Origin of the sequence: Rossellomorea aquimaris, assembly GCF_020172085.1 — a bacterium.
Taxonomy (GTDB): domain Bacteria; phylum Bacillota; class Bacilli; order Bacillales; family Bacillaceae_B; genus Rossellomorea; species Rossellomorea aquimaris_E.
Genome location: NZ_JAIVAT010000003.1, coordinates 57,672 through 114,451, shown reverse-complemented (window position 1 = coordinate 114,451; position 56,780 = coordinate 57,672). Strand labels below are relative to the sequence as shown.

Genomic DNA, 56,780 nt, shown 5'->3' with positions numbered 1-56,780 from the left:
GGAAGATGACGGTGAGTCTGCCTTTCCGTAGAGAACGAGGATCACCTGGTATTCCGTCCGTAGTGAATAAACCTTTGTGTTGAAGCTGGATTCCTGGACGAGCTTCTCCAATTGGTCGAGCATGGGCTTATATTGTGACGATGCGATCGAGTAAACCGCTACCGTGAACCGTTCCGGCAGGGTCAGCTTGACGAGGGATGCATCATGGCGCAGCTGGCTTTCACTTCCATACTCGTGCTGCAGGAGATGCCATAGTACTTCTTCTTTTCTGTCCTGTTTAATATTGACCTTTGCGAACATATCATTGATCAGGTTTCCAAGGTGTGAGGAGATTTCTTCAAGAAAAGCGAGCTCTTCATTTTCGAGAAGGCGGTTGGATTCCTGAACCCAGATGTATCCCATTGTGTTGCCAAGGTATTTTGCGGAAATGACGACGCGCTGGTGAAATCCTAACTCTTCCATCGCCTGCACCCGGATCGGATCCGTATGTTTCTCAAGCTGGTGAACGATGCCCTCTTTTTTCAGTCGATCGATGATGAAGACCGGACATTTTTTCGTGAGGATTGTCTTTAGCTGTGTTTGATCGAACTTATTAGAAGAGGAACTGTATGAAATCAGTTCGAAATTTTTGTTTTCGATAATGACGGGATTGCCCAGTTTTGAGCTGATCAATTCCGTCGCTTTATGAATATCTTCTGTTTGGAGGATGATATCAATGGCTTCCATAGGAATCTTACCTTTCCACGAATGTTTGTGATTCCTATTATAGCGTTAAATCCCCCAATAAAAAATGAAAAGCTCCCCCGTGTCGGGAGAGCTTTTCGTGTTCGATTTATTCTTCATCCATAAACGGATAGGTAATATCTGTTGTTGGAGCAAAGTTTTCTTTGATGATACGAGGACTGGTCCAGCGAATCATGTTGAAGATTGAGCCTGCTTTATCGTTTGTACCTGAACCGCGTGAACCGCCGAATGGTTGTTGGTTGATCACGGCACCTGTTGGTTTATCGTTGATGTAGAAGTTACCAGCTGCACCGGATAGGCGGCGTTCTAAGTGCATGATCGCTTCACGATCTTGTGCAAAGATCGCACCCGTTAATGCATACATAGAAGCTGTATCCACTGAAGTCAGTGTTTCTTCTAATTGCTCATTTTCATATACATAAATCGTTAATACCGGTCCGAAAATTTCTTCGGTCATCGTTTTGAAGTTTGGATTCGTTGTGACGATGACAGTCGGTTGAACGAAGTATCCTACAGAATCATCATACGTACCGCCGGCAATGATTTCAGCTTCTTCAGAATCAGCCGCATAATCGATGTAGCTTGTGATGGAATCAAAGGCAGGTTTATCGATAACCGCACCCATGAAGTTCCTGAAGTCTCTGACATCCCCTACTTTAAGCTTCGCCGTTTCTTCCACGACACCGTTTTTCACTTCTTCCCACATGCTTGCTGGGATGTAAGCACGAGAAGCTGCTGAACATTTTTGACCTTGGTATTCGAATGCACCACGAACAAGTGCAGCGACTACTTTGTCTGCTTGTGCTGTTTCGTGAGCGAAGACAAAGTCTTTACCGCCTGTTTCCCCAACTAGTCGAGGATATGATTTGTAGTTTGTGATATTTTCCCCTACTGTTTTCCAAATCGTTTGGAACACGCTTGTGGATCCAGTGAAGTGGAATCCGGACATGCGTGGGTCTGTTAAGACAACTTCTGATACTTGTGAACCACGGGATGGAACGAAGTTGATAACGCCTTTAGGCAGGCCAGCTTCTTCCAAGATACGCATGAAGTAGTAGTTTGATAGGATAGCCGTTGTTGCCGGTTTCCATACCACTACGTTCCCCATGATCGCAGGAGCTGATGGCAGGTTACCACCGATAGCTGTAAAGTTAAATGGAGAGATCGCTAGTACGAAACCGTCTAATGCGCGGTATTCTAAACGATTCCAGATATTTTTCATGCTGTCCGGTTGCATTTGATAGATTTGGTTCGCATAATCAACGCCAAAGCGTAAGAAATCAGCTAATTCTTGTGCCGCATCGATTTCTGTTTGGTAGGCTGTTTTGGATTGACCTAACATCGTAGCAGCATTGATGACGTCACGGTATGGACCAGAGATCAAATCAGCTGCTTTCAAGAAGATGGATGCTCTGTGCTGCCAAGGCATATTAGACCATGATTCTTTCGCAGCCATTGCCGCTTCTACTGCATCGCGAAGCTCTTTTTCTCCAGCTTGTGAGAAGTTAGCCAATACATGTTTATGATCATGTGGCATTACCACTTGCTTCACTGTATCTGTCTTGATCTTCTCGCCATTGATGATGACCGGGATCTCAACCTCGATACCAGCTTGACGTTCTAATTCAGCTTTTAACGTTTCTCTTTCTTTCGTACCTGGGGCATATGTATTACCAGGCTCATTTGTAGGTTTTGGGATGTTGTAAACTCCGTTACTCATTCTATTCACGTTCCTTTCTGATTTCATTCTGTCTGGATGTTACTTGCTAAAGATACCTTTTAATGCGAATGCGATGTTTGCCGGCCGTTCTGCCAGCCTTCGCATGAAATACCCGAACCAGTCCTCGCCATATGGCAAGTAAATGCGGACGGTATATCCTTTTTCTAACAATTCGGATTGCAGTTGGTTCCGCATTCCGTAAAGCATTTGGAACTCGAAGCGGTCATTCGGAATATTGTGTTCTTTCACTAATCCGATGGTGAAATCGATGATCGCTTCATCATGGCTTGCGATCGCTGTATAATGGCCGTTCAAGAGCTGTTTCTTGATGAGATGTTTTAGATTGTCATCCACCTTCTTCTTCTCCTGGAACGCCACTTTACCCGATTCATTATATGCACCCTTCACAAGCCTCAAATAAGGGGAACACTCATTGAGATCATCCACATCCTTCTCTGAAACATAGAGATAAGATTGGATTACCGTCCCCACATTGTCGTACTTTAGACAGAGCTTCTTGTAAACGTCAAGGATGGCATGGCACCTCGAGGAATCCTCCATATCGAGAGTGACCGTGATTCCGCTTTCTTTCGCCTTCTCCAGAATCAACTCCATACTTTCCATGACAAGATCTTGACTGATATCCAATCCCAGGGAAGTCAGCTTCACAGAGATCTCAGTCTCCAGCCCATGATAGGCAATGGCACTGATACTCTCGATACATCGTTGGACATTCTCCCGCACCACCTCTGTGGAATCGACGAACTCTCCAAGATGATCGACTGTAACCTGGAATCCCTCTTCGTTCAATTGCGTAATCAATGGAATCGCCTGCGCAAAGGTTTCTCCCCCTACAAGCTTATTAGCCCCAAATCTTGATCCCCATCGTTTGGCCATCTTATCCAGCGCCTTATTGTGAGAAAGAAACAAGAAAAAACGCTTACTGATTGCTTCCATGATTACAACACCTCCTTATAGTGACTGTTACCTCAAGACTGGAGTGGTTAAACGAAGAAATGTAAATCTTAAGAAAATTATAGCTGGAAAAGTAGCTGGGAAACAACGTGCTCGGGACACAAATATATGTGGGTTGAGTTATGGTGGAAGCACAAAAGGGATGTGTTGGACGGGGAATGAATGGAAAAAAACAACGAGTTTCGAGATTACGCTCGTTGTTTTGTTAACGTTCAGTTCAAGGGCAGTGGTTATCTGCCAAATTTATGGTTTATCTGCCATTTTGACGATTTACGTGCCATATTTTTCTTTTATCTGCCGTTATTCTGTTTTATCTGCCATATTTTCGATATATCTGCCATTCTACGAAATTCGACAATGATATTCCTCTCAAGGATAGAGTGGGGACACAAAGAGAATAGGAATGTGAAACTTCACGTAATGGATTTCCGTCTAATGAATAAACAGAAAAGAAGGGGAGTTGAAAATGGAAAAGAAAAAAGGCATGATACCGTCCATCATCTTCGGTTTTATCATTTTGTTGTCTATTCTGGCATTAACCTTCTTTATCCTTAATGGAGAAACCATCCTTGAGGATATTAAGGACGGATTCACGGACGATGGGTATACAGTCAATATAGATTAGAATTAGGTGCTCTATACTTTCTCATACCTATACTCAAAGCCTCTTTCACCATCACAAAACTAAAGGTCAAGAATGAAGAACAAGGTGGGACTGAACTGTCTCTTCCTTGTCCTTTTGAACTCCTCCCCGAGATTAGCCGGAAAGTAGAGTGAGAACCGTCCCTAGCTCGCATTTTCCAAAATCAGTTGTAAATAAATCCCTAAAGTGTATAATTACACTATAAAGGTTTATTTACAATCAAATACAATACAGGGGGTATGACTGTGACAAGGAAAAGATTTTCTTGGTTAAGCTATGTATCTATTGGATTCGGAACATTATTGATTTTTCACCCTTTACTAACAAATATCTTCCCCAACTATTTTATGGGAATACAATACACCGGTATCATATTAACGCTGCTATTCAGTGTATTAGCCCTTAAGAAAAAGAATGAGAAGAAATTATTGGCTATTATAGGGTTATCATTCGCCATGATGATGTTGGTGTTTGTCGGTATCCTTCAGTATATACCTTTTCATAAACAGAGTTCCGTGTAAGTGGGGTGATTTCAATGGATAAAAAACGATTGTTCAAAATGAGCATGATACTTATTTTTTCAATTCTTCTTCTATCAATCTACTCTATATTTAAGGGTATCCCTTTCGGTAGTTATATCGCAAAAGCAAAAATCACTGAATATGTGGAGCAAGTATATCGCTTTAATGAAGGTATCCCCAAACCACAATTTACCATAGTAAATTCCACCTATGATGTGTTCCTCCCTGAATTGGGAAGTCGATTCTCCTATGATCTTTCGCATAATCTCATTATTGACGAGAAGCTGGTAAATGAGATGGATAATGAATTCCAAGGTGATTACAATAAGTTTAAACATTCATTTGGAGACTCTATTGAGTTGCCCGACGCATCCCTGTTTAGCTCGGTATTAGCTAATGGGAAATATTCCAAGGAAATCACGCTGTATCAAAAAATGTATCTTTTAGGGATGATCAACCGCGAAAAGATTGATCCAGAGGACAGTTCTAAAATGCCGGCAAAACTGACAAAAGATATAATAGACAGACTCGGGGAAAATTACAACATTACATCTCTTCAAGTGCTCTACACTGACTTAAATGGTCAATACGAAATTACGTTAGATGACAAGAAATCCATTTCAATGAAGACACTGGGTAAAAACACATCAAAAATGGAGCAAATTGGGGAGGAAGACAAAGCATTAATCCTCGAGCTAAACAAGGATTAATGACAAACTAGGTACAGTTCCATATCTATCTTTCCCTTTCGACCGTCCCCCAGAAATTACCCAATAAGGAGCCTAAGAACCGTATTCGGTTTGCATGAAAGGGATGGATGATTTACCTTCATAATATTCCTTAAGGGCAGAATAAGTCTATTCTCCCTTTTAAAACACCCACAACTTCTTCCGGCACTTCCCTTATCCTGATATCTTCACCCAGGAACAGGATCCAATTGACCATTTCCTTTACTTCGTCAGGTGCAATCACATTGATAAACGTCTTTAAAACAGCTGTACTATGGTATGGATCGGTATAAGAAAGGGACACTTTTTTAGGGTGGTATTTTTTGAACTGCGCAATCGAACCCGGTCCAAGTTCAATGACTACATTAATGACTTCTTCCTGTTTTTTCAGTTTGTCCAGGATCTCTTGTTCACTAGTCCTTTTTTTATTCGGGTAGGGCTCTACATCGGTGAGCTGATCGACTGACAAGATCTGTTTCCTTTCATTATCCAAATGAAACCCTTCAATATGCCAATGACTTTTTTCCCGATAAAGCTGCAAGAGATAAATGGGATATGTTTGTTTCCCCTTTTCTTCTTCGATGGTCACCGATAGATATCGATCCAATAGCAAGGTTTGAATCAGCTTATCCAACATGGGATGGGGAAGGTCTGAAAGATCAAGAATGTCAGGGTTATGAGGATTGGTCCCTTCAAAAAGCAAGATCTGATTTAACAGAACGAGGGTATCTTGTTGATGTTCTGAAATGAGACTGAGGAGTTTTTCTGTCAAGGACTGGCGGCTTTTTAAATAGGGAAGCTGAAGATTTCTTGTCGCCATAAACGCGATAAAAAGGGCTTTGACCTCATTATCCGTAAAACGGACCTCGGGTAGGACAGAGTTGTGCATGACAAAATAGCCACCATCTCTTCCTACTTCAGAGACAAGCGGCATCCCCATGGACTCAATTTCCCTGATATCCCTCATCGCCGTCGACCGTGAAATGTCAAACTCACGCATGATTTCAGAAATCGTAAAGTGGGCACGATTATTGATATAACGCATGATCACGTTAATCCGTTCAACTTTTTTCATGGGGACCTCCTAAACAGTATCACTTTTTGACACAATTTAACGTTAGTATATACATATCAAGTGTTGAAGACAACAAATGAATGAAAAGGAAGGTTTTGAACATGACAAATTATATGTTAGAAGAAAAAGACTCCTTTACCGTTGTGGGTGTGGGAACTGAATTGAAGAGCCATTACACGGACATGGCAGGCTTAAACAAGGAAAAAACAGATTTTTGGAACGAAATTAGTCAAAACGGAACACTGGACTCATTAAAATCCATCGCTTCAAATGACTACATTTTTGCGGTGAATGAAGCCATAAATGGGAAGATGATGCATCATGGTGGAGTTATGGCAGAAGCATCAGCTGCACCAGAAGAAGCCAAAGCCATTCAATTTCCCAAAGGACCCTATTTGATTGTAAAAGGAGAAGGAAATACGGCAGAAGAACTGGATCACACGGTTTCCGGCATTGCCTTTGGTCGTGTGTTGCCAGAAGCAAAGGACTTTGCCTATGTTGGAGGGCCTAATACAGTGGTTGAGATGGGGCAGCGAAACGGAATGGTGTATGGAGAAATGTGGATTCCTGTCGTGATGAAATAAAATGGAACAAGGAGAAATGAACATGTCTTATACGGTAGATTTTAAAAATGTGTCTACGATTGGTTTAGAATCATCGCCTGTAGCAGAAGCACTGGCCGGGTTACGTGCACATGAAGCCCGCTATTTTATGAACAAATACAAGTATGAGTTTACCGTTGTACCGGCCAGCGAAAGCCAGGAAACACTCGATTATGTAAACCGTATCTTAAAAGAAGAGCGTGAGATTGAGTTTGCGGCCAAGCCATTAGAAACAACGCACTTTCAGGTGGAAAACATCCAATTCACCTACGTCATTTATGAGGATGGTCTTGCAGTCAACGTCATGTATACCGTTGATGATCCGAAGAAACGTGCGGTTGGATTTAAGCTCTCAGAAGGAATGGAGATACCGAAGGAGCTCGAGGAAAAGTTCAAATTTGCGAGGCAGAAGTCTAAACTGGCTGGCACCATTCGGGGATCTTATTTTGTTATTAAGGGAGAGTATTAGAATAAATATTGGATATGTCAATGGGGACGGTAGCGCAAAGCGTGAGTCCCCACTTCTCATTATTCTACCAGAACCATGATCATCTTCTAGCCATTCTACTATTTACTGCAATTTGTGCACTAACAAGGACAATCAGCGAAACATTGAACACCCAAACATTTAGCCTCTCAATAAAGAAACTAAAGAGTATGGTGGTGATCCCCATGATCATAATAAAGATTCCATTCACTTTCCCAAATGCCTCTTCATTCTTAGTGCTGCCCTCTACGTATCCAGCAACAATTTTATAGCATCTTTTTTTCCATACCAATAAACCTAAAATGATTATGAATAATCCTAATGAAGCCAATATCACTTGAGCAACAATCATTCGTTCACATCCTTGTTTGAGCAATATAGGTTGAAGGAACCTTCCACTCTCCTCTCACCTCAAAATCACTAGCTAACCGATAAGCAAGTCCCGTTACAACTGTCGGGTATTTCATCTGTTCCAACAACTTGATCGCATTTTTCGTTGTAGAAGGACCCCTATGGATTTTATAGTCAAAATAGACGCTATCTTCCTGAACCGTTTCACGAAAATGATAGTTTTCGAATCCTTCCACCATCGTCGTTAGCTCAATATCGTGTGAAGCAATCATCGTCATTCCTTGGTGTTTACTGAGCCACTCCATGATAGAGGCGGAGGCTGCGATGCGCTCAACGGTATTGGTCCCACGAAGGATTTCATCGATAAAAGCCAAACAAGGGACACCTGACTCCACTGTATTCATGATCCTCTTCAACGACTTAATTTCTGCTTTGAAATAACTGTCTCCGTCAATTACGTTGTCTTGAATCGCCATCGATGACAGTACGTATCCAGGCTTCATGCTCCAGCTGCTTGCAAGCACAGTGTTGATCGTCTGTGCGAGGATTGCGTTAATGGCAACAGCTTTCATGAAAGTGGATTTCCCGGAGGCATTCGAACCTGTTATCAATGACAATTTAGTGAGTTGGGAAGCATTTTTGACTGGATCCTCTATCAAAGGATGATACATGTCTTCAAAGAGTACTTCCTCAGTATGTATAAATTCAGGTGTGCAATAGTCACTGTTCGCACGCCTGTAAAATGCAACCGCTATGCACGAATCTATTTTCCCGATTGCCTTCCATAGCGCCTCATATTCCTCCTTGTGATTCTGAAGCATCCGGATGATAAAGAAATAGGAAATAAAGTCGAGCAGGAAGATAATCCGGATGTATTCAAATAATCCTTCTAAGTCCCCTGTCCCCTTCCCAAGTGAGACGACTCTCTCGAGAAAGAGCATCTTCTGGATGGGCTCAACCAATTTGCCTATGCTCTTCCTATATGGCCTGAACGAATCATCGGTTATATTGTTCATTCGTTTACCGGTCCTGATGATACCTGCCAAATACGAAATCTCATACAAGCTGATATCAAGATGGCGGCGATTTTTATAATAGATGACGATATTCAAACATAGGGATACGATCAGCGAAAGAAGTCCATATTTCATCGAGAAAAAAATGACGCCGATGCTGACCACCGGTAAAATTCCGCACACAAAATACAGCCAGACATGTTTGATATTTTGATATTCTTTATGAAAGAAAGATGAAGAATTGGTGTGATTCCGTTTGCCCAATAATTTCAGATCAAATAAAAGTCGCGTTCGTAATGGTTCATTCTCTTGCATCAGTTGGTAAAAGGGTTCATCACGGTCTTGATCCGTGAGCTGGATATTGTGTAACTGATGATATAAGTATTCCGATCCAACTGAAGTTTGGGTGTAATTGAGCTTTTTGAATACCTCATCCAGTGATAAATCGCGCCAGGTAATGTCGTCAACTCCGTGCTGTTGCCCGCCGTGATTCTTCCAATATGTATTAACAGAATCCACCGGTTCATCTAATGAGAAGCTCTTCTTCTCGCTCCATTCTTTTGCGACCATTCTCTTTAATCGTCTTTTTTTCAGGATGTCGCTGAGAAAAATGATACCGAATAATGCAGCTAGGATGATGATGTACTTCATTGGGGGTCCTCCTTACAGACAAAGGTAATGATATAACTCTCTCAACAGTTATATTTTACCATATAAGTAGGTTTAAGTATTGAAACAGGAAAAAGCTGTCGAAGAATTCTCGACAGCTCTTAGCTAGGAATAAGAGATTAGGATCTGTTCTCTAAGAGTTAGTTTTTTATCTCCACAAATGATTTTCCATTCCTTAATAAGAATTCAATTGTATAGTCATCGTTGAGAATTTGTTCTTTGATTTCTGGTAATGTCAAATATTCTTGAACTGCTTTTTCGATTTCTCCAATTTGCTCTTGGGGAAGTGGCTTATCCAGATTTGTTTTTATCCAAACATAAGAGTGCCCTTTCTTCACTTTGTACGATAATCCTTTCAATTGATAAGTGGATTTCCCTGCCATTGCGTCGTAAATGTCAGATGAGATATTACCCCAACGTCCATCCTGCTGACGATGTTTTAGGTTGAACGTATTGACTTCAATATCTTTCACATCCAGATCTTGTGATTCTATTTCTTTCTGAATGTCTGCAATGATTTTCTCAGACTCATTAATATGGTCCGGCATGTCGATGGTGACGATATTTGAAAACATCGTCTCTTTCAGTCCTGCTAATTCATATTCCGCTTCTTCGGCATATCCATAGGAAGCAAATACGTTCTTTACAATCTCCCGTACATTGTCGTAAAGCTTGTTTGAGTCACCGCTTCCCTTACGGTAGGGTATTTCAGGTGCTTCAACGATCTTTAATTTGTACTCGTCATACCCATTTTCATAAAGATAATTGGTTATCTTGGATACAAGATCTTCTTTGGCTTGCGTTAATGTAGAATCCCCCAAAACGAGTGACACCTCAATCGTGAAGGGAGACGGCGTTGTCCCTACCGAATTAACTGTGTATCCTTCCTTTTCAATTAGTGTAAAAAGATCAGAAGTCAAATTGGGATTGGGTTCTCCGTCTAAAATTTGGGGAGTGATCGTAATTGGTAACACTTTCGCCACAATACTTGCCATGGTCGTTGAGTAGAACGGGGATATGACAATAAAGAGTATACAAGCTGCCGCAATCCAGCCATATTTTTTAAAATATCTCCTCTTCTTTTCATGTGTAGTCCGCATAATTTTACTTCGAAGATGATTTTTAGATTCGTCAGTTAACTTTAGTTGTTCTTCTAATTCCTTAAATGGATCATTTGATTTCATGTATCACCCCTCCTCTCGTCAATACCGTCTTCAATTCGATTAAGGCTCTTCTTAACGTCATTTTCACTTTACTTTCTGACCAATTTAAAACTTGAGCGGTTTCTGCTGTTGAAAATTCTTTTAACTTTCTTAACAGGATGACCTGCCTATAAGAAGGTTTTAATTGTTGAAGGGCTTTATACAATTCTTCCGATTCTTCATTCATCTCGATGATTTGTTCAGGTAGCGGCTTGCCGTCTTTCTCCTCCATTGTTAAGCCCAGATAGTGTTTCAACGGGTGCTTCTTTCTAAAGTGATCAATCGTCACATTATGCGCAATGGAAAATAGCCATGTTTTCACAGATGATTGCTGCTTAAATTGTTGTTTACGTCTATAGGCTTTCAAAAAGGTCTCCTGTGTTAAATCCTCTGCTTGTTGATAGTCTCGTACCATTAAAAGTATGTATGTCAAGATCGATTCTCCATAATCGTTAAACCAGTCATTTAATTCTTGTTGCTCCAAAACTGTTCCCCCTTTTCTCCTATACTTAGACGCAAATGGAAATGTATTGGTCACGTTTGAAGTAGTTATTTTCCATGTGAAATGCATTTAGCTTAAAAATTGATGGCTATCAAGGTGTCTATTTCTGTCCACTGTCAGAAAATATCTCCTCATAATTAAGAACACTCTCCTTAGAGACAATCACTCCAGATCCAATATTTAGTGTACATTATAAATAATGGAAGTTCTTGCAACTTTTTCATACACTTGCCTATCTAATATATTGAAAAACAAAATAACCATGTAAGGAGGTACCCGATTGGATTCAGTCAAAGCATTGGTCAGAAAAGCAAAAAAAGGAAATGGAGATGCTTTTGTTTTACTGGTAAAGCAATATGAAGAAGTTCTATACCGGACTGCCAGCCGATTGTTACATAATGATGAAGATGTAGCTGATGTGATCCAGGATTCTATTATTTCAGCGTACGAAAAATTAGATACCCTAAAAAATGATGAGTACTTTAATACGTGGATTTGTAGAATTCTCATTAATAAATGCAATACACTGCTTACCAAAAATAAAAACATTTCAATACTGAAAGACCACTTAACCCCCGAAAAGGAAAAGGATGCTTTTCAAAAAATAGAATTAGAGGATGCCCTCAATAGTTTGAACGAAGTCTACAGGCTGGCCCTCATTTTATACTATATTGTTGGATTAAATGTGAAAGAAATGAGTGAGTTCTTGCAAGAACCTGAAGGAACCATTAAATCAAGACTCTCTAGGGCTAAATCGATTTTGCGAACGACCTATTATAAAAAAGAGGGAGAGATTCTCAATGAAGGATCACTTTGAAATAGATCTTAAAAAGAGATTGAATGAGAAGAAAGAATTACCAGATAGTGTAAGGGAGTCACTAGATGAGGCGTATTCTATCATTCGGGCAAAATCAAAAAAGAAAAAAGGAATCATCATTTGGAATCGAGTAGCCATAGCTGCCTGCGCTCTTTTGGTTTCAGTAGGTGTTCTCACACATAAACAAGTCATGGCCAACCTTAACGATTTCTTTCATTTTGGAGATAAAGGAATAGATCAAGCCGTCCATGAAGGCTATGTGCAAGAAGCAGATAGTATAGCTACAGATCAGGGGATCAAGATAAAACTAAGTAGACATTTCTCAGATGCAAATAAAGTTGGAATGAGTTTCATGCTGGAATTCGAGGACCCATCAATCTTGAAAAATGCAGAAGAAGTCTCAATGGATTACAGGCTTAAAAATGGGGACGGAGAATACATAGTAGAATTCATCCCGGATACAAAACCACTGAAGGGAAGCCATTATGACTTATCCATCTCTGAGCAGCAAAACCCACTGTTCGATACAGAGTCAAGGAAGATTCAATATGATGTTTTAGTCAGTTCGAATAATGGTGAAATTCCCGAATTAAAAGATGCTGTGATTGAAGTGGAAAGTGTCAATGTCTTTAATGATGCAAGAATTAAGAAAACCAATGGAAATTGGGAGCTCAAAGTTGGAAATCAAAAGAATAACACATCGGATGGCATTGTTCGTTATATTACGAAAGAACCATCATCAATCATCCAAGTATCTAAAGCTGACGCTTATCCAACATCATTGAATCTTACATTCGCTTTAAAGGGGAAATATGAGAATGAAAATACGTTTGCAAACAACATGAAAATCATAGATGAAAAAGGAAATGAATATCCCGCTACGAATTTTTCATTCATTTTTGATGGAGAAAAAACCGTAATTTCAACCAATTTCCCGTTTTCATCTTATCACTACTCCAATACACTGAAACTAATTGTAACAGGGGTAGGTGAAGTGGATTTAGTTCAAGAAAAAAGGAATGAACTGACCCAGTAAATAAGTGCATATATAAAATAATGACAAGAAGTAGAGCCAATTATGTGGCATTCCTTCTTGTCATATTACTAAATTCAGGTCAGAGTTGTGACGGTACGTCTTTACTATTACCCAAAAAGTAGTGTAAGAAACGTCCTCGGTTTGCTTTCATTTCTGAATACCGTGGGCTGACCTAAACTCATTCCCCCAATATCGGCAACACCGTAGAATCCTTAATCTCCCTCAACGCCAAGCTCGTCTGAATCTTCGTAATCCCCATCTCATTCAACCTTCTAATAAAGAGCTCCAGTCCCTTGCGATCCTTACAGGCCACTTTCAGAAGATAATCATATTCCCCGGTCAAACAATGACATTCCAGAACCTCTTCCATTGATTCCAATGTCTCCTCCACTGCTTCCAACTTCTCCGTCCGGTGTTCATTCGTACTCATAAACACGAAGCATAGTAAATCAAATCCAAGCTTTTCATGATTTAGAATGGCTACCTGCTTCTTGATATACCCTTCCGTTTCCAACCGCTTGATTCGAGCGTGTACTGCCGGTGCGGATAAATTGACCCGCTTTGATAGTTCAAGATTGCTTAGCTGCCCGTCTTTTTGCAGCAAATCCAACAGCTGAAGATCCATTTGGTCCAATACTCTGCTAACAATCGATTCCATGATTCAACCACCCTTTTCAATTGTTCCAAAAACCAACGGTAAAACTATGTATAAATGAATTTTTATAATCTAATATTCTATAATACTTTTAATTATTTCGATTAATACCCATTATACAATAAGTTCTTTTGTAAACTTAAGAAAATGTTAAAATTATTCTTATAGTAAATGTCATTGTGCACAGTGGCTCTTCGAAAAGGGGCTAAATGACGTGAAATATTATTATCTATTGTTACTGACCAGTTTTCTCTGGGGAGGCAATTTCATCGTGGGGAAAACGCTTGTAGAGCATGCGTCCCCAGGAACGTTGACGATATTGAGATGGGCGATCGCCATCGTCTGCCTGTTTCCGATTGTCTGGTGGAAAGAAAAGAAGCTCGTTCCACCCGTACGATCGATTCTGCCATTATGCTTAATGGGGCTGACAGGGGTGGCCCTCTTTCAGGCACTTCAATTCATGGCACTTGAGAGAACCTTTGCCACCAATGTAGGACTGATTTCCACGTTAAATATGTTTTCAATCGCCGGAATTTCCTTTATATTTCTGAAGGAAAAGATGAACGCCTTTCAACTGTCTTCTATGTTCTTATCACTCTTTGGCGTGTTGCTTGTCCTGTCCAAAGGAAACATGGAGATGGTCTATTCCCTCCAGTTTAATGACGGGGATCTGTATATGCTGGCTGCGGTTGTGATGTGGGGATTCTATTCCGTTTGCAGTAAATGGGCGATGAAGAGCGTCACACCGATGATGTCGATTCTTTATTCAGGGATATTCGGACTTCTTATCCTGCTTCCTTTTAATCTTCATGATTTCCGTGTGACCAATGTCGATGCTTCATTCGTGCAGTCAATCCTGTATACGGGTGTGATATCCACGGTTGTTTGCATGGTGCTTTGGAATGTCGGGGTGAATAAGCTGGGCCCGAGTACGTCGGGATTATTCTTGAACTTTAATCCTGTATTCACGGCTTTGTTGGCGTTTGTCTTTTTGGGTGAGAAGATGAATGGGTTGCAGGCTGTTGGGAGTGTGATTGTTTTGGCGGGATGTGTGTTGTTTTCGCTACTGAAGACGAAGCCTCGCATCTTTCAAGAGGTTCCTACCAGCATGATTTCAAGTAAAACTGTAAAGACTTCATAGAAAGAAGCAGTGCCGACTAAATGGCACTGCTTTTTTTCATACCGAATAAGTGAATTTCAGCGGGTTTCGAATTGGTAGTGGAATATTCTAAAAACAAATTATTTAATACGTACAAATGGCGTCAGTTCATTCCCTTTTTGATTTCCCCATTTAGAAAAGTATTTCAACATTCATTTATTCAACCCCTATATAAATATACATAGAAATATTAAAAATTAAATTTACCAAGCTTTTGATATTTTACTATCACCCAGTATGCTTCTTCTTCACTAATCTGAGCTTTTTCTGCATCCTCTTTTGAAAGTTCAAAAGTAATATCACGAGATACAGATCCACCACTGTCAGTCGTGAAAAAATATTTACCATCTTTCTCATGAATAACTATTCCATAATCTGAGAATATCTCTCTCATTTAAATATCTCCTTACTTGAATCATTCGGTAAAACCATTTTATTCAATGGAGTCTGATCAACTGTTGCTACCTATTCCGCTTTCATCCAAAACGAATTCTGAAAAACCGTTTGGAATCCTGCTTTCAGCATATTTTGATTACTTGCCGTTCCGAACTCAACATCTGTATACAACCTCTTTAATCCCATTTCCTTTGCCGTTTGAATTCGATGGTGAATCAACGCCTTTTGAGCTCCCTTTCCTCTATGCGAAGGGAATGTAAAATCATTTGCCAGATACCCTTCCTCTCCCCGGATAAAAAGTGAGCCCATTCCGATTGTATCTTCACCAATATAAGCTATGTAATTATGAAAATCCGGACGAACGAAATACGTTGCTTTTCGTTCCATTATCTCTTCGTCTGATGTCATTCCAGTTGATTCTGCGATAAGATGGAGAAACTCCCTTACATTGTCCCCGGTTACTTTTACAAGGTGAATATCTTCACTCACATATGCTCCATCCTGAGGCTGCATTTCCATGAAAACCAGTTGTTCAGCAGAATAAAACCCCTTGCCTGTTAAAGCTTGAGCGACTTCCATGTTTAATTGATCAGGGGTCATATCGAAACAAGGAGTGAGTTGTTCGGAAGCGTAAATTTCTAGAATTTCATCTGTTTTATCCAGATCATTCTTTCCGAATCCCTTTATACGATTGTAATAGATGGAACCTGGTGATGCAGGGTCGATTAGTAATGTGCAGTCGCCCACTTGTTTGGTTTGTAGGTTTTTATCCACACTGGAAAGGGCTCTTTCAGAGTTGAATCTCGTTAAAGCCAACTCTATTTCGTTAATTCTATCAACTTCCACTTTTATATCGAATGTCATTTTATTGAATCCACTCCTATTATTTTAATCATCTACATGTACTAGATCAGCGATCATTTCTCTATTCGTCTTCAATAAACTCTCCGGAAGATCGTTTCGAATGCTCTTCAATCCAAAATAAAATGTATCGTGAGTATCTTGAAGCAAACTTTCCTGAAATTTTATTTCTTTATCCGTAAGGGTGCCGACCAATTCTTCAATAAAGGAAACCTGTGTCATCATATCGACCGCACCAAGGTGAAATACACCTGTAAGTTTATGATGGATGATGTATTTCAGCTGTTTGGCCAGCCATTCATCCGTGAGATGATTACACTCCAGATTGCTGAATACTTCGATGGAGCCCTTCTCAATCCCACTTTTAATTTGGTCCAATCTCGGAGACTTCTTTCCCCATATTTGTGGAATACGGATCATCACGGCACGTTCCTCTAAAATTTTCTGCAACATATCTTCACATTCCACTTTGAACTGTCCATAAGGGGATGAAGCGTGAGGAGTGTCTTCTTCCGAATGGTGCTTTGTAAAATCCCCATCAAACACGTTGGCCGTGGAAAAGAAATAAAGTGTGCTATCAGCATTTTCGATTTCCAGTGCAAGCTCCCTGTGGAATATAAGCTGTTGCTCGAAATCACCTCTTAGGCATGAGATGATGACATCGGGTCTAATGGATAGGATCAATTCTTTCATCTTTCCTCTATCGGTGATGTCTAATTGAAATTGTTTTTCTTCGGGAAGATCTACCGGTCTGGTTGCATAGGTCCCATATATATCATAGGAATCTTTGCACTCTTCCATTAACGCTTTCCCTACTAATCCACTTGCGCCGAAGATGAGCAGTTTTTTCATATCGAATCCCTCCAGTTGTCGTTCATGCTTTCTCCCAGAATATAATGTGAAAACCACATCACATTCTGCTTCATAATTGCCACATTCATCCCTGGTTGGTCAGGACTATAGGCCATTCCTTTAAAAATAATAAATTCTGTCTCCACGTCCATATCCTTTAACCCCTGGTAAAGATCATATGCATTGGAAATAGGAACGCGTGCGTCCATGTCGCCGTGTTGGATCAAGGTAGGGGTGCAGGCTGATTGGATATAGTTCATGGGCGAAGTTTTTGCATGTACCTCTGGATCATTCCATGGCGTATCTCCTAGATGCATTCTAATAAAATAGGGTATATCGGTATTCACATAATGACTTCTCCAATTCGTTATTGCGCCACCGACTGAAGCAGCCTTAAACCGATCACTATAGGTGGAGCAGAAGGCTGAAATAAATCCTCCCTGGCTCCATCCCATAACCCCTACCCGTTCCTGATCTGCGGTTCCCCTGTCTACGAGTGCATCCACACCGGATATCACATCCTGGTAGTCACCGAGTCCAAAGTTTCTGTAGTTTGCTTTTAAAAAGTCATTGCCATATCCTGAGCTTCCTCTGTAGTTTGGTTCTAGGACGATAAAGCCTTTTTCTATAAACTGCTCCACAGGATATTTTTCGTTGAAGCAGCCTGAATGGATGGGAAAGGATGCCCACCCTGGACCGCCATGGATGAGTACTAATAAAGGGTATTTCTTATGTGGATCAAAGTCTGCCGGGGTCGTTAAAACCCCTTCTATTTCAAGGTCATCACTGCTTTTCCATGAGATGATTTCCCTGTTACTTTTACACTTGCCTTTGAAGGCGTTATTTTCATCTGTTACCTTTTGATCATCCACATAGATTTCAAAGGTTTCATTTGGTTTGGCCTTACAATATGCTAGATGATCTCCATCCCTTGTTATGGATGCATCAAGTACAAAGCCATCTTCATTTTCGCTCAGCATTTCCACGGTGCCATTTTCAAGTAGTAACCCGATGCGATAATTCGTTTTGTCTTGCCACTTCATGAAAATCCCTTTAGAAGTCCATCGGATGGGCATAACGGTACTATCGAAATCTGATAGAGGTTGAATGAACTCTCCAGTTTTCAGATCATAGATTTCTAGTGTGCAGTCTTGTATATGGGTTTTATAATACTCTTTTTCCCTTATGCTGGCTGTGTAACAAATTTGACTGCTGTCGGAAGAAATGCAGATGCTCCCACCCAACAACTTATCGGTATTCAACTTTTGCAGCTCGCCCGTTTCAACTTCGAGTATGTATAGATTTCTATTAAAAATATCTTCCATGTTCGGGCTTGGTGCAGTCAGCAATACACCCTTTTTTCCACCGTTTGATATATCAAATTCAAGTATATGAAATTCCTGACACTCCGTTAGTGGGTGCGCTTTTTGGATGGAATCGTTGATTTCAATATAATACAAACAGTGATTCCGGTATTCTTTGCCTACGTGATGGAAATCTCCATAGTTCTCCCTGCGTTTGTTGATTTCTACCGATTCCTTTGACTGCGCAATGTAATAAAAACCTTTGCTGGAAGGTTGCCATTTGAAGTGACTGACTCCTTCATTTTCATTCGTCATTTGAATACTGCAAGAGCCGTCCAATGACTGAACAAAGATCTGATTTTTCTTTTCAACTGAATGAAGATAAGCGACTTGTCTGGAATCCGGAGACCATGATGGGGCTGTCCCTTCACCGATTAAGGAACATTGATCCTTCCTTTTTTCATAAATCCAAATGTGATTCCGATATGTATTGTCTTGCCAGTTAGCTGTGTTTTTGACGAAGGCAATGTTTTGGCCATCTTCGCTTATCGTTGTGCCTGACAAGGTGGGTAGTGAGATAAGTTCTTCTATACTTAGATACTTTTCTTTAAGACTATTCATTCCTAAACTCCTTTGTCTTTATTGGCATTGACAATAACTTCAACAAAAAGAGCATCAATCCCTTCCTGAATCAATGCTCCCGTTAGCTTTATAGATAGATGGATTATAGAATGGGGCTGCCCCCTGCAATAAAAACTCAATTTACAATTTGTTAATATCATTTCTCCCTTTTCTAATTTGAAGAATGATGTAATTTAAAACCATCAGGAAGGTTACCGCAATAGCCATAACGTACCAAATGTCTGATGAAATACGAATGAACATACCATCATCGTTAAAATGCGCAATGTAGAGATCAAGAACACCTATTGTTTGAGCTGTTATAAGTGCATACCCCGTCACACTGCTAAAAATCAAAATCATGAAAGCTAGGCAAATGGAAATCGAAATGGTACAAGATCTAACAAAAGTACTTGTCATTAAAACCTACTCCCTGAATCAAATTTTAATGAATGTATCCTCTACAAAAAATTCTCTCATTTCATCCACAACCACTTCAGTTTGATCCCAGTGCAACATATGAGAAGCGCCCTCCACCCTTCTAATTTCCATCTGAGAAGACCTCTTCACATCTTCAAGTAATGTGTCATTGATAATAGTAAACTCTTGGGGTAATGTAGCCACCAGTAACAATATTTTATCCCCTAATTGTCTATATATCTTGTTAATAGGTGAATGAGCCATGGACTTAATAACTGAAGCGGCAACATCAGAGTCAACGATTAGCTTTATTTTCCCATCCACTTCTTTAACATAGTCCTTTGAAGCCAATTTTTTATATTCATTCCAATCGATGTATGATTTGGCTTCTTCATTGTAAAAGGCTTCATAGCTCGGATATTCAAAAGAGTGAAAGGATTCTGCAGTGTATTGGATCTCCTTTTCTACACTGTTAATGTTAGGCCATTTCCATCCTGGCTTAGATGCTAAATCGTCTACGATTTGATAAAAATGATCCTTCGTTGTGTAGCCTCCATCGAGTAACAATGTCTTCATTACAGATGATTCATATTCTTTCATAAAATGAAGGGCTATATCTGCTCCGTATGAATGTGCCAGAAAAGAAAATTTCCCTACATTCATTTTCTCGAGAATGCGATACAACCAAGTTGTCATATTCACCATTTCATATTCTACTTCGGTTGCAAACTTATCACTTTTTCCATGACCCGGGAGATCAATTGAAATAACCCTATATTCATCTTTTAATTTCTCACCCAGTTCTATGAAACTCAAACTTGTATTTCCTAATCCGTGTAGACAAACAATGGTCGGCGAATGATCTTCACCCCACACATGACCTCTTACACGGTAGTTATCGATTGATAGAAATATTTCCTTCATAATGGCACCTCTTATCATTTTTATAAATTGATATATGTAACGAGCAAATTCCAAATTGAGTGGGCTATGATTGGTACCCAAATATTATTAAATCTGATTGCAAGAACTCCTAACCCCAACCCTAACCAGATGATTTGTAAAGGATCCGTGTGTAGTAGTGCAAAAGTAATTGAAGAAATAATAAGCATGACAACCCTTAATCGATTTGAGGGAACCAGGATCAAAAGTCCTCTATACAGAATTTCTTCTTGGATTGGAACGATGAGGCAAACATTGAGTAAAAGAAAAAACAAATGAAGTGTGGAGAGCTGAGGCAATCTTATTAGTCCAAACGTATCTTCAAAGCCTATTGAAGTCTGCTTTAAGAAAGTCACACAGACCAGGGTGACCGTGATCCAAACATACATCTTTTTATCTTTCAATATATCGAGACTGAATACCTTTTCGTATTTTTTCCTATAGATAAGTATCAGGATCATAAAAAAGATTAGGACCAAGAGTCGGTTTTCCAACTTAAACATTAATGCTCTCGGAATACCTTGGATAAAATAAAAATAATCTGGTAATTTAGTACTTTCCAATAAAAAAGCGATTAGGAATATAGTTAAAAACATGAATGTTTTTTTAAACACCAGCAGTTCCTCCCTGATTCCCTCCCTTAAATTTCAAACCGTGTTTAATGATAAGTTTATCATAATAGGAAATTTTTAGTAATTAAATACTTCCTTCCTATTATCCCTTTTTATATTCCCCTTCTAGCTTAGTATCCATATTCTGTTCAAAGTCTTTGTACCCTTAGTATGAATGGAACAAAGTCCTATCTTCTATAACTTCAGGAATAACATATAGAAATTATTTACTTTTATGTTAGCATATTGAAATTGAGGAGGGGACAGGAGAGAATTGTTTCGTTTTACATGGCATGGAGAGTCAAAATAGTTTAGGAGGATGGTAGAAATGAAATCACGTTATTTCAAGTTAGTTCTTGTCGCAATGCTTTTTGGGGGAACAGGATTTTTCAGTACGGGTAAAGCGTCTGCAGCTACACCTACCTTTCAAATGCCTTTTCCTTGTGGACAAGTGTGGGAAGGCCAGACTAGGACCAATCACAGTCCATTGAATGCGGTAGACTTCAATCGGTCTAATGATCAAGGAGATACTGTCGTTGCTTCTTCCTCAGGAACGGTTGTGAAGGTCAAAGATCTGGGAAGTTCAAGCTATGGAAAATATATCGTGATTGACCATGGTGGCGGCTGGACCACATTATATGCTCATTTGAATTCATTCAGCATTTCTAGTGGACAGAAGGTTTCTCAAGGTCAAAAGATCGGAACAGTCGGTGCGACAGGAAATGTTACTGGGGCTCATCTCCATTTTGAACAACTGTATAATGGTTCCCCACAAAAAATTAAATTTAACGGTTCACAAATCACCTATTATGGATCGAAGAACTATACGAGTAAAAATTCATGCACTTCTGAAGGCGTAAAGGGAACGGTCCATACTGATTCTGGCGCTCCTCTAAATATCCGATCAGGTCCAGGTACAAATTATAATGTCGTAGGTTCAGTATCAGATGGAGCGACCGTCACAATCTCCTGTCAAAAACGCGGTGAAACAGTAACAGGTAAATACGGGACAAGTAATTTATGGAATTATATTGGAGATGGTTACATATCCGACACCTATGTCTATACAGGGTCAGATGGACAAGTAGCCCCAACCTGTTCCGAGTAGAATTCTACTAGTTTAAAAGAAAGAGAGGTATCACGATGAAACATCTAAAAATCAAAGCGATCCTAACGATCGCCATCGCTTCTTTTCTGCTTTTTTCTACAAACGCCCTTGCCGTCCAGTATTATACGATCTCCACCAACAGCGGCGCTCCCATCAATATGAGAAGCGGACCGGGAACAAACTATCCTGTCATGCTTTCCATTCCAAGCGGTTCGAGGGTTCCATACTATTGTTATAAATATGGAACGACCGTGACAGGAAAATACGGAACGAGTAATATATGGGATCAAATCGAATGGAGAGACTCACGAGGCGTCATGAATATCGGCTATGTATCAGACACCTATGTGTACACCGGGTCAGATGGTCCGGTGGGAATCAAGTGCGACTAGTTTCCCATTAACCAAAAGTTAAGTCATAGGAGCCCCTGAACTTTTAGGAGTTACAGGGGCTCATTTAATATATGTTGGATAAAGTGATGTCTATTGTACTATCTTCTGCTTGGAAATTGGAACGAATTGAGTGAGGTATGCTCGGCGGAGGAGTGAGGAGAATGTCGAGGTGACGACACTCTGGCTGCTTCAAAATGTGTAAAAAATGGACTCGGGTATACCTCTCCATTTATGTTCGGATTAGCCGACACCTCCACTTTGTCACACTTCTTCAGTTGTAGGATTCCTGTTACCGTCGTCCCTAAACCATCAAAAGAAAACAAACCTTTAGGAAGAATGTTTTGTCCTGCCAGAGCCACCTCATCATTTACATTGATTGTTAGGTTGACGACGAAGTCCTGAGGAGCAACATCCTCTCCAGGGAAAAATAATGTAGAGGCCGTAATTACATACACTCCACCATGTTTTGGGATAAATACAGAATTCTCTCGATCATATTCATTGTTTAAATCAAAGACCACTTTCGGAAATTCCAGCTTCTGTCCTGTGAATCCAGCTACACTCTGGGAGTCTTCAGCTATAGCCCTGAATGCCGAACAAATATGCTCACAATGTCGTTTACTGCATTTTTTATCCATCATCAAATTCCTCCTTTCTTCCTTTTAGCTTTGAGAATATGAATATCCCCTTTCTTACCGTATATCCCCATACTATATAGTATTTGATAGAATTCATTATGTTTCAGCTATTGTCCTATCATTTTGCTGATTATTGCTCTAATCGGAACATTTTTCGATACGAATAGTTGATTCATCTAATCAAAAAAACATTTTATAGCATATAAATACTAGAGACTTGAAATGACCAATAGAGAGGTGATGAAATCAAATGTCTGAGTTAACGTCAATAGAAAAATTATTGTTAAACACAACCCCCGGAACCTTAATGAACCGTATCATCATTAACGGAAGTTTAGTCGAAATCAGGAATTTCATATCATTCAATTCAACAGAAAGTGTAGCCATATTCACCCCAACGACCGCTCCTGAATATTTAGTGGTGAACTCCAAAACAATCGAAGCCATTGTATATTGTCAGCCAGAACCAAACCATGATCATGGATGATGGATTAGGAATATTCTATAATTCATAAAGAATAAGACCACTTCTCTATTCCGAGAAGTGGTCTTATATTATATCTACTAAACTGCTCTCCTAGGACAGAACATTCAGATATCCTCTTACCTTCTATTCAAACCTTACCCTTCTCAATCCAACCATTAAAAACACAACCGCAAACCCAAGCAGGACCCCAACCGGTGCAGCGATATCAGAAATCCCGCCGCCTCTTACCGTCAACTCAGCAAACCCCTCCATTCCCCAATACTGCGGAAGGAACTTCGCAACGTTCTGAATCGCTTCCGGCATAATTTCGACCGGCCAGTAAACGCCGGCAAGCATGCAGGTGGAGATGATGATCAGGTTCCCGAAGACGGATTGCTGTTCTGACGTTTTGACGAAACCGGCGATGAAGAGCCCGAGTCCAATGGTGCAGAGAAGCAGGCTTGAAACGAGAATCATGTTGGCGAACGTGTTCCCCCATTCGATGTGAAAGATCTTCTGAGACAGCGTCATCAGGATCCCGAACTGGATCCAGCCGATAAGGAAAAAGGCCAGCATGTATCCACATAATAGTTCGACCTTGGTGGCAGGTGTCGACATCATCCGGTACCAGACACCGTTTTGTCGTGCTTCGAGAAGGATTCCGGTACTGGATAGCATGGCAATCATCACGAACATGATCGTGAAACCGGCAGAGCGTGCTGTCAGATTGTTCATCGTTTGGAGGTCTTCATTCTTGGTAACCGAGACGGTTTCAACGGCTGCTGGTAAAGTTTTCAATTCATCTGAGATTTTCTCCTGGATGGCAGCAGGATTCTCTCCCGTAGCATCTTGATAAAATCCGGCGGCCGTTGTACTGATCTTCAGCTTTACGAGGCTGTCATTGATGAGTTGCTCGACAAGTGCTGCCCCTTCGAAGGATGGAGAGGACACAAAGACGACTTCAGGTGTTTCCTGGTTTAGCAATGTCTCTTCAAGTCCTTGTTCCACTCGTATATATCCTGTGATTTCCTGATGATCGAATTTCTCTGCAACGGACTTTCCATTTTCCACTTTAAATGTGAAAGTGTCGGTTGCTTTCATTTCATTGATCAATTCCTGAGATAAATCCGTCTGGTCCTCGTCGACCACCGAAATCTCCGGTTTATATTCCCCATTTCCCGTTACGGCTCCGCCAAAGATGAAGGTGAATAATAAGGGCATTCCGAACAGAAGCAGAAGTGTCCGGCGTTTTTGAAAGAGTCGTTTAATTTCAAAGCGGGCTATGCTGATGATTTTCCTCATTCTATTTCTCTCCTTATCTAAGTTTTAATTTCAGTGAACCAATCCACAGTGCCACAATGCCGCTCAGTATGAGTACGGTGACAGGCAGGGTAAGTGCATCCCACGACGTTCCCTTCATGATGTCAAGTATGCCGCCAAGTGCCCATTTATTTGGAGCGATGCCCGCAACTTTCTGTAAGGTTTCTGGAAACGAAGCTAGTGGGATCATGGAACCTCCGAGGAGAGCGAGAACCTGAACGCCAATTCCCCCGATGGAGTCGACCGTCTTTTCTTCAGTCATAAAACCGGCAAGCATCATCGCTAGACCCGAAACCGAAAAGGAGTAAGCGAGGCCCATCAGAACAAGCTGCGCTACATTACTGCCCCAGTCCACACCGAATAAAAAGTGGGTGGCGAAAACAAACACCGTGAACTGAAGGATGGTGAACGAAAGAGTTCCGAGGAACTTTCCTCCTATGATGGATGAATGACGGATAGGGCTGATCATCAACCTTGCCAATGTGTCGGTATTCCGCTCCTGAATGATCGTTTTAGCACCCATGGTGGTGTTGAACAGAATGAACATGGCTCCCATGGCGGCTGCATAATACTGCATGCCGGAAAGGGGCTCCTTGCCATCTTTTTCAGAGACGACCCCGTTTGCCTCACTATCTGCAATCGTTGTAAGTTTTTCTGAAAGATCCTTCATGGTACTGGAAAGATCAATACTCTGATTGGAAACCGGCACAGACGACGTCAGTTCTTCCCCTACTGTCCTTGTTGCAGCCGATACGGTTGTTACCCGATTGGTGAAGGATTCGGTGATGGTAGAAAGGATGGAGAATGGAAGGTCTTTGCCGGGATCTTTGAACATTTTAATCGGTTGATTTTCCCCTTTAAACAGTCCTTCCCCCCAACGGTCTGGAAATACAAGGCCAGCATCCACCTTCCCTTCCTCGATGGCGTTACGTAAGTCTGCTTCTGTTTTAAACTTCTTTAAGGTGATGCTTTCCTTCAATTCTTTTCCCTGGAGAGTGTCATGAAGAAATTGGTCTGTCAGTTCATCTTGTGACGTCACAACGACACCTGCAGTCAGTTCGGGAAGCGATCCATTTTCACTGAACACCCCGCTTAAAGCAGAACCGAGGATGGCTGTCAGGATAATCGGCATGAGTAATAGTGTGATAAAGGACTTGCGATCTTTGAGACGGATTTTGATATCTTTCCATGCTATGGTGAACAGGCTCATTTCTTTCTCCTCCTAATCCCGTAACGTTCGTCCTGTCAGCTGCAGGAAAAGCGTCTCAAGATTTGATTCTTTGATTTCAACGGATTCGATCTTCAATCCCGCATGGACGGCAGTCGTGATGATGGATGCCATGGCTTCCTGTGGGTTCGGCGTAAACACCTCGATGATTCCGGTATCTTGTTGAAAAGTCACTTGCCCGTTTTCTACAGTATTTTTCAGAGCTTTCATCGCGTCATCCGATAAACTTTCGACCTTCATTTGGATGAAACTGCTTCCCGTGAGTCGGCTGCATAATTCCGCCTTCGTCCCAAGGGCGATTACTTCTCCGTGATCGATGATGCCGACGCGGTTACATAGGAACTCGACTTCCTCCATGTAATGACTCGTGTAGATGATAGTCATACCTTTTTCATTCAATGCTTTGACTGTCTCTAAGATATGATTTCGAGACTGTGGATCGATTCCCACCGTCGGTTCATCCATGATCAACAGCTCCGGTTCATGCATTAAGGCAGCACCGATATTGATTCTCCGCTTCATCCCGCCTGAGAAGGTTTCAATGCGGTCCTTTCCCCGATCCTTCAATCCTACGATGTCGAGTACTTCCTCCACTCGCTTCTTTGCCTGTGCTCCGGTCAGACCGTACATTTTTCCCCAGAACAGCAGATTATCCCTCGCGGACATGGTTGGGTAGAGGGCGATTTCCTGAGGGACTACTCCGACTTTCTTTTTAATCAGCACAGGAAATTGTTTCACCGATTGACTCGCCACCAGTACTTCCCCCTGATCGTACGGCACAAGTCCACAAATCATCGAAATCGTCGTTGATTTTCCTGCTCCATTCGGTCCAAGCAGTCCGAACGACTCGCCCTTTTCGATCGTAAAGGAAACGTTCTTCACGACTTCTTTTTTCCCATAGCTTTTCTTCAGATCTTTCACCTCTAACATATCTCCACACCCTTTTTTCTTTGACTATACTTAAAGTATAGCGGGGATCTCCTCTTTCCAAATCCCTCCAGCGATAGAAATTGAACATAAAAAAATACAGCTTTGATAGCTGTATTTCATAGGAGTACTATGCTGAAAGTCATGGTTCAATAATCCGTAATGTGATAACGGACGGCAAAGATGGCCGCCTGGGTCCGGTCCCTCAGCTGAAGCTTGCTGATAAGATTGGAAACATGATTCTTTACCGTGCCTTCTGAAATATACAGTTCCCCCGCAATCTCCTTGTTGTTCAGTCCGAGACCGAGTTTATTCAGTACCTCCAGTTCCCGTTCCGTCAGTTCCTTCACAATTTCCGGTACTGTGTTGATTTGTTCTGTGGGCTGCTTCCTTCTCATTTCCCTCACGATATCCCCTGTTAGTTCTTTCGGGAGCACCATGCCACCCGATTGAACCGTCATAATCGCCTGAACGATGGCATCCGTCGGCATATCTTTCAACAAATATCCGCTTGCCCCTTCTTCCAGTGCTTCAAAGATGAGCTCACTGTCATTGAAGGTGGTGAGCATGAGAACCTTGATGTCCGGATAGGCGGTTGTGATGAGCTTCGTTCCTTCCACTCCGCTCGCGATTGGCATGCGGATGTCCATCAGGACGATATCCGGACGGAGTTCACCTGCTATCTCAAAAGCTTCCTTCCCATTAGACGCGACCCCAGTCACATCGATTTCTTCTCTTAGATCTAATATCGTCGCAAGTCCGTCCCTCATTAATTCCTGATCATCAACGATTAAAATTCTGACCATTTATGATCCCCCCATCTGCCATTTCATCTCTATCAGCGGTACCGCTGCTTTCACAAGGAACCCTTCTTTCGTACTTTCAAATGCGGTGGTTCCTCCATGTTCATGAATTCTGTCCCTCATATGCTTTAAGCCAAACCCGGGATGGATTTCCCCTGAACCTTTTCCGTCATCCTTAATACTGATTTCTACGATAGATTCCGAGACTTCGAGGATGACGCTGCATTCCTTCGCCTGGCCGTGCCGGACGGCATTGGTGATCGATTCCTGTATGACGCGGGTCAGGTCTAGTTGTACCGAGATCGGTATCACCATGACATCACCTTTGACCGTGAAACTTGATACAAGTCCGGTCATCTTCTGATAATCCCCCAGCATCTTTCTTATCGTCGTGACAAAGGATTTCGGCTGATCGTGATCTTTCAAGGTCCTTACCGACAGGCGTATTTCCTGAAGGGACTCCCTAGCCAAATCTTCACAGAGCTGAATCTTCTGTTTGCTCATATCAGGGCGGGATTCCATCAGCTCCTTAGCTACCTGAAGCTGAACGAGGAGGGCGGTCATTTTGTGACCGACCGTATCATGGATTTCCCCGGAAATCCGGTTTCGTTCTCGGATGAGGGTCAACTCCTCCACCTGTTTTGAGTAGTGATGTAATTGCTCATGAGCGGAGGTTAGCGCTGTATGGGTTTCCTGCAGTTCGCCGTACTGGGTTTCAATTTTCGCACGTGCATGAAAAAGTCTGTAGATAAGGCGACCGACGACTGCCTCAAACACGATTAAGCTAAAGTTAATAAGGTTTTCCATGAGGGAAAAGGTGCCGGTAACTTTATAAATATAGTACATAGAACCTGCCCAAATGATGAAAAAGGCAATAGAAAATGCCCAGAGTATCCGTCTGTTTTCAGTAAATAAGAACAGCGTCACTGTACTTACCCCGAACAGGATCAGATAAAGGGACGACGCTGGATAAAAAAAGACGAATCCTGTAATTAAGATGAAATCAAGGGCAAGTGGAAGTGGATAATATGTATGTTTCCGTATGTACAAAAGCAAAAAATGATTTAGGATGAACCCGGTTATCCCTATGATTACATAGATCATTTGTGCATTTGTAGGTGCTTCTACAGAAGAATAATAGATGTAACTGATCATGGTGAGCATGACCAGGCGGAGAATGCTTAAGAAAGTGAGTTTCATGGAATCACCTCTTTCTGGAATATGAGTAAGAATATATTTCCATTATAAGCTTAGTTTGCTGGTTTGATAAGGATGAACTTGGGTATTGGTGATAGAATGCAGCGTTTGAAATACAACATTTTGAGTATAAAATCTTTAGTCTAATAAGGGGGTGTTTTTATGAATCGCTGGTACTTTCCATTTATTGTTGGGTTCATTGTGCATGTGGTCTTATCCTTGATTGGACATTATGAGGTGACTTTCATTCTGAGCTTGAGTGGTGGAATTACGTTGGGATTTTTTCTTATGTATTGGCTTAATAGGGGGAGGGGCAAGAGGGTAAGGTGACATTGTAGCTATGGGGTATTAGCGAGAAATGGTTATAAATGGAAAATGACGCAAAAAATAAAAAAACGACGCAATTATCGGGAAAATGACGCAATTAATTAAAAAATGACGCAATCATGCCCGGAAATGACGCAATTAATCGCTGTCTCTTCCTCGCATCAATAAAGAAGACATTAAAAAAGAGCCCCCTGCCCATAACCAGCTTGAAATTCTTGGCTCACCAAGGAATATAGATCTGTTTCAACCTTAATTTTATTAATTTTTCAACAAACGGTCCTTAATCGTACGTCAATCATTTATTACCTCCAACAAAATCCGTCCACTCTTCATGCCAAACTTCTCTCAACGCATTCCTGAACAATTTGTCTAGCTCCTCTGTCGGGTCAGAACGATCGACCTTAAGCGACTTCACATACGTTTCTAAATGCTGGATTTTTTCAGATACATATTCATCCATCTCATACGGCCATGGCTCAACGTTCAGTCCCTCCCCCATTATCTTCCGTTTCAACAACGTTGCGACCGCATCTTTCACCTCACCCGCCGGCAGCAGGTCTTCAACCAGCTCCTGAAATTCAATCGGCGGGCTCGCATGATATTTCCCAATCCATTGGGCAGCCAGCAAGGGACGAAGCACATTTAAATATTTCTTAATCCCGCCTTCTTCATGATCGCGAAAGTTGCTCTTCGCCATATTTAAATAGTGGTACAGACTGGAGACGGGTGAAAATAGCTTCTGTTCCAGTTCCTTTAGTTGCTCGACAACAGAATAGGGTTGAGCATATACGATCGTTGATGTAAGCCACTCGAGAATAGACGGATTTGATTTCCGAAATAATCTCAGTGCCTTTGTCAGCTCCCACCCACTCATGTCCAACAACGGGTCGGTGGGAATGGAGACAGTGTCCCTGGCCGGAATTTCGATCACATCCCTCTTCTGATCGATGGATAAATACCAGTTAGGTTTATGGATATAAATGAACCGGACGTCATAGTCGCTGTCCTTAGAGGGAAAGCCCCATGCCCTGCTCCCAGATTCGCAGGCGAATAAAATTTTCACGTCGTGATCGATTTCGATTTGTTTCATGACTTCCATGATATGTTCTTTCATCAGTAGGACCTCCTTTTGCTTTAAACATTCTCTTTATCTTCATTACTATCCTTTTTTTAAAAAAAATCAGCGTATCCTTTAACTCTGGATACGCTTTACTATCATCTCTCTCGTCTTTCAAATGTGCCCCTTTTACGAACAGTCTTAAATTCTAACCGTTCATATAGCTTTATGGCTCCGGGATTATTTTGATTCACATGAAGAGTGGCAGATGTCATGCCATCATAACGGAAAGCCTCCAGGCATTTGCATGTCAGGATCGCAGCAATTCCCTTTCCCCTCAACTCCGGAATCACACCCACTTGAATGATGTACCCGATTTTGTCGGTTTCTTTATCGGAGGTAATGAACCCTACAGAATGGTTATTTATAGTTGCTAAATAGGACCGTTCTGGTAAAAAATCTGCGCCGGAGGATATCCACTCCACCCATTTCTCCATTGGCCATCCCGGAAATCCCGGACGGTCTTTGAAGGATGTCTGGTACACTTCAAAAAATTGCTCTTTCAACGATGGTGACCAGCTCTTGAAAATCACAGGAAAAGAGGATTCAATCTGAGGAATTTCAGTTAAAGTGTGTTCCATCACATATTCCTGAAATACCAACTCAAACCCCTTTTGTTTATAATTTTGAATGATTTCTTCCGTTATGTTTTCACATTTTACGTTCGTCACGTCCGTCATCCGATTCGCCTACCGTTCCATTTATTTAAGGTTTACATCCCCCTATTATCTGAAGATACCACGCCCTTACCATCAGGTCTAGACTGTGATTGGATGCTTGGACAAGACGGCTGATTGGTGGAAGCGGAGCTGATAAAACATTAACAACCCATTGACATTTAACAAACAAAATAATATTATGTTTATAAATTAACCAACAATATAAACTATCGTTTAATATATAAGTTAAGAGAATAGGAAGTGTTTATGAATGGAGCTTTCCAACCAGTTTTGGAGTGCCTCTTTAGAAGAAATGAAAAGAGGATTTCTTGAAGAAAAGGATTCATTTGTCTGTCTTATGTGTGGAGAGAGCATCGAAAAAGGGATGGTATACCCTTACGAAGATAAATTTTATCTAGCTGAAAAATATATACGTGTTCATATTGAACAAACGCACAGTTCTGTATTTGACTTTTTAATCGCAATGGATAAAAAGCTTACCGGCCTTACGGATCATCAAAAGCGATTGTTGAGCTTATTTTATCAAGGGAAAAATGACAAAGAGGTTCAAGAAGAATTGGATATCGGCAGTGCCTCCACGATCCGTCATCACCGTTTTGCCCTAAAAGAAAAGGAGCGTCAGGCAAAAACCTTCCTGACCATGATGGAATTACTGAAAGAAAAAGATGAAAATGCCCCGACGTTTGTCCCCGTTCATCAAACCGCCACCATGGTCGATGAACGATACAATATCACTCAGGAGGAACAGGATAAAATACTGAAGAAATACTTCTCTGAGGGGATATTGACGAAATTTCCTCCAAAGGAAAAACAGAGATTGGTCATCCTTCGTGAAATATCAAAACAACTAAAAGAAAATGACCATTACGACGAAAAAGAATTAAATCAACTATTAAAGAGCATGTATGATGATTATGTGCTCATCAGACGATATCTTATTGAATACGGCTTTTTAGACCGTAAACCGGACGGAAGCAAGTATTGGGTAAAAAAATGAATGTTAATGCAGGAGGAGAAAACCATGGATCGAAAAAGAGAATTAAAACAGCAGTATAAAGAAACACCAGTTGAAGCAGGGATCTTTCAAATCAAAAATGTACAAAACAATAAAATCTACATCGGAAGTACGAAAAACTTGAAGACCCTGAACGGCATCAAGTTCATGCTCGAAAACAACGGATTCACTACCAGCAAAGCATTACAAGCAGAATGGAAGCAGTTCGGTAAAGAGGCATTTACCTTTGAGCTGCTGGAAAAATTGAAAAAGAATGATGATCCTTTTGTTACTGAAAAGGAAGCACTGGCTGAGTTGGAAGATAAGTGGTTGGAGAAAGTGCAGCCGTATGGGGAACGGGGGTATAACCACCAAAAATAGAAAGACAAGATCTTTCTTAAGCAGTCCGAACATAATTGGACTGCTTATTTTTATTTGTTAAAGAACATTTTACCGTTCAATAAAGAAATTTCTAAAAAATATGAAAAGTTAGCTTGACGTAAAATGTAAAGTTAACTATACCAAAAGTGTAAAGCAGACTTTACATCGGAGGGCATATGAAAACCAGGATCCAAGAATTAAGGAAAAAACATAAGATCACCCAAGAAGAGCTGGCATTATCAGTCGGCGTCTCAAGACAGACCATTACGTCATTAGAGAATGAAAAGTATACGGCTTCATTAGTTTTAGCTTACAAGATTTCGAGATTTTTCAATTTAACCATTGAAGATGTATTTGATTTTTCCGAATCTGAAAAGGAGGAGTTATAAGATGGAAGAATTTCAAAGAGGGATCCATACGAAAATAAAACTATATCATCTCATTAGTGCGATATCCTTTCTAGTGATCCTGATTCCCACAACATTAGATGTGCAAATATGGGTAAAAGATGATTTCACTCACGGGGTCTAGATTGGGGTATTTATTGGGTTACAGATTATTTTCCTATTAAAAAGTAAAAAATTACGTGCTTCTTTAAAGAATACACAAAAACTAAAACAACTATATATCGAAATGAACGACGAAAGAAAGAAAATGATTGAAGCAAAGTCAGAATCGATGAGCTTCACCATCATGGCTGGCAGCATCGCCATTGCCACCATCGTTTCAGGATATTACAATCACACCATTTTCCATACGTTGATTGTGACTTTATTTTTCATTTTATTTCTCAAGGTATTGTTGAAGTATCTTTATAGTAAAAAATATTAATCTCATTTCGTCATTTAAGACAGCACAGAGATGATCATCTCTGTGCTGTCTTAATTTATTTCGCCCGTTTATCTATTCATTCGCTTTATTCATGACCATTCGAATGATCCTTTTTCATTAAATCCTCCCAAGAGCCGTCAAACCCTTTCCACCGCCCGTCCTCGAATATTCCTATCACTTCTCCTTTTCCTGATATAAATTCAAGGGTTTTATCATCGTCTTGGTAGGTTGTGATCGGCAGCCTCACTTTAATTTTTGTGATGGAATCATTGTGCATCAAAAACCTTTCGTAATCAGAAGCATCATCAGCACCTTTTCTAATTTCATCGCCTATCAATGAATAGGTGACGGTATCCTCCAATTCTGCGGCCAATTCTCGTTGTCGATGTAAGAGATCGAAAAGTTCAGGGAACGTAACTACCTTTGTTTCGGTTGCCACTTTTTTATTATCTTCTAATGAATACCATTTGACTTGCTCTAGTATCGTATGTAAATTTGCCAGGATGACAATCAGGATGATCACACCTATTATAAAACTGATTTTTTTCATAGATTTGTTCTCCTATCTTTAGGATTTGGGTATCTCCATTCCCCCTAAAAATAAAGAAACAACTGCGCCATATATAAATTCCACAGTGAATGAGCGACCATCGCCGGAAGGATCGATTTTGTCTTATACGCTGTCATTGTCAAAAGGAAACCTCCCAATAGCGGAAACATCCACAAATCCGAAAAATGAATGAGTGCGAACAGGATCGATGTAATACCGATTGCCCAGTACGACTTCACAAACCTCAATAGGATTGTCAGCAAAATGCCCCTGAACACCATTTCTTCTGTTATCGGGGTAAGGATCGCCACATCCACCGTCTGCCTCCAATTGCTTGCATGTACCATATGATTTTTAAAATAAAATATATAATATTTGTCGAGTAACACTTCGAAATAAAGGCAAAGATGCAGCAAGGCGTAGGGGAGCATAAAGGTAAGGAGAATCCATCCATAGGTGCCAGGCTTTTTGAATGCTTTGACGTTTAGGAGCGGAGCGATAACAACCCTTATATCCCTGAAACACAGCGTAACGATCATAAAATAGACAAACCAAATGAGTCCTTTCAATCCTTCATAGTTGACACCCTGAATCGGAAGTTTGTTGATAAAATAACCAGGAACTGCCAATAGAATCAGATAGATACATAGAGTTTTCAACTTAATAGTTGAAGTGGTGCCCTTCACAGCGATTGCCTCATTGGTTGACAAGCCATTTAGCATGGAACTTTCCCCCGCTCTGTTATAACTTTTTTTCAAGAATGATTTTATGTAAGCCTTTCTCGTCCGTATACGTATCGATGACATCAAATCCGTTTTTTATATTCAAGATCAGCATACTGCGCCATCGATTCATTGTCTTGGTTTGCACTACAGCATATCCACTTTCCTTCAAATCGTGATGCTGCCTTCTCATTAACTCAGAGGCAATGCCGTGTTTGCGATAGTCTGGATCCACTCCGCCTAACCAGCTGTAGAAGGTATGCTCATCCAGTTCATACCCGATTTTATATCCAATCACTTTGGAATTGTCCATCGCAATATGAATGATCAGTCGGGGCTTACTTGCCAGTTTGTTGTTAAAATCGTACGACGTGCCAAAGATAGACTGATGTAATGCTGCGATTCCATTTAGAACCGCGTCTTCCGGTAATGCTGAAAACTGGTAGTAGTCAATACTCAAGCTTATTCCTCCTAAATCAAGAGAAGACTTCAGGAGTAAGATAGGTCAATAATCCATCCAACGAAGAAATCTCATCATATGGTTTTATGTCTGTTTCATTTTGGATCCCATCCGGATTGAACCATATACCCAATAGATTCGCATCCTGGCTCCCGCGAATATCCTTTTCTAAATCATCACCGACGAATAATGCTTCTTCCGGCTGCACTTGGAGCTTATCTAGAGCCAAATCAAATATGCGTTTGTCTGGTTTAGTGTATCCAGCTTCCTCAGAAATCATGATGATCTCAAAACATTCATGTAAACGAGTGTTTCTGATTTTCGCTTTTTGCCTCTGAGTGATCCCGTTTGTAATGATGGCAACTTTCATATGCTCTTTAATTGCCTTCACAATCTTGATGGTATGCTCGCTAATCGAAAAACATTGAGGGAAATGCTCATTCCAGAAGGCTTTGATCTCATGTTGCGGCAATCGATTGATGGGGGGAAATTCATCAAAAAGGGCTTCAAAAACCGTTGTTTTGTCACTGATGCCATAAGACCTCTTATCGTACTCTTTGAACTTCCGCATCATCTCCTTCTTCACGCCCTCTTCAACATTCCCATAACAGTTCTCTAACGTAAAGAGGAACATGTTATCTACTGCCTGATTCCGATCGAGTAAGGTATCATCCAAATCAAAGATCATGGCTTTGTATTCGCTCAAATCATTTTCACCCTTTCATGATTCTGTGAGTCTTTTAACCTACTTCCAATTATTTCAAAATCATTCATCATACTCAAGACAAATTTCATCTAAAAAGGGCTTACCCAGTCTTGGATAAGCCCTTCATTCTAGATTACACTCCTACATATATCCCAATCGTCACCCCATCCATGTCGATTGCCTTCATATCATCCCTCTTCTCAAACGATATGCTTTTTATTAGAAGACTGCTTTGCAGTAAATCCTTAAATTGTGTCACGACTTCTTTCATTGAATCATCCACATTCAATACAAGGTCCACACGCTGTTCCACTGGCAGGTTCAGTTCTTTTCTGTATTGCTGAACGGCACGGATGAGCTCCCGTGCTTTCCCTTCTTTCCGCAGATCCTCTGTGATGGTTGTATCGAGGAAGACGCTGAACTGGGAATTTGAAACCATCTCCAATCCTTGATGTGTTTTTTGATGAACGATGAGATCAGCTTTTTCCACCGTAACGTCTTCCCCGGTCGGAGATTCAAAGTCAAAATATCCTTGTTCCACTATCTTTTTGGCTTCTTCAGAGGATACAGATTGAAGTTGTCTCTGTGCCACTCCTACCAGCTTACCGAGTTTCGGACCGGCTATCGGGAAGTTCAGCTTCAGTTCATACTGTACGGAATCCCCTGCTTGGTCCTGCAATTGAACGTTCTTCACATTGATTTCATCTTTTATGATGTATTCATACTTCTGAAGAGATCCTGTATCAGCTTTTGCTCCCACCACCGTAAGCCTGGATAATGGCTGCTTCGTTTTGATATTTGTCGTATTCCGAGCGGACCGGGCAAGCTCGACTACTTGTAAAACACGATCCATTTCCGCTTCCAGCTCTCCGTTGATGTCATCCTGGTTTGCATGAGGAAAATCAGCAAGATGCACACTTTCACCCGTTAAGTTCATATGGATATCTTCTGCAATGAACGGCGTGAACGGTGCCAACAACCTGCTCACACTGACTAATACTTCATGTAACGTATGGTACGCTGCCAGTTTATCTTCATTAAGTCCTTCGCTCCAGAATCGCTCACGTGACCGGCGGATATACCAGTTACTCACCTGATCAACCAGGATGGATAATTCTCTTGCCCCTGCGGTAAAGTCATATCCATCTAAATGCTCCGTTACATTTGTGGTCACCGAATTCAATCGTGATACCATCCACTGATCAAGCAGGGAAGGAGTACCGGCAGCGTGTTTCTCAGGGTCAAATCCATCAATCACTGCATACAGGGTGTAAAAGGAATGGACATTATTCAACGTGTCGACCAGCTTCGATTTTGCCTGGCTGACGACGTTTTCTGAGAAGCGCTTATTATTCCAAGGTGCACTATCTGCAAGTAATGCCCATCTGAGAGCATCAGCACCGAACTTCTCAACGAGCTCCATTGGGTTCATGACATTTCCTTTGCTTTTAGACATTTTACGACCGTCTTCATCGAGGATATGCCCGAGTGATAAGACACGCTTATAAGGCGCTTTCCCGGTGAAGAGTGACGAAACCGTCAACAGACTGTAGAACCAGCCCCTCGTCTGGTCCACCCCTTCTGCGATCACATCTGCAGGGAATTGTTGCTGAAATAACTCTTCGTTTTCAAATGGATAATGATACTGGGCAAACGGCATCGAACCGCTGTCAAACCATACATCGATCACTTCTTTCGTTCTCTTCATCTCATGGGAACAGGATGGACATTCCACGATCACTTCGTCGACATACGGTTTATGGAGCTCAAGACCCTCACTCCAGCCGCTTTTTGCATGTTCTTTCAGCTCCTGTACACTTCCCGGGACGAATTGATGGTCACAATCCCCGCACACCCAGACGTTTAGCGGAGTTCCCCAGTAGCGGTTTCTACCTAAGTTCCAATCGACCATATTTTCCAAGAACTTGCCGAAGCGGCCTTCTTTCATGTGATCTGGATACCATTCGACGGATTGGTTGTTCTTGATGATCGTATCTTTCATTGCCGTTGTCTTGATGAACCATCCTTCCATCGCATAATAGATGAGCGGTGAGTCACAGCGCCAGCAGTGCGGATAGCTGTGTTCATACTTTTCTTTTGAAAAAAGAAGGTTGCTGTCTGCCAGCATCTTGATGATCTTCACGTCGCTGTCCTTGGTGAATTCCCCTTCAAGAGGTTTAAAATCACTGGTGTAACAGCCTTTCTCATCGACGATATTGACGAAATCCAAACCGCTTTCTTTGATGGCATTGTAATCATCTTCTCCGTGAGCAGGAGCCAAATGAACAATCCCGGTTCCGCTGTCGTCCGTTACAAACCCTGCCGAAATCACTTCATGCCCACGTTCAAGGGTAAGATTATCGAAAGGAGGTTGGTACGAAACCCCTACAAATTCATGCCCTTTGTGTTCACTTACCACTTCAAAGTCGTCTCCCAGCACGTCTTTCACAAGGTTCTTCGCCAGGATATACGTCTCTTCCCCACGCCTCGCTTTCACGTAATCCACATCTTCATGGACGGCAAGGGCTACATTGGATGGAAGCGTCCACGGTGTCGTCGTCCAGCCGAGAAAGTATTCATGCTCTTTTCCTTTCACTTTGAATTTAGCCGTCGCAGAAAGATCTTTTACATCCTTATACCCTTGCGCCACCTCATGTGAGCTGAGGGACGTTTGGCAGCTTGGGCAGTATGGGACGACCCGATGTCCTTGATAGAGCAATCCTTTCTCATGGATCTTCGAAAGGATATGCCAGACACTTTCGATATAATCATTTTGGAGGGTCACATAAGGATCATCCATATCCACCCAGTATCCGATTGCCTCGGTGAAAGTACGCCACTGTCTCTCATAATCGAACACACTTTTTTTACATTCATCAATGAATTTCTCTACGCCGTATTCCTCGATTTCCTGTTTACCTGATACGCCGATTTTCTTTTCAACGCCAAGTTCCACGGGGAGACCGTGTGTGTCCCAACCTGCTTTACGCTTGACCTGATACCCTCGCATCGTCTGATACCTGGCGACGAAATCTTTGATCACCCGTCCGAGTACGTGTCCAGCATGTGGCAGACCGTTGGCTGTCGGGGGGCCTTCGTAGAAGACGAAGGTCTTTTCCCCTTCACGGTTAGCCACTGACTTTTCAAAAATATGATTCGAATTCCAGAAATCCTGGATCCGCTGCTCTCTTTCAACCGACTTTTCGCTTACATTTACCTTTTCCATGTCATCACACCTTCTTTGATAAAATAAAAAAACCCGCCCCTAACCAATGTTAGGGACGAGTTTGTAACCCGCGATACCACCCTGATTCTGTCCTTAAACCATTATTCGGTTCAGCTGACAGCTCTCATGCAACGTACAATCATACGCGTTCCTTGTAACGGCGGAAACCCGTCAAAGCTTAAAGTATCTTCAGCTTTGCTTCTCGGAGAGGATATTCAATATGATCTGAACGTTGACTTCCACCACATCGTCAACTCTCTGTAGAACAGACTCCATACCTACTCGTTCTCGTCATGGAATGTAAGTGATTCAATATATGTTATAAATAATCTATACGACACAGGATAAATTTGTCAATACTTTATTTTATTTTGGGCAGGAAATGATCCATTTATTCACTATTCTTTACTAACGAATGGAGTTATGTATATAATAAAGGTAGTTAAGTACACTAAAAAAGGAGCCCTGACGGCAATCAGGACTCCTCCACAACATAAACTGCATCGAAAGTGCAGCGGCTCACTCAGAGTCAATCGAAATCGAAGTAATCATCAATGATCCTCATGAGCGGTGGGGACGATGGTTACTTCTTTTTTTGTGTAACCGCGACAATTGCTACAATCAATGTTCCAAAGGCAATCATAATTTGTAATACATCTCCTACAGCAATCATTAGCGTATCACCTCCCTTCACTTGGGAGTGTGAGCCGCTACCCCATCTTCCGTATTATGTTGTGTACTTCCATTATATCACAGACAAACGTGTGTTTGCTCCATTTCGAATGGACCAGTCTGAAAATTTGACAGGGTACAGTTCATACATTCTCAGAAGAATAATTATTGGTGAATTTCAGCGTACACCTGCGATTTCATCATAATTTTCAACCTGAAAAGCCTCTCAGTATGAAAGAGTGAACATTTTTAGTTCCAAAGTAATGGTAAAATATACACCGTTCACTGAGAATGGATCGATCTCCCTCAAGGAGAGAAAATGAAATATAATCTCGGCGATATTGTAGAATATGAAGATGAGTTGTTCACCATATTTTGGATCTATGATTCTGAATATGTGGAATTGAGTTCGGAAGATAAGAAGTGTGTATTGGCGAAAGTGGAAGATATTACAATGGTAAGAGCAAAGTAAACATGACACTATAACTGGCATAAGAAAGCGATACTTACGGAGATGATCCATCTCAGTGCACCCTGCTTAATGGTGCTGATACATGGAATTTCCCCTCATCTGAATTTACTACTCTTTCAAACCCGTCCGAAATCGGACGGGTTTTGAATTTTTTGGTATATCTTTGCGTTGGTAGATCCCCATTTATGATATTCAGGCCTATAACAGCTTCTCCCACGATGGATATCATCCTCTGTTTCCTTACTTATGAGCCGGTTTGGACAATTTATGAGCTAGTTTGGACAAGATATGAGCCGGATTTTAAAAATATGAGCTGCTATCCGATTTTATGAGCTTCTTGTCGAATAATCTTTGCATATATCCCCTTAACCGCGAGATGCACATTGCCTGTGGAAACTAATTGAGGAAATGGGCACGAAAGAAATATTAGTGAATAGCTTTATTAGCAGATACTTAAACAGGTCTGACCCGCATAGCGAGGGCCAGACCTAATCTATTTACACGATACACTCCCTTTAAAATCCAAAAATGTCTTCTCAGCCATCGGAGTCTTTTCTTTTTCAATACAAGACTGCTTTGCATGATGAAACGAGTAATTATTGAATAAAACACAAATAACAATCAAACTAAAAGCCAATACAGTCACATATTTTTCTTTCACGCAAAACCACCTCTATCAATTCCCACCGGTCTTCCGTACTTCACGAGCACATGCCATAGCAGCTTTAATTCCTGCAGTACTTCTTCGAAAGTTCCCCGATCAATCCAGGCATTGGGATTCTGCTTCAGATCCTGGACCGCCAGCCCAATGGTGTAAGCATCTATCTTATTTTCTAAAGAAATCCGCTTTGCCAATGACGGCATGGTTGGACCTCTGAAATCAGAAGGAACGTCATCCACATGAAGGATGAAGCCCATATGCCATTGAAGGCCGATAGCATATTTCAGGCACATTTGCTCCAGGATTTTGCCCACCGTGGTGTTCTTGAAGGATGGATCTGCAACCAGTACTTCTACATCTTCTTTCAGAGAGATCGATCCGTGAATCTGAGATTCTATATAATGATTCAGGTTTCGACTGGCCACGATCCCTTTCCTGCCGTGCTCAAGATGATTCAGTACATGATGAACGAACTTCGTTGGAGTCATATTCTTCTCCCCAAGTGCAAAATCTCTTAAAAATATTTCTTCCAACAGCGCAGCCAATATCATATCAAATTCCTGATACGTTCCCTTCTCGAAAGGATTTTGATGAGAGTCCAGGTATGTAAAGGTAGATCGGGTTGAGACCTTAGACGATAATAAAAAATAACAAGAGCCGAACCGGGGAGAAGGTCCATCAGGATGTACCATCAGGTTCAATGCCCCGTACTTCGGCCGCTCGCTCATTAATATACCCTCTGTTTGATAGGCTCCGCCAAAGAGGCTCGCCTCCCACTGATCCCGGTCGCCACCTGAATGGGGAGATACCTTCCCATTTGATATGAACGTTTCAAACTGACTCTTATATTCCCCGAGTTCAAGCAGGGATTCTGCAACGTTCTTCATCGCGGGAGTTGGTCGATCGGGATGGAAGTGAAGTCCGATTTGCGCGTTAGTTTTAATTTGATGAACTACTTGTTCGAACACTTCAAACGAAATATTGGACATGTTCAGGATGTGTTGGATGGTCGCCCTAGAATCCTTTTTAAATTTAACTGCATAGGCAGTAAAATAATCCATCGCCTGACGCTGGGAAGGTGTCAGTTCCATAAAGAATCAACTCTCCTTATCGTATCTCCACACCCCATTATTTCTCCCACAATTCAATCAGTCTGCCCTCTGGATCTTTAATCCAAATAAACTGACCAAATTCACTCACCTCTTTTTCCTTTGCAAGAGGTACACCGATTTGATTCAGATGCTCAATCGTTTCGTTAAGATTATGTACTTGGAAATTTAGCATAACCTGCTGTTCTGTCGGGAAGTAAGGGTCCTCTTCCGTGAAGAAAGAAAAGATCGTTTCGTTTTCTGAATCGGGTTTAATCATGGTTCCATTCCAATCTCCCATTTCGATCTTCAATACTTCGCTGTACCATTTCTTTACCTCTTCCAGGTTTTTGGTTCTCCAGAAGATTCCTCCGAATCCTTTTATCATCCGTATCTCGCTCCCTTTATTGATTGATTATAGTAGGAATTCAAGAAATAAAGAGAAATTCCTTCTTTCAGTGTTCAATTGAATTTTTCACCAATCCTTTTCCATAATGATGAAGTGATATTTTTCCCCTCTAATCCTGTTTTGAAAGCTTCCCTTTCTTTTAAAGCCTGCCTGTTCATACACTTTCATTGCCCGTTTATTGAAATCAACAACGGCCAGTTCCAAGTGATCATAGCCGATCCGTTCCCTTCCTTGCTCTATGATGGCTTGGATAAACCTTAAACCATTTCCTTTCCCAGTCAGGGAAGGTTTCATTTGAACCCCGACAGCTAACACCACTTCGGGGGCATCCCCCACGTTAAAAAACTCACAGTTCCCAATCAATTCTCCCCCATCATCCATGACGGAATAAAAATAATCCGTATCTATGCTCTGAAGGAATCCGTTGATTTTTTCCTCCTGTATATGATTATCGTAAAAAGAATATTCTCCGTCATACGACCAAGTGATGAACTCATCGACATCTTCTTTTGTTCTCTTTCTCAATTGATAATTCATGTGTTTTCATCCCCTTTTCTTTCATTTTATATCTGCGGGACTAATAAGGCTTCCTACTAAACGATTGTGGCGTAATCTTGAGGCATTACTAAATATATTCAATCTAAAGACGAACGATCTGTCCTCATGACCTTTATAGGATCACTTGTTACACCGCTGTTGATTTCCGTGCAAGACTTCGCTTTCCTCGGGCGGAAGGCGAGCCTCCTCGTCGCTATCGCTCCTGCGGGGTCTCACCTACTCCGCTTTTCCCGTAGGGGTCTTCGTCTTGCACTCCAATCAACAGCTAGAACCTGCTATATTCACTAATTGTGCTTGAGTCATAGTAATAAAAAATCCGAACGATTTTGAATTTCACAAAAGAATTTCCAAAATCGTTCGGATTTTATTTTGACTAAGACTTTTTTGTCCCAGCCTCATATAATCTTATTCTTTATAGTTGTATATGATTCTTTCAATACTCTTGACCGAAAGATGGTACTCTGCAGCGATTTGACTCTTCGTCGCACCACTCATGTAGCGCTTATAAATAAGTCCATTTCTTTCATTAAGGGCTTTTCTTGTCCCATTTTTTTCTCCCCAAGAACGTTCATTTCCTCTCTTTCTTGGTATATATACATAATCACCATCAACGTAATTCTGAATTAACAGCACTAGCTCTTCAGGTAGCACTTCATTTGCCTTTTTATATCCCATACGTATCCCTGCTTTCTTATTGAGTTTGCATAAGAAATAGCAAAGACCGCTAATTTAATATCTGGGCATCCCTCATAGCAGCCTTCGCCGCTAGCAAGAGAATAGTTTCAGGTTCGGGTATTTCCCCATTTCCATTACCTCCCTAAACACAGTGCCTATTTTAATTGTATTTGTTAGATCAGGGAGCCTCACTCAAATACTTGACGCAGTTCAACCTGTCCTTCCCCGTTTCCTTGGGGATCCGGTACCCGCATGGCCCACTCGATGGCTTCTTCCCTCGACTTCACATCGATCAGGAAAAATCCTGCAACTAAGTCTTTCACCTCAAATGGACCTTCCGTTACTACAGGCTTACCTCCTGGTTCAGGAAAGGAAACGCGAAGTCCATTTGAACTTGGATGCAGTCCTTTCGCCATCACCCGTACGCCTGCATTCACTAATTCCTCATTGTACTTTGTCATCTCTTCCATGAGCTCAGGGCTTGGAAGATTTTCGGCTTCCGAGTTTTTGGAAGCTTTGACAATCATCATAAATAACATACACATACCTCCAACTTCTTTATTGTCCATTAAAACTCTACTTCAGAATATACGGATTCCCATTCTCATCAAACGCTTGCTTTAAGTCAAACGCAAAGGGAGTGGCTTCATGGTCAAGATAATGATTGTATCTCTTAAAGGCTTCATCCCATGAAACATCCTTCACCTTCTCTGTCCACCAGGCTACATATGAGAAATGTTTCCCGTAATCAGGCTCCATCCATTTGTTTCTATTTCTCAATGCCTGGCTGTGTTTCCCCGAATAAGTAAAACGATATAAGGAATCCAGGTTTTTCCATACCGTTAGTGTCAGGACAGGGTAACCTTTACTCTCCGATTCTTCAGTCAGTGTGATTCCATCTGATGAAAACTCTTCTATAAGATTTCCTGATAAATATGCCTGACGCATGACTTTATATCCCATTTCATAAAACTCACGAGATGTCGGGTGATCATAAGGCTGATTTAACCTTCCAACAGTATAAATTGAAACGAATGCCATTCACATTCCTCCAATTAGAGTCTTTATTCAGATATATTCATGTGGACTAAATACCATATTAAAGGTATTCCATTTTCATCAAGATTCTTCCTCCATTTAGTGCAAAATACTATGAAACATTCACATTTTCACCTTGACTATTTCCTGTGAGAGAATAATAGTTCGTTTCAACGATTGATCCACTTTTCACCTAGACCGCTTGTAACTTGTACTAATTCCGTATTTGAACATTTGTCTGCCAAGAACGGTTTCTTTTGACTCCTGAGAAAAGGTATTTGAAAAATCATTAGAGGAAATAACACAATATGAAAAATAATTCTCTTTAGAATTTGTTTCATTGTAAGGTTTTGATCTTTTTTCAGTGGAATCACTTTTATTTTCAAGAGCTTATGACCAAGGGTTTGTGTGATAATCCTGATGAATAAAATATAGTAGGTTATAACGAAGCACAAAGTAGATAGTAGCTTTACTAGTGGAGAAATCCCCAGTTGATCGAGTATGGAATAAAAACAAAACAGTGGAATCAAATCGATTCCACTCGACAGCAACTTTCTTGTCAGACCAGCCCTAATAAAAGTATCATCATGATGATGAAACGTCCTTATAGATTCCAACTCATACTCCGATCGAATCTGAAGACGAAGAAAATATCCCATGATCACCAAAATGATGAAGCTCCAGATATAATCCAAACGACCACCCTCCTACTTCTCTGTTTCTATTAAGCAGTCCTTTCAAGACCAACTTAATCCCGCTCCTTTGGCCAGGATCCCTGTTGTTTGCGTACGAGTACAATTTGCCCTATATGGTAAGCGTTGTGCAAAACTTGACGAGTCAAAATCTCAACAAGCTCCTCTTGAATGTGACTCTCATCCACATGTGTTAATGAATTTCGCACATTTTCACAAATCAGATGTGTTTCTGCCAGGACTGCTTTCCATTTTTCTGAATCTGACGGGTCCCCGCTATCTCCAAACGTATCCTTCTCAAAGATTGATGTCCATTTAGGATCTACTGGTCCACCAATATCACCAAATGAAGCGTTCATATTCGATACCGTTTTCCCGGTCTTTGCATCATTTATTTGCCTGATAAGGAGTGCGTTATATACATTGAGGTGGTTCACTGTTTGCCAAATGGTATTCCCTCCCCCAGGAGGCTGCCAGCTTGCATCTATGGAACTTAAACCTTCAAGTGCCGGTTCCAGTGGTAAAAACCATGTCTCTTTATCCCAGCAAAAATCAAATTCCATGCGAATCGTATCCATCAGTCCCAGTTTCATGTGCTTTTTCACCTCTCGTTAAGAATATAGCTTACATCGTGAGGCTTTATAGTCATTTATTAATGAAACAGAATTAATCTGAACATTCAGTTTTTATTATCCATTAATTACTATTATTTATCAACAGACTCTTATTTCACCTGAAAGCTGCTTCATTGCACGTAACGGTAAATGATTATTTTGTTGCATTAGCCTACCTGGCGTTTAAATACTTTGTTGGCAATGAAGTATGAAAGGAACATGATACCAACGCACCAGGCAAGCGACGTCCAAATATCGCTGCCGACAGTCCCATCATACAAAAGGGCACGAATCGCATTCACGATGGACGTCACGGGCTGATTCTCTGCGAATACCCTTACAACGGTCGGCATCGTTTCCGTGGGGACAAAAGCTGAACTGATAAAAGGCAGAAATACAAGTGGATACGAATATGCCGTTGCCCCTTCCATAGAGTCTGCCGTCAATCCGGGAATAACCGCCAGCCATGTCAAGGCAAGCGTAAACAGTACTAGTACTCCTGCTACCGCAAGCCACTCCAAGATATCCGCACCCGTACGAAATCCCATCAACAGCGCAACGAGAATAACCACCATTACAGCAAGCAAATTGGAAACAAGGGAAGTCAATACGTGGGCCCATAATATTGAGGATCGTTTAATGGGCATCGTCATAAAACGCGCCATCAGTCCGCTCTTCGCATCCGTAAAGAGCCGATGCGATGTATAAGCGACACCTGACGCAATCGTAATCAGAAGAATTCCGGGTAACAAGTAATTCACATAGCTGTCCGTTCCTGTCTCGATGGCACCGCCAAATACATAGACAAATAACAACAGCATCATAATCGGAGTAACGGCAACCGTGATAATCGTATCAGGACTCCGTAAAATACCACGCATCAATCGGCCAAATAAAACTCCTGTGTTACTGTTCATGTTCATTTCCTCCTTTTTTGCCAATGATTGCGAGGAAGATTTCCTCTAGCGTCGGCTGCTTCTCGATATACTCTACTTTCGCAGGCGGGAACATTTCCTTCAGTTCAACAAGGGTACCCGTCGTAATGATTTTCCCTCCATGAAGAATGGCGATCCGGTCCGCCAGCTGTTCCGCTTCCTCCAGGTACTGGGTCGTCAGTAATATAGTCGTCCCCCCACCCGCAAGCTCCTTGACGGTTTCCCAGACTTCCATCCTGGCTTCCGGGTCAAGCCCTGTCGTCGGCTCATCGAGAAAGATGACAGGAGGCGCGCCAATCAGGCTCATAGCGAGATCAAGCCGGCGTTTCATCCCCCCGGAATACGTATCTGCACGCCGGTTGGCGGCCTCGGTCAAACTGAATCTTGTTAAAAGATCGTCTGCGATTCGGGAAGGATTGGGCACTCCCCGCAACTTGGCAATCATAATCAGATTTTCCCTTCCTGTCTGGATGCCGTCTATAGCAGCAAACTGACCTGTCAGACTGATGCTCCGGCGAACCTGATCCGGTTGATGCTGTACATCAAAGTTGCACACACTCCCATTACCGCTATCCGCCTTCAACAGCGTCGAAAGAATATTAACAATCGTTGTTTTACCCGCCCCATTGGAACCTAGAAGCGCGAATATCTCTCCACGCTGCACCTCAAAATCCACACCCATTAAAACTTCCTTGTCTTTGAACGATTTTTTCAATCCTTTTACTGAAAGCGCTGCGTGACTCATGTATTTTTCCTCCCTCAATTTCAAAAGCTACTTAGTGATACAGGTAATCAGTATCACTTACTACTATGGTAAAAAAACAACTGAATAGTCTTGGTTCTGCATTTTTCACCCGCCATTCAGTCGGTATAACCGATTACATTCACTTTTTTCCACGACCGATCGTATCATTCAACTTCGCCCGGTGCTTGTCACTCCACTTTTCCGAGTCTTTCACTAGTTCATCACAGAAAGCGGCTACGTCCTCTCCAGTGAGATCAGTGACTTCCTTGCCTTCCGCTGCCCCTTCTTCGAACAAATCCAGAATGCCATTAAAAACTCTACTCGTGTCTTTCCAGTCGGTGAGACCTCCGGCTGTCCACATATATTTTTGGATAGCCTTGTAGGCATTGAGGTACTCACTTGGCAATGTCTTCGCACGGGCTTCCATCGCACGCCATTCACGCTTGTCGGCAAAACTGCCAGTTATCTTTTCAATAAATTTCATTTTATCCTCTCCTTATCATTTCTTTTGTTTTGAGTTCGTTCATCTTGCTTGAAAGGAATTCCCATTTCCCCCAGAAAATCTTGAGCTTCTCTTGCCCGGCTTCATTAAGGGTATAAAATTTTCTCGGCGGCCCTACAGTGCTTTTCTTCTTTTCAATATTCACCAGATTGTTTTTCTCAAGGCGCATGGTAATGGTATAGACTGTGCCTTCCACCACATCCGTGAAACCAAGTTCTCTCAGCTGCTGCGTGATTTCATAGCCATACGTTTCACCGCGGCTGATGATTTCAAGCACACACCCTTCAAGAACCCCTTTTAGCATTTCTGTGAAGTTTTCCAAACATTCACCCCCTGTATTAATATTCCACTCTACTCAGTATTACTAATTACTAGTATATAGTATGACAAAGTAGTGATTTTTGTCAACCCATTTTATAAAAGCTGAAGATCAATTATTCGATCTTCAGCTTTTGCCGTAATATCAGGACGAAAACAGTCTCCAATTCCCCTCCGAAACAACTTCGACCTCTCCATCCACCACTTTAATTGCGGTCTCATCATCAATACCATACGCCTGACCGTTCAACCCTGCGGCCCATCGCTCGGCATCAGCCATCGTGTTTTCCGGCAGCATCTCATGGTCCAGATGGGGAAATATTGAAAAATCAACCATTCCCAACGCTTCATCCCCGCCGGTCGGCGGAGTCCAGCCAACGAAGTCTTCCCCGATATTCGGGGCCATCACCATACTCCCCGCGCTCATTCCCACATAGACTGCGTTCAGTGTTGGCAAGAGCTCGGCCAGACCGGATTGTCGCATCCAATGAGCCAAATAGAGAGCGTCGCCGCCCGATACCAGCAGGACATCCGTCTCCTTGATCAGCGGCACCCAGCGCTCTCGGTCGATGCTTGGCAGTGCTGTAAGTTCCAGCACTCCGACAGACTTCCATCCCAGGTCAACCATTGGATTCTCGGAATTCCCGCTGATGAACTCCCATGTTTTGACGCCGGGACCGACCCATGGGTGTCCGTACATGGCGGTGGGGATGCACAGGGCGGTGGAATCAGCGATCGGCTTGTCCAGCATGGAGACCAGAGCTTCGTGTATGCTTTTGTTATTGACGCCTGCAGATGTGAGCAGTAATTTCATGATTTCATCTCCTTATTTGGGCAAAAGTCTCTGTATCTCTAAGAAAGCAATTCTTTAATTTAACTCATTCATTACATTAACCTACCCAGGTGGTTCAATAAGGAATTCAACAAAAAAGGGCGTTAATCCTTCTTGAATTAACGCCCCCTTTAACGACCAACATAATCATCCACGTCTCATAAATTGGAGTTCACCCAGATTATTTGTAAAGCCCCATTTTTCGTAGAAAGGTATCATTTCTGGTCTGCAGTAAAGTTCGAAATGTTTTATTTTATGTAGAGAGGGGTGTTTAATGAGTTGGTTCATCAATTTCTCACCAACGTGTTTTCCACGACAGGAAGTATGAACAATGACATCAAAAATAATGGCTTTATAAACGTAATCAGTAAGTATACGTGCAAAAGCGACTAATTCTTTATCTTTTGCTCCAACAAATCCCATAACAATGTCTGAATTCTCAAGCATACTTTGAATGTCAGAAATTGTCCGCCCCTTCGTCCACCATTCGGTTTGATACATCACATGTAATTCTTCGACTTGTTCACTGTTAAGACGCTCTACGATTTCAAAGTCCAATGTATTTGCCCCCTATAATGGAATACACCTTTACTATACTAGCCTTTAAGGAAATATTAAATTTCTTTGTCTATCTCCTTTCAGGATATAAGAATGAGACAAAACTCCATCACCGCATTGCCCAGTAAATAATCTGGACGGACTCGATAGAAGTAAGATGGTAGTCCCCCTTTTGATAGGTTTATATATTTACATTAATGATTTAAATGTACATACATTTCTTTCATAGCTCTAAAGCCCACTAGATTTCTCCATTCGACCTCTTTGGATTCTAGTTGGATGTTTCCTTCGTTTTGTATAAGCGTTTGTATCGCAATTTGAGCCTCTAACCTCGCTAACGCAGAACCTAAACAGAAATGAATACCTGATCCAAATGCAAGGTGAGGGTTTGGATTTCTTGTAATTTCAAAGTCATCTCCGTTCGAAAATTGTTTAGGATCTCGATTAGCCGCTCCAATGAGGACGTAGACATGATCACCTTTTCGAATCTGCACGTTGTTCAGTTCAACATCCTCTGATGCGATCCTGGCGATCATTTGAGTAGGGCTTTCATATCGTAAACATTCCTCGATTGCTGATTCAATAAGGGATGGATTTTCAATCAATTTATGGTACTCTTTTGGATTTTTTAATAAACAATAGAGTGAATTGCTTATTAAATTGACGGTCGTTTCATGTCCAGCAATCAAAAGTAACACGGCAGTTGCTAATAATTCTTCTTCCGTTAGCTTCTTATCTTCTTGATGTAATAATTCGCTAATCAGATCATCCTGAGGAGAATGGCTCCTTTTTATAATGAGATCTTTAAAAAATGTTAGCATCTCCAATGTTGTAAGGTTTCCGTCGACAATGGATCGTCTTGACCGTGTAAAGTCGATTGATTGAATCAAATTCAATGCCCATCCACGAAAGATATCTTTATCTTCATCTGGAATCCCTATAATTTTTGCAATAACAAGACTGGCAAAAGGATAGGCGAAATCGGAAATCACATCTATTTTCCTCTTATTCTTTAGGCTATTCCATAAATCGATTGCTATTTTTTCTATAAACGGACGACACTTTTCAATTTTAGCAGGAGTAAACTTGTGGCTGACAAGCTTACGTAATCTTCCATGATCAGGTGGGTTTCTAAAAAGCATCATACGATTTTGGATATCTTTTAAGGCTTCATACTTTTTCGTTGTCTCAGGAAGTGGAATTCGAGTTTGAAAACGATGATCTTTAAGGATGGTTAACGCTTCTTGATATCCAGTTACGAACCATCCAGGATATTTCAAAAAACTCCCTTTATAAACCGGAGAAATGGAACGTATTTCCTCATAAAAAGAATACGGGTTTTCTGTCATTTCAAATGTAAATCGGTCCGTACTTTGGTTCATCATGTGCTGCCTCCTAAACTTCTTTTGTATTGAATTAGAAAAACGTAATGGTGAAAGCCTTCGCTTTTTCTTACATTAATCCTTAAACTAAAAAAAGATGCGTTTTACCGCATCTGTTATAACCTGCAGCTATATTCGACGTCATTAGATGATATCCAGCTCTCTTCCAATCTCTTCAAACGCTGCAAGCAAATGCTGAATTTCTGAATCATTATGAGTAGCAGTAACCGTTAGTCGGATGCGACTCTCTCCTTCAGGAACAGTCGGAGGTCGAATCGCAGGTGCATAGATACCGTTTTCCTGAAGCTTTTTTGAAAACATAACCGACTTTTCTGCATCACCAATAATCACAGGGATAATCGGTGTATCCTGTCCATATACTGTGAATCCCATTGATTCCAGTGAGCTTTTTATTACGTCTATTTGTCTATGTAATTTTTCCCTTAATTTCTGACCTTTCTCAATGATATCGAATGCGGTGTAGGCAGCTCCACAACTTACCGGGGGGAGAGACGTTTGAAATATAAACGTTCTAGTATGATTGATTAAAAAATCGATCAAAACGTTAGAACCCGTTACAAAACCACCTTCAACTCCTACTGCTTTACTTAAAGTTCCTATGACTACATCCGGAGAAACTCCAAAAAGTTCACTTGTTCCTCTGCCTCTTTCGCCCAAAACACCTGTAGCATGTGCATCATCTACAATGACATAAGCATCATACCGTTCAGATAGTTTCATAATTTCATCTAATGGAGCAATCGTTCCGTCCATACTAAAAACACCATCTGTGACAATGAATCTACGAGTATACGTTTGTGTTTCTTTTAATTTTTCCTCTAGATTACTCATGTCAGAATGCTTGTAAATGACCGTTTCAGCTTTTGATAGCCGGCAGCCATCGATGATACTTGCATGGTTCAGTTGGTCGCTTAACAACACATCCCCTTTTTCCGGCAAGGCTGAAAGAACACCAATGTTTGCTAAATAGCCACTTGAGAATAAAAGAGCAGCATCCATCCTCTTAAAACTGGCAATCCTTTGCTCCAGCTTTTCATGCCATTCCGTATTCCCAGTTGTTAATCTAGATCCGCTGCTTCCCATTCCAAATTCCTGTAACACTTTTAATGCCTTTTCCATTACCATTGGATCATTCGCTAAGCCTAAATAGTTATTGGATGAAAATACAATCTGTTGTGTACCATTGACTACCATTTTGGGCTGGGGTGCAGTGCTCATTGTCCTTAACTCTCGATATAAACCAGCCTGTTTGGTCTTTTCTATCCTCTGATTTAACCATTGATTAATGCTCATTACACATAACCAATTTCTCACGTTGTGTTTTGATTGCAGCATCTAATTCGATATTTCTGTGCCCACGGACATACCATAAATACGTTTTGCGGTTTTCAATCATGATCTTCCTCCCATTGAACGAAGATTGGTTGCTCTTCTAAATAAGACACATATTTATTGATAGTAGATAGCGTATCAACAAAAAAGATACGGCACCCTCTCTCATCACCATAGTGTTTAAGTTGCGTTATACGTTGATAACCTATGTTTTTACTAGCTACATATCCTGTCATGTAATTTGGGTCATCGGACCAGCATAATTCTGCAATGGTAAATGGGTGATCACACACTTTAGTAGCAAGGGTCAGCGCTTCCTTTAATCTCGGGCTAGCAGGAACAGCTTTTGACTTAGCCCATTTTTCAAAATTCTCCCTTTGCCAATCCATCCGAGAGACTCGAACCCCTTTATCTATTCTCCCATCTATTCGCTCCCCCGTTTGAATATCAATGAGGATGGCTCCCCTAACCGCATATTCTGGGATTTGCTTATAGGCTTGTTCAATAATGTCTTTAGGGACACCCGTTTTCTCAAGAAGAGACCTAGCTAACTCTTGTCCTTCTTTAACTGTACTTACTTCATTTGTTTGGACTGTTAAAGGATTCACTTGTTTGATAGGTTGATTGACCACTTCACATTGAATTTGAAAAAAACCCGGTTTTCCTCTTGAGTGATGTAATGCCTTTTCCAGCAATGTGTTTACTGATATCGGTAAATCTTGATAAGAAGAGAGAAGTTCACCACCAGAAATATGCTTCCCTCCATTTTCATGCGATTCCTTTTCTGAAGCTCGCATTCTTACACTATATATTTTGCTCTGATCCATAAATCTCTCTCCTGAACTTAGTTTTTGCTGGGTAAAATTTAGTGTATATCGCTGTCATAAAGTGTCTTTGGTTCACTTATTGTAAACCAAACACAAAACTAAGTTTACAATAATTTTATAAAAATGTTAACTTAAATTTTAATTAAGTTAACATAAAAAAGCATGATTTTTATGTGTGTATTAAAGAGGAGGAAAAGTGGAAGACCTCGATATCCTATTCATACATTTTTTCACTTAGTTGAACTTTACATCGGATTTATATGATCTATCTTGTTTTGTTTTTAGAGTCACTTTAATTGTCGTTCTCGAAAGTAACTTTCCGGCTCATTTTTAGTGATATTTTTCTCCCCTAATTTTTCTAGTCCATTTTCTCCAAAGTGTACTTTTACATCCTTCTTTATTTCCCAAGTAAGAGTATGCCTTTAGATTCTCGTAAATAGGGATTTACAATTCGGGCAAACAGTGACCCATTAGAATATAGAGACTTATGAATCACAATTAGAAATGGTGTTATTTTACTATTTTCCTAGATAGGGAATGGTGTTAATATAATGAACGTTGTGCAATTGGAAAAAAATAAAAATAAAGGAATATATATTTAAAAGTTTTTTTATGGTTTATTTACGTTGCAATTGTACTAAGATTAAATAGATATGGAGGAACATAATGATGATAAAGACCATTTTTAAAAGTTTAATATCTTTCATTTTACTAATAGCGGTAGTAGGGATGGCCTCGCCTATCAATAAGGCTTCTGCAGCTTCTTCATTTATTTATCCATTAAATGGAACAATCACAACTAACTTTGGGCCAGATGTATTAAATAACGAAGAGAGATACCATTATGGAATTGATATTGATGGAAATATTGGAGACGCGGTTAAATCTTCCGCATCTGGTACAGTAGTAAGATCAGATTATTCAAGTTCTTATGGGAATGTAATCATTGTCAGACACTCTATTAATAATCAAACTTACGAAACACTCTATGCTCATCTAAACTCTAGAAATGTTTCTAATGGAAGTACAGTAAATCAAGGGCAAGTAATTGGTGCTGTTGGAAATACAGGCTATTCTTTCGGTTCTCATCTGCATTTTGAATTGCACAAAGGAACTTGGAATATAAACAAGTCAAATGCGGTCGATCCTCTTGAATATTTGGGTAAAGATTTAGTTCCAGCTACTGATAATTATGCTGTTTACGTAAGAACAGCTAATAAGGAAGGGGAGCTATTAAATAAATTTTCAACCATTGAAGAAGCAACTAAAGAAATGAACAAATATAACTACACAAGTATTATTAACTTGAGTACAGGCTTAGAGATTGCTACTAATAATGCTCCAAAGGATGTTAAAGTTTATTTCGGAAGTGATACAGAAGGAACAGCCTATGCAGAATTTTCAACAAAGCTTTCGGCTAGAAATTTCTTAGATATGTATCAAAACATGGTAGCAGTTGATACTGCAACATGGGACCAATTTGATTGGTCCGTGGCGAATTCAAAAAAATATGGTGCCTTTAATGGTTCTGATAGCACAAGAAAAGACTTTGGTGTTAGAAGTGCTGCAATTGACTATCTAGAAACAAATTATACTAATTCAGTTGTAATGGATAAGACTACCAAGCCATACCCTACCGAAATTTGGAAATCAAATAACACCTTCCCTAAAAAATATTTAGTCACTGATGGTAATAACTCACAAAGCTACTCAATTTATAGTGCTGCTGTATATGCCAGAGATTTAGTTCCTGGTTCAGAGATAATTATTCAATAAGTAAAAAAGACAAGACTTCTCTAAGTGAGAAGTCTTGTCTTTTTATATTCTTATCAAACCTAGTTATGATTCTTCCGTTAATAAAGTGAATAATAACTCCTTTAATGTTCTAATTTTTGATCCAAAAGTTATTCAAAATCTTTGTTTTCACTGAAATTCCCCCTATTATCTATTCCAAATTGCACCGCATATTACCTTGAAATTATAAGTTTCTCCCTCTCAGCCGTACGTGCAAGCCTTTAGCGCAGGTGGAGCTTGCCTACTTCTGATACTCACCTGTAAAGGTAGTCTTCATTTTTTCACTATTTGCTTGTTCGCGTCACATAAGGATAGATCGGATCAATAAGCTGGAATTCATATTTTTCAGGATTTACGATCCCTACGACTTTATCGCTGTCATAAAGGTTAAGCATAAAATGAGCCATTTCTTTTGACGTATGGTATTGGGGAACCGTGCTGCCATATTGGAATTCTTCAACATCGAAAGCTCTTTGAGCAAATTCCGTTTCGGTTGCAGCTGGTGCAAGCACTTTCGCCTTCATCGGCATTCCTTTTGAAGCTAATTCCTGGGCAAGGCCTTCAGTAAAGGCGCTGACGTAGAATTTCGTTGCACAATACGTAACGGCCTCTGCTACAATCGCATAGCCTCCGCCTGATGATACGTTGATTAATTGTGTTCCTTCTACTTGACCATATTCCCTGACAAACAATGTTGATAAAATGGTCAATGCCTGGATGTTCAAGCGAAGCATTTCCTCAATTTTTTCAAGATTTTGTTCTCCGATTGGATCAAAATTTCCGAACCCTGCGTTATTAATAAACGTTTCTAATTGATACTCTTTTAAGCTCTCATAAAAACGGTGTACATTCTCAGAAGAAGATAAATCTGCTGTTTTGACGATTACCTCTACATCAGGATTCTTCGTTTGAATTTCCTCTTTTAATTCTCTTAATTTATCTTCTCTTCTCGCTGCAATAATCAGGTGTTTCCCTCTTTCGGCAAAGGACAGTGCCGCTTCATATCCAATTCCCGAACTTGCTCCTGTAATAACTGTGTACTTCATTTACGATTCCTCCATTCAGATTTTTTTGGTACAATGGTATCGTAACTCTTAGAGTGAACTCTAAGTCAAGCATTTATTCAGGAGGTTTTAGTTATGTACAGTATCAGTGAAGCTGCTGAACTATTGGACGTAAGCCCACATACTCTTCGCTATTATGAAAAAGAAGGCATCATCGTTCCTGACAGACAGGCCAATGGGATACGAAGTTATCACGAAGACCATGTTTTATGGTTGAAATTTGTCATTAAATTACGCGAGACACAAATGCCTATTTCCGATATTAAACAATATACCAAGCTGTTTCAGGCAGGAGACCGTACAGCAGTAGAACGATTGGCCATACTGGAAAATCATCAGAAGAACATTCAGCAGCAGCTCGAAACACTGCACGCCACCAATGAAATGCTGGAAACAAAAATCGACAATTATAAAACATATATCTTGAAAAAAAAACATCAGCACCATTAAGGAAGGAAAACAGCTCCAGGGAAATCCAGTCCCGGAGTTGTCTTCCTTACATATCTCTACGAAATACGTTCTATTCACATACCTGCCGAACTCTAATTGAATGATAAAAAAATTATTTCATCACTTTAAAATAATCTTCCTGAAGAAGCCCATACACAG

At 40.9% G+C, this 56,780-nt stretch carries 68 protein-coding genes and 1 other annotated feature (2 of these 69 cut by a window edge); of the genes, 19 read left to right on the top strand and 49 right to left on the bottom strand.

The window, feature by feature from the left end:
- The 3 genes from LCL96_RS01215 to LCL96_RS01205 all read right to left on the bottom strand — a co-directional run.
- Positions 1-726: the 5' portion of a PucR family transcriptional regulator gene (locus tag LCL96_RS01215; RefSeq protein ID WP_224939678.1), read on the bottom strand. The gene continues 546 nt to the left of window position 1, outside the view; the window shows 726 of its 1,272 coding nt (coding positions 1-726); its start codon is at positions 724-726; the stop codon falls past the left edge of the window.
- A gap of 106 nt (positions 727-832) precedes the next feature.
- Entirely contained in the window at positions 833-2,464 is a 1,632-nt protein-coding gene (gene pruA, locus LCL96_RS01210; protein ID WP_224939677.1) for an L-glutamate gamma-semialdehyde dehydrogenase, read from the bottom strand.
- 39 nt (positions 2,465-2,503) lie between these two features.
- Positions 2,504-3,421 (bottom strand): proline dehydrogenase family protein, encoded by a 918-nt coding sequence (locus LCL96_RS01205; RefSeq protein WP_224939676.1) that lies wholly within the window; start codon positions 3,419-3,421, stop codon positions 2,504-2,506.
- A 484-nt stretch (positions 3,422-3,905) separates the two neighbouring features.
- On the opposite strand from LCL96_RS01205, the gene LCL96_RS01200 reads away from it, so the two are divergent.
- From LCL96_RS01200 to LCL96_RS01190, 3 genes are all read left to right on the top strand, one after another.
- Positions 3,906-4,064, top strand: coding sequence for a hypothetical protein (locus LCL96_RS01200; protein ID WP_224939675.1), 159 nt, complete (start codon positions 3,906-3,908; stop codon positions 4,062-4,064).
- 263 nt (positions 4,065-4,327) lie between these two features.
- On the top strand, positions 4,328-4,603 hold the full coding sequence (locus LCL96_RS01195) for a hypothetical protein (protein WP_224939674.1): 276 nt from the start codon (positions 4,328-4,330) through the stop codon (positions 4,601-4,603).
- Positions 4,604-4,617: 14 nt separating this feature from the next.
- On the top strand, positions 4,618-5,313 hold the full coding sequence (locus LCL96_RS01190; protein ID WP_224939673.1) for a hypothetical protein: 696 nt from the start codon (positions 4,618-4,620) through the stop codon (positions 5,311-5,313).
- A gap of 130 nt (positions 5,314-5,443) precedes the next feature.
- Here the strand turns inward: LCL96_RS01190 and LCL96_RS01185 are convergent, their stop codons facing one another.
- A complete protein-coding gene (locus LCL96_RS01185; protein ID WP_224939672.1) occupies positions 5,444-6,406 on the bottom strand; it encodes a helix-turn-helix transcriptional regulator in 963 nt (320 codons plus the stop codon).
- 101 nt (positions 6,407-6,507) lie between these two features.
- Between LCL96_RS01185 and LCL96_RS01180 the strand changes: the two genes are divergently transcribed.
- Positions 6,508-6,990, top strand: a complete 483-nt coding sequence (locus LCL96_RS01180; protein WP_224939671.1) for a GyrI-like domain-containing protein — start codon at positions 6,508-6,510, stop codon at positions 6,988-6,990.
- A 22-nt stretch (positions 6,991-7,012) separates the two neighbouring features.
- Positions 7,013-7,477, top strand: coding sequence for a phage tail protein (locus LCL96_RS01175; protein WP_224939670.1), 465 nt, complete (start codon positions 7,013-7,015; stop codon positions 7,475-7,477).
- A gap of 79 nt (positions 7,478-7,556) precedes the next feature.
- Here the strand turns inward: LCL96_RS01175 and LCL96_RS01170 are convergent, their stop codons facing one another.
- The 4 genes from LCL96_RS01170 to LCL96_RS01155 form a co-directional block, all read right to left on the bottom strand.
- Positions 7,557-7,847 carry a DUF3784 domain-containing protein gene (locus LCL96_RS01170; protein ID WP_224939669.1) on the bottom strand — a complete coding sequence of 97 codons (291 nt, stop codon included), beginning with the start codon at positions 7,845-7,847 and terminating at the stop codon, positions 7,557-7,559.
- Between the two features lie 4 nt (positions 7,848-7,851).
- Positions 7,852-9,513: a MutS-related protein gene (locus LCL96_RS01165; protein WP_224939668.1), complete on the bottom strand. Its 1,662-nt coding sequence runs from the start codon at positions 9,511-9,513 to the stop codon at positions 7,852-7,854.
- Positions 9,514-9,671: 158 nt separating this feature from the next.
- Positions 9,672-10,715 (bottom strand): DUF4030 domain-containing protein, encoded by a 1,044-nt coding sequence (locus LCL96_RS01160; RefSeq protein WP_224939667.1) that lies wholly within the window; start codon positions 10,713-10,715, stop codon positions 9,672-9,674.
- Positions 10,702-11,217, bottom strand: a complete 516-nt coding sequence (locus tag LCL96_RS01155; RefSeq protein ID WP_224939666.1) for an RNA polymerase sigma factor — start codon at positions 11,215-11,217, stop codon at positions 10,702-10,704. The genes LCL96_RS01160 and LCL96_RS01155 overlap by 14 nt, the downstream gene beginning before the upstream one ends.
- A gap of 298 nt (positions 11,218-11,515) precedes the next feature.
- Between LCL96_RS01155 and LCL96_RS01150 the strand changes: the two genes are divergently transcribed.
- Positions 11,516-12,052, top strand: a complete 537-nt coding sequence (locus LCL96_RS01150; protein ID WP_224939665.1) for a sigma-70 family RNA polymerase sigma factor — start codon at positions 11,516-11,518, stop codon at positions 12,050-12,052.
- Positions 12,036-13,088, top strand: a complete 1,053-nt coding sequence (locus LCL96_RS01145) for a DUF4179 domain-containing protein (RefSeq protein WP_224939664.1) — start codon at positions 12,036-12,038, stop codon at positions 13,086-13,088. The genes LCL96_RS01150 and LCL96_RS01145 overlap by 17 nt, the downstream gene beginning before the upstream one ends.
- A gap of 178 nt (positions 13,089-13,266) precedes the next feature.
- Here LCL96_RS01145 and LCL96_RS01140 read toward each other — a convergent pair whose 3' ends face one another.
- A complete protein-coding gene (locus LCL96_RS01140; RefSeq protein ID WP_224939663.1) occupies positions 13,267-13,746 on the bottom strand; it encodes an Lrp/AsnC family transcriptional regulator in 480 nt (159 codons plus the stop codon).
- A gap of 211 nt (positions 13,747-13,957) precedes the next feature.
- Between LCL96_RS01140 and LCL96_RS01135 the strand changes: the two genes are divergently transcribed.
- On the top strand, positions 13,958-14,884 hold the full coding sequence (locus tag LCL96_RS01135; protein ID WP_224939662.1) for a DMT family transporter: 927 nt from the start codon (positions 13,958-13,960) through the stop codon (positions 14,882-14,884).
- Positions 14,885-15,092: 208 nt separating this feature from the next.
- Here the strand turns inward: LCL96_RS01135 and LCL96_RS01130 are convergent, their stop codons facing one another.
- The 7 genes from LCL96_RS01130 to LCL96_RS23565 form a co-directional block, all read right to left on the bottom strand.
- The gene (locus LCL96_RS01130) at positions 15,093-15,296 is read right to left on the bottom strand and encodes a hypothetical protein (RefSeq protein ID WP_224939661.1); all 204 of its coding nucleotides are present in this window, start codon (positions 15,294-15,296) and stop codon (positions 15,093-15,095) included.
- A gap of 71 nt (positions 15,297-15,367) precedes the next feature.
- Positions 15,368-16,162, bottom strand: a complete 795-nt coding sequence (locus tag LCL96_RS01125) for a GNAT family N-acetyltransferase (protein WP_224939660.1) — start codon at positions 16,160-16,162, stop codon at positions 15,368-15,370.
- A 24-nt stretch (positions 16,163-16,186) separates the two neighbouring features.
- Entirely contained in the window at positions 16,187-17,011 is an 825-nt protein-coding gene (locus tag LCL96_RS01120; RefSeq protein WP_224939659.1) for a sugar nucleotide-binding protein, read from the bottom strand.
- Positions 17,008-18,936, bottom strand: coding sequence for a S9 family peptidase (locus LCL96_RS01115; protein WP_224939658.1), 1,929 nt, complete (start codon positions 18,934-18,936; stop codon positions 17,008-17,010). Before LCL96_RS01115 ends, LCL96_RS01120 begins: the two co-directional genes overlap by 4 nt.
- Positions 18,937-19,077: 141 nt before the next feature.
- Positions 19,078-19,356: a hypothetical protein gene (locus LCL96_RS01110; RefSeq protein ID WP_224939657.1), complete on the bottom strand. Its 279-nt coding sequence runs from the start codon at positions 19,354-19,356 to the stop codon at positions 19,078-19,080.
- A gap of 18 nt (positions 19,357-19,374) precedes the next feature.
- Positions 19,375-20,280, bottom strand: a complete 906-nt coding sequence (locus tag LCL96_RS01105) for an alpha/beta fold hydrolase (RefSeq protein ID WP_224939656.1) — start codon at positions 20,278-20,280, stop codon at positions 19,375-19,377.
- A 20-nt stretch (positions 20,281-20,300) separates the two neighbouring features.
- Entirely contained in the window at positions 20,301-20,912 is a 612-nt protein-coding gene (locus LCL96_RS23565; RefSeq protein ID WP_224939655.1) for a CPBP family intramembrane glutamic endopeptidase, read from the bottom strand.
- 325 nt (positions 20,913-21,237) lie between these two features.
- On the opposite strand from LCL96_RS23565, the gene LCL96_RS01095 reads away from it, so the two are divergent.
- Complete coding sequence (locus LCL96_RS01095) at positions 21,238-22,017, top strand: M23 family metallopeptidase (protein ID WP_224939654.1); 780 nt, start codon at positions 21,238-21,240, stop codon at positions 22,015-22,017.
- A 35-nt stretch (positions 22,018-22,052) separates the two neighbouring features.
- Positions 22,053-22,409, top strand: a complete 357-nt coding sequence (locus tag LCL96_RS01090) for an SH3 domain-containing protein (RefSeq protein ID WP_224939653.1) — start codon at positions 22,053-22,055, stop codon at positions 22,407-22,409.
- A gap of 98 nt (positions 22,410-22,507) precedes the next feature.
- Here LCL96_RS01090 and LCL96_RS01085 read toward each other — a convergent pair whose 3' ends face one another.
- Complete coding sequence (locus tag LCL96_RS01085; protein WP_224939652.1) at positions 22,508-23,050, bottom strand: hypothetical protein; 543 nt, start codon at positions 23,048-23,050, stop codon at positions 22,508-22,510.
- Between the two features lie 247 nt (positions 23,051-23,297).
- Here LCL96_RS01085 and LCL96_RS01080 point away from each other — a divergent pair, with 247 nt between their 5' ends.
- A complete protein-coding gene (locus LCL96_RS01080) occupies positions 23,298-23,534 on the top strand; it encodes a hypothetical protein (protein WP_224939651.1) in 237 nt (78 codons plus the stop codon).
- A 123-nt stretch (positions 23,535-23,657) separates the two neighbouring features.
- Here LCL96_RS01080 and LCL96_RS01075 read toward each other — a convergent pair whose 3' ends face one another.
- The 7 genes from LCL96_RS01075 to LCL96_RS01045 form a co-directional block, all read right to left on the bottom strand.
- Positions 23,658-24,815 (bottom strand): ABC transporter permease, encoded by a 1,158-nt coding sequence (locus LCL96_RS01075; protein ID WP_224939650.1) that lies wholly within the window; start codon positions 24,813-24,815, stop codon positions 23,658-23,660.
- Between the two features lie 13 nt (positions 24,816-24,828).
- Positions 24,829-26,043, bottom strand: a complete 1,215-nt coding sequence (locus tag LCL96_RS01070) for an ABC transporter permease (RefSeq protein ID WP_224939649.1) — start codon at positions 26,041-26,043, stop codon at positions 24,829-24,831.
- A 12-nt stretch (positions 26,044-26,055) separates the two neighbouring features.
- Positions 26,056-26,991, bottom strand: coding sequence for an ABC transporter ATP-binding protein (locus LCL96_RS01065; RefSeq protein WP_224939648.1), 936 nt, complete (start codon positions 26,989-26,991; stop codon positions 26,056-26,058).
- A gap of 146 nt (positions 26,992-27,137) precedes the next feature.
- A complete protein-coding gene (locus tag LCL96_RS01060; protein WP_224939647.1) occupies positions 27,138-27,794 on the bottom strand; it encodes a response regulator in 657 nt (218 codons plus the stop codon).
- A complete protein-coding gene (locus LCL96_RS01055; RefSeq protein ID WP_224939646.1) occupies positions 27,795-28,991 on the bottom strand; it encodes a sensor histidine kinase in 1,197 nt (398 codons plus the stop codon).
- 619 nt (positions 28,992-29,610) lie between these two features.
- A complete protein-coding gene (locus tag LCL96_RS01050) occupies positions 29,611-30,429 on the bottom strand; it encodes a DNA polymerase beta superfamily protein (protein ID WP_224939645.1) in 819 nt (272 codons plus the stop codon).
- Positions 30,430-30,530: 101 nt separating this feature from the next.
- Positions 30,531-31,112: a GNAT family N-acetyltransferase gene (locus tag LCL96_RS01045; protein WP_224939644.1), complete on the bottom strand. Its 582-nt coding sequence runs from the start codon at positions 31,110-31,112 to the stop codon at positions 30,531-30,533.
- Positions 31,113-31,362: 250 nt separating this feature from the next.
- On the opposite strand from LCL96_RS01045, the gene LCL96_RS01040 reads away from it, so the two are divergent.
- The 5 genes from LCL96_RS01040 (at position 31,363) to LCL96_RS01020 (ending at position 33,318) form a co-directional block, all read left to right on the top strand.
- A complete protein-coding gene (locus tag LCL96_RS01040; protein ID WP_224939643.1) occupies positions 31,363-32,109 on the top strand; it encodes a DUF2087 domain-containing protein in 747 nt (248 codons plus the stop codon).
- A 24-nt stretch (positions 32,110-32,133) separates the two neighbouring features.
- Positions 32,134-32,487, top strand: coding sequence for a GIY-YIG nuclease family protein (locus tag LCL96_RS01035; RefSeq protein WP_224939642.1), 354 nt, complete (start codon positions 32,134-32,136; stop codon positions 32,485-32,487).
- A 176-nt stretch (positions 32,488-32,663) separates the two neighbouring features.
- Positions 32,664-32,876: a helix-turn-helix transcriptional regulator gene (locus LCL96_RS01030; RefSeq protein ID WP_224939641.1), complete on the top strand. Its 213-nt coding sequence runs from the start codon at positions 32,664-32,666 to the stop codon at positions 32,874-32,876.
- Between the two features lies 1 nt (position 32,877).
- Positions 32,878-33,018 (top strand): hypothetical protein, encoded by a 141-nt coding sequence (locus LCL96_RS01025; protein WP_224939640.1) that lies wholly within the window; start codon positions 32,878-32,880, stop codon positions 33,016-33,018.
- 123 nt (positions 33,019-33,141) lie between these two features.
- Entirely contained in the window at positions 33,142-33,318 is a 177-nt protein-coding gene (locus LCL96_RS01020) for a hypothetical protein (RefSeq protein WP_224939639.1), read from the top strand.
- 85 nt (positions 33,319-33,403) lie between these two features.
- On the opposite strand, the gene LCL96_RS01015 is transcribed toward LCL96_RS01020, so the two are convergent.
- From LCL96_RS01015 to LCL96_RS00990, 6 genes are all read right to left on the bottom strand, one after another.
- The gene (locus tag LCL96_RS01015; protein WP_224939638.1) at positions 33,404-33,868 is read right to left on the bottom strand and encodes a hypothetical protein; all 465 of its coding nucleotides are present in this window, start codon (positions 33,866-33,868) and stop codon (positions 33,404-33,406) included.
- A gap of 44 nt (positions 33,869-33,912) precedes the next feature.
- On the bottom strand, positions 33,913-34,590 hold the full coding sequence (locus LCL96_RS01010) for a CPBP family intramembrane glutamic endopeptidase (RefSeq protein ID WP_224939637.1): 678 nt from the start codon (positions 34,588-34,590) through the stop codon (positions 33,913-33,915).
- Positions 34,591-34,609: 19 nt separating this feature from the next.
- Complete coding sequence (locus LCL96_RS01005) at positions 34,610-35,050, bottom strand: GNAT family N-acetyltransferase (RefSeq protein ID WP_224939636.1); 441 nt, start codon at positions 35,048-35,050, stop codon at positions 34,610-34,612.
- A gap of 16 nt (positions 35,051-35,066) precedes the next feature.
- Positions 35,067-35,738 (bottom strand): HAD family hydrolase, encoded by a 672-nt coding sequence (locus tag LCL96_RS01000; RefSeq protein WP_224941251.1) that lies wholly within the window; start codon positions 35,736-35,738, stop codon positions 35,067-35,069.
- Positions 35,739-35,889: 151 nt separating this feature from the next.
- Positions 35,890-38,982 (bottom strand): isoleucine--tRNA ligase, encoded by a 3,093-nt coding sequence (gene ileS, locus LCL96_RS00995; RefSeq protein ID WP_224939635.1) that lies wholly within the window; start codon positions 38,980-38,982, stop codon positions 35,890-35,892.
- 48 nt (positions 38,983-39,030) lie between these two features.
- Positions 39,031-39,286 (bottom strand) — a binding site (T-box leader).
- A 279-nt stretch (positions 39,287-39,565) separates the two neighbouring features.
- Entirely contained in the window at positions 39,566-39,655 is a 90-nt protein-coding gene (locus LCL96_RS00990) for a putative holin-like toxin (protein ID WP_219927342.1), read from the bottom strand.
- A gap of 318 nt (positions 39,656-39,973) precedes the next feature.
- Here LCL96_RS00990 and LCL96_RS00985 point away from each other — a divergent pair, with 318 nt between their 5' ends.
- Complete coding sequence (locus LCL96_RS00985) at positions 39,974-40,126, top strand: hypothetical protein (RefSeq protein ID WP_224939634.1); 153 nt, start codon at positions 39,974-39,976, stop codon at positions 40,124-40,126.
- A 657-nt stretch (positions 40,127-40,783) separates the two neighbouring features.
- Here LCL96_RS00985 and LCL96_RS00980 read toward each other — a convergent pair.
- The 17 genes from LCL96_RS00980 to bioW all read right to left on the bottom strand — a co-directional run bounded on the left by LCL96_RS00980 (position 40,784) and on the right by bioW (position 53,313).
- Positions 40,784-41,878, bottom strand: coding sequence for a DUF3626 domain-containing protein (locus tag LCL96_RS00980; RefSeq protein WP_224939633.1), 1,095 nt, complete (start codon positions 41,876-41,878; stop codon positions 40,784-40,786).
- A gap of 37 nt (positions 41,879-41,915) precedes the next feature.
- Positions 41,916-42,263 carry a VOC family protein gene (locus LCL96_RS00975; RefSeq protein ID WP_224939632.1) on the bottom strand — a complete coding sequence of 116 codons (348 nt, stop codon included), beginning with the start codon at positions 42,261-42,263 and terminating at the stop codon, positions 41,916-41,918.
- Positions 42,264-42,350: 87 nt separating this feature from the next.
- The gene (locus tag LCL96_RS00970; RefSeq protein WP_224939631.1) at positions 42,351-42,821 is read right to left on the bottom strand and encodes a GNAT family N-acetyltransferase; all 471 of its coding nucleotides are present in this window, start codon (positions 42,819-42,821) and stop codon (positions 42,351-42,353) included.
- A gap of 426 nt (positions 42,822-43,247) precedes the next feature.
- Positions 43,248-43,517, bottom strand: coding sequence for a CD3324 family protein (locus tag LCL96_RS00960; RefSeq protein ID WP_224939630.1), 270 nt, complete (start codon positions 43,515-43,517; stop codon positions 43,248-43,250).
- A 188-nt stretch (positions 43,518-43,705) separates the two neighbouring features.
- Positions 43,706-44,056 carry a YciI family protein gene (locus LCL96_RS00955; RefSeq protein ID WP_224939629.1) on the bottom strand — a complete coding sequence of 117 codons (351 nt, stop codon included), beginning with the start codon at positions 44,054-44,056 and terminating at the stop codon, positions 43,706-43,708.
- Positions 44,057-44,093: 37 nt separating this feature from the next.
- Positions 44,094-44,558, bottom strand: coding sequence for a DUF3291 domain-containing protein (locus LCL96_RS00950; protein ID WP_224939628.1), 465 nt, complete (start codon positions 44,556-44,558; stop codon positions 44,094-44,096).
- 167 nt (positions 44,559-44,725) lie between these two features.
- A complete protein-coding gene (locus LCL96_RS00945) occupies positions 44,726-45,250 on the bottom strand; it encodes an RDD family protein (RefSeq protein ID WP_224939627.1) in 525 nt (174 codons plus the stop codon).
- 53 nt (positions 45,251-45,303) lie between these two features.
- Entirely contained in the window at positions 45,304-45,840 is a 537-nt protein-coding gene (locus tag LCL96_RS00940; protein WP_224939626.1) for a DinB family protein, read from the bottom strand.
- Positions 45,841-46,028: 188 nt separating this feature from the next.
- Complete coding sequence (locus LCL96_RS00935; RefSeq protein WP_224939625.1) at positions 46,029-46,778, bottom strand: ABC transporter permease; 750 nt, start codon at positions 46,776-46,778, stop codon at positions 46,029-46,031.
- Positions 46,768-47,541 (bottom strand): ABC transporter ATP-binding protein, encoded by a 774-nt coding sequence (locus LCL96_RS00930; RefSeq protein WP_224939624.1) that lies wholly within the window; start codon positions 47,539-47,541, stop codon positions 46,768-46,770. The genes LCL96_RS00935 and LCL96_RS00930 overlap by 11 nt, the downstream gene beginning before the upstream one ends.
- A 139-nt stretch (positions 47,542-47,680) precedes the next feature.
- Positions 47,681-48,025, bottom strand: a complete 345-nt coding sequence (locus LCL96_RS00925; RefSeq protein ID WP_224939623.1) for a DUF1048 domain-containing protein — start codon at positions 48,023-48,025, stop codon at positions 47,681-47,683.
- 1 nt (position 48,026) lies between these two features.
- Positions 48,027-48,365: a PadR family transcriptional regulator gene (locus tag LCL96_RS00920; protein WP_224939622.1), complete on the bottom strand. Its 339-nt coding sequence runs from the start codon at positions 48,363-48,365 to the stop codon at positions 48,027-48,029.
- 141 nt (positions 48,366-48,506) lie between these two features.
- Positions 48,507-49,175: a Type 1 glutamine amidotransferase-like domain-containing protein gene (locus LCL96_RS00915; RefSeq protein ID WP_224939621.1), complete on the bottom strand. Its 669-nt coding sequence runs from the start codon at positions 49,173-49,175 to the stop codon at positions 48,507-48,509.
- A 165-nt stretch (positions 49,176-49,340) separates the two neighbouring features.
- Positions 49,341-49,751 (bottom strand): GNAT family N-acetyltransferase, encoded by a 411-nt coding sequence (locus LCL96_RS00910; RefSeq protein WP_224939620.1) that lies wholly within the window; start codon positions 49,749-49,751, stop codon positions 49,341-49,343.
- A gap of 194 nt (positions 49,752-49,945) precedes the next feature.
- Complete coding sequence (locus LCL96_RS00905; protein WP_318246393.1) at positions 49,946-51,136, bottom strand: cytochrome P450; 1,191 nt, start codon at positions 51,134-51,136, stop codon at positions 49,946-49,948.
- A 141-nt stretch (positions 51,137-51,277) separates the two neighbouring features.
- On the bottom strand, positions 51,278-52,447 hold the full coding sequence (gene bioF, locus LCL96_RS00900; RefSeq protein WP_224939619.1) for an 8-amino-7-oxononanoate synthase: 1,170 nt from the start codon (positions 52,445-52,447) through the stop codon (positions 51,278-51,280).
- 95 nt (positions 52,448-52,542) lie between these two features.
- Positions 52,543-53,313 (bottom strand): 6-carboxyhexanoate--CoA ligase, encoded by a 771-nt coding sequence (gene bioW, locus LCL96_RS00895; protein WP_224939618.1) that lies wholly within the window; start codon positions 53,311-53,313, stop codon positions 52,543-52,545.
- 666 nt (positions 53,314-53,979) lie between these two features.
- Here bioW and LCL96_RS00890 point away from each other — a divergent pair.
- Positions 53,980-55,089, top strand: a complete 1,110-nt coding sequence (locus LCL96_RS00890) for a M23 family metallopeptidase (protein ID WP_224939617.1) — start codon at positions 53,980-53,982, stop codon at positions 55,087-55,089.
- Positions 55,090-55,391: 302 nt separating this feature from the next.
- Here LCL96_RS00890 and LCL96_RS00885 read toward each other — a convergent pair whose 3' ends face one another.
- On the bottom strand, positions 55,392-56,153 hold the full coding sequence (locus LCL96_RS00885; RefSeq protein WP_224939616.1) for an SDR family NAD(P)-dependent oxidoreductase: 762 nt from the start codon (positions 56,151-56,153) through the stop codon (positions 55,392-55,394).
- 93 nt (positions 56,154-56,246) lie between these two features.
- On the opposite strand from LCL96_RS00885, the gene LCL96_RS00880 reads away from it, so the two are divergent.
- A complete protein-coding gene (locus tag LCL96_RS00880) occupies positions 56,247-56,621 on the top strand; it encodes a MerR family transcriptional regulator (protein WP_224939615.1) in 375 nt (124 codons plus the stop codon).
- Between the two features lie 112 nt (positions 56,622-56,733).
- On the opposite strand, the gene LCL96_RS00875 is transcribed toward LCL96_RS00880, so the two are convergent.
- A protein-coding gene (locus tag LCL96_RS00875) for a GNAT family N-acetyltransferase (protein ID WP_224939614.1) crosses the window boundary here: on the bottom strand, positions 56,734-56,780 show its 3' portion. Its footprint extends 553 nt past the window's final position; 47 of the gene's 600 nt are visible here — the last part of the coding sequence; the start codon falls outside the window, past its right edge — the gene reads right to left on this strand; its stop codon occupies positions 56,734-56,736.

Coding starts and splice junctions, on each gene's coding strand:
- pruA (WP_224939677.1), bottom strand. CDS start 2,464: ATGAGTAACGGAGTTTACAACATCCCAAAACCTACAAATGAGCCTGGT.
- LCL96_RS01205 (WP_224939676.1), bottom strand. CDS start 3,421: ATGGAAGCAATCAGTAAGCGTTTTTTCTTGTTTCTTTCTCACAATAAG.
- LCL96_RS01200 (WP_224939675.1), top strand. CDS start 3,906: ATGGAAAAGAAAAAAGGCATGATACCGTCCATCATCTTCGGTTTTATC.
- LCL96_RS01190 (WP_224939673.1), top strand. CDS start 4,618: ATGGATAAAAAACGATTGTTCAAAATGAGCATGATACTTATTTTTTCA.
- LCL96_RS01185 (WP_224939672.1), bottom strand. CDS start 6,406: ATGAAAAAAGTTGAACGGATTAACGTGATCATGCGTTATATCAATAAT.
- LCL96_RS01180 (WP_224939671.1), top strand. CDS start 6,508: ATGACAAATTATATGTTAGAAGAAAAAGACTCCTTTACCGTTGTGGGT.
- LCL96_RS01175 (WP_224939670.1), top strand. CDS start 7,013: ATGTCTTATACGGTAGATTTTAAAAATGTGTCTACGATTGGTTTAGAA.
- LCL96_RS01170 (WP_224939669.1), bottom strand. CDS start 7,847: ATGATTGTTGCTCAAGTGATATTGGCTTCATTAGGATTATTCATAATC.
- LCL96_RS01165 (WP_224939668.1), bottom strand. CDS start 9,513: ATGAAGTACATCATCATCCTAGCTGCATTATTCGGTATCATTTTTCTC.
- LCL96_RS01160 (WP_224939667.1), bottom strand. CDS start 10,715: ATGAAATCAAATGATCCATTTAAGGAATTAGAAGAACAACTAAAGTTA.
- LCL96_RS01145 (WP_224939664.1), top strand. CDS start 12,036: ATGAAGGATCACTTTGAAATAGATCTTAAAAAGAGATTGAATGAGAAG.
- LCL96_RS01140 (WP_224939663.1), bottom strand. CDS start 13,746: ATGGAATCGATTGTTAGCAGAGTATTGGACCAAATGGATCTTCAGCTG.
- LCL96_RS01130 (WP_224939661.1), bottom strand. CDS start 15,296: ATGAGAGAGATATTCTCAGATTATGGAATAGTTATTCATGAGAAAGAT.
- LCL96_RS01125 (WP_224939660.1), bottom strand. CDS start 16,162: ATGACATTCGATATAAAAGTGGAAGTTGATAGAATTAACGAAATAGAG.
- LCL96_RS01120 (WP_224939659.1), bottom strand. CDS start 17,011: ATGAAAAAACTGCTCATCTTCGGCGCAAGTGGATTAGTAGGGAAAGCG.
- LCL96_RS01115 (WP_224939658.1), bottom strand. CDS start 18,936: ATGAATAGTCTTAAAGAAAAGTATCTAAGTATAGAAGAACTTATCTCA.
- LCL96_RS01110 (WP_224939657.1), bottom strand. CDS start 19,356: ATGACAAGTACTTTTGTTAGATCTTGTACCATTTCGATTTCCATTTGC.
- LCL96_RS01105 (WP_224939656.1), bottom strand. CDS start 20,280: ATGAAGGAAATATTTCTATCAATCGATAACTACCGTGTAAGAGGTCAT.
- LCL96_RS01095 (WP_224939654.1), top strand. CDS start 21,238: ATGAAATCACGTTATTTCAAGTTAGTTCTTGTCGCAATGCTTTTTGGG.
- LCL96_RS01090 (WP_224939653.1), top strand. CDS start 22,053: ATGAAACATCTAAAAATCAAAGCGATCCTAACGATCGCCATCGCTTCT.
- LCL96_RS01085 (WP_224939652.1), bottom strand. CDS start 23,050: ATGATGGATAAAAAATGCAGTAAACGACATTGTGAGCATATTTGTTCG.
- LCL96_RS01080 (WP_224939651.1), top strand. CDS start 23,298: ATGTCTGAGTTAACGTCAATAGAAAAATTATTGTTAAACACAACCCCC.
- LCL96_RS01075 (WP_224939650.1), bottom strand. CDS start 24,815: ATGAGGAAAATCATCAGCATAGCCCGCTTTGAAATTAAACGACTCTTT.
- LCL96_RS01070 (WP_224939649.1), bottom strand. CDS start 26,043: ATGAGCCTGTTCACCATAGCATGGAAAGATATCAAAATCCGTCTCAAA.
- LCL96_RS01065 (WP_224939648.1), bottom strand. CDS start 26,991: ATGTTAGAGGTGAAAGATCTGAAGAAAAGCTATGGGAAAAAAGAAGTC.
- LCL96_RS01060 (WP_224939647.1), bottom strand. CDS start 27,794: ATGGTCAGAATTTTAATCGTTGATGATCAGGAATTAATGAGGGACGGA.
- LCL96_RS01055 (WP_224939646.1), bottom strand. CDS start 28,991: ATGAAACTCACTTTCTTAAGCATTCTCCGCCTGGTCATGCTCACCATG.
- LCL96_RS01050 (WP_224939645.1), bottom strand. CDS start 30,429: ATGAAAGAACATATCATGGAAGTCATGAAACAAATCGAAATCGATCAC.
- LCL96_RS01045 (WP_224939644.1), bottom strand. CDS start 31,112: ATGACGGACGTGACGAACGTAAAATGTGAAAACATAACGGAAGAAATC.
- LCL96_RS01040 (WP_224939643.1), top strand. CDS start 31,363: ATGGAGCTTTCCAACCAGTTTTGGAGTGCCTCTTTAGAAGAAATGAAA.
- LCL96_RS01035 (WP_224939642.1), top strand. CDS start 32,134: ATGGATCGAAAAAGAGAATTAAAACAGCAGTATAAAGAAACACCAGTT.
- LCL96_RS01030 (WP_224939641.1), top strand. CDS start 32,664: ATGAAAACCAGGATCCAAGAATTAAGGAAAAAACATAAGATCACCCAA.
- LCL96_RS01025 (WP_224939640.1), top strand. CDS start 32,878: ATGGAAGAATTTCAAAGAGGGATCCATACGAAAATAAAACTATATCAT.
- LCL96_RS01020 (WP_224939639.1), top strand. CDS start 33,142: ATGATTGAAGCAAAGTCAGAATCGATGAGCTTCACCATCATGGCTGGC.
- LCL96_RS01015 (WP_224939638.1), bottom strand. CDS start 33,868: ATGAAAAAAATCAGTTTTATAATAGGTGTGATCATCCTGATTGTCATC.
- LCL96_RS01010 (WP_224939637.1), bottom strand. CDS start 34,590: ATGCTAAATGGCTTGTCAACCAATGAGGCAATCGCTGTGAAGGGCACC.
- LCL96_RS01000 (WP_224941251.1), bottom strand. CDS start 35,738: ATGATCTTTGATTTGGATGATACCTTACTCGATCGGAATCAGGCAGTA.
- ileS (WP_224939635.1), bottom strand. CDS start 38,982: ATGGAAAAGGTAAATGTAAGCGAAAAGTCGGTTGAAAGAGAGCAGCGG.
- LCL96_RS00990 (WP_219927342.1), bottom strand. CDS start 39,655: ATGATTGCTGTAGGAGATGTATTACAAATTATGATTGCCTTTGGAACA.
- LCL96_RS00985 (WP_224939634.1), top strand. CDS start 39,974: ATGAAATATAATCTCGGCGATATTGTAGAATATGAAGATGAGTTGTTC.
- LCL96_RS00980 (WP_224939633.1), bottom strand. CDS start 41,878: ATGGAACTGACACCTTCCCAGCGTCAGGCGATGGATTATTTTACTGCC.
- LCL96_RS00975 (WP_224939632.1), bottom strand. CDS start 42,263: ATGATAAAAGGATTCGGAGGAATCTTCTGGAGAACCAAAAACCTGGAA.
- LCL96_RS00970 (WP_224939631.1), bottom strand. CDS start 42,821: ATGAATTATCAATTGAGAAAGAGAACAAAAGAAGATGTCGATGAGTTC.
- LCL96_RS00960 (WP_224939630.1), bottom strand. CDS start 43,517: ATGGGATATAAAAAGGCAAATGAAGTGCTACCTGAAGAGCTAGTGCTG.
- LCL96_RS00955 (WP_224939629.1), bottom strand. CDS start 44,056: ATGTTATTTATGATGATTGTCAAAGCTTCCAAAAACTCGGAAGCCGAA.
- LCL96_RS00950 (WP_224939628.1), bottom strand. CDS start 44,558: ATGGCATTCGTTTCAATTTATACTGTTGGAAGGTTAAATCAGCCTTAT.
- LCL96_RS00940 (WP_224939626.1), bottom strand. CDS start 45,840: ATGAAACTGGGACTGATGGATACGATTCGCATGGAATTTGATTTTTGC.
- LCL96_RS00935 (WP_224939625.1), bottom strand. CDS start 46,778: ATGAACAGTAACACAGGAGTTTTATTTGGCCGATTGATGCGTGGTATT.
- LCL96_RS00930 (WP_224939624.1), bottom strand. CDS start 47,541: ATGAGTCACGCAGCGCTTTCAGTAAAAGGATTGAAAAAATCGTTCAAA.
- LCL96_RS00925 (WP_224939623.1), bottom strand. CDS start 48,025: ATGAAATTTATTGAAAAGATAACTGGCAGTTTTGCCGACAAGCGTGAA.
- LCL96_RS00915 (WP_224939621.1), bottom strand. CDS start 49,175: ATGAAATTACTGCTCACATCTGCAGGCGTCAATAACAAAAGCATACAC.
- LCL96_RS00905 (WP_318246393.1), bottom strand. CDS start 51,136: ATGATGAACCAAAGTACGGACCGATTTACATTTGAAATGACAGAAAAC.
- bioF (WP_224939619.1), bottom strand. CDS start 52,447: ATGAGCATTAATCAATGGTTAAATCAGAGGATAGAAAAGACCAAACAG.
- bioW (WP_224939618.1), bottom strand. CDS start 53,313: ATGGATCAGAGCAAAATATATAGTGTAAGAATGCGAGCTTCAGAAAAG.
- LCL96_RS00890 (WP_224939617.1), top strand. CDS start 53,980: ATGATGATAAAGACCATTTTTAAAAGTTTAATATCTTTCATTTTACTA.
- LCL96_RS00885 (WP_224939616.1), bottom strand. CDS start 56,153: ATGAAGTACACAGTTATTACAGGAGCAAGTTCGGGAATTGGATATGAA.
- LCL96_RS00880 (WP_224939615.1), top strand. CDS start 56,247: ATGTACAGTATCAGTGAAGCTGCTGAACTATTGGACGTAAGCCCACAT.